The 54,415-nt window shown below is 66.3% G+C and carries 59 protein-coding genes (2 of these 59 only partly in view); 25 read left to right on the forward strand and 34 right to left on the reverse strand.

Features of this window, described 5'->3' with window-relative positions; all coding sequences use genetic code 11:
- The 3 genes in view from putA to B2585_RS14920 are tightly spaced (at most 59 nt apart) and all read left to right on the forward strand, a layout consistent with a single transcriptional unit that may run on beyond the window.
- Nucleotides 1–1,386, forward strand: the final stretch of a protein-coding gene (putA, locus tag B2585_RS14910) for a bifunctional proline dehydrogenase/L-glutamate gamma-semialdehyde dehydrogenase PutA (protein WP_292024697.1). Its footprint begins 2,031 nt before the window's first position; the window shows 1,386 of its 3,417 coding nt (coding positions 2,032–3,417); the start codon falls outside the window, past its left edge; the stop codon is at nt 1,384–1,386.
- A 59-nt stretch (nt 1,387–1,445) separates the two neighbouring features.
- Entirely contained in the window at nt 1,446–2,381 is a 936-nt protein-coding gene (locus tag B2585_RS14915; RefSeq protein WP_292024699.1) for a diacylglycerol/lipid kinase family protein, read from the forward strand.
- Nucleotides 2,378–3,214 carry a metallophosphoesterase family protein gene (locus B2585_RS14920; RefSeq protein WP_292024701.1) on the forward strand — a complete coding sequence of 279 codons (837 nt, stop codon included), beginning with the start codon at nt 2,378–2,380 and terminating at the stop codon, nt 3,212–3,214. The genes B2585_RS14915 and B2585_RS14920 overlap by 4 nt, the downstream gene beginning before the upstream one ends.
- On the opposite strand, the gene B2585_RS14925 is transcribed toward B2585_RS14920, so the two are convergent.
- Complete coding sequence (locus B2585_RS14925; protein WP_292024702.1) at nt 3,182–3,994, reverse strand: division plane positioning ATPase MipZ; 813 nt, start codon at nt 3,992–3,994, stop codon at nt 3,182–3,184. The genes B2585_RS14920 and B2585_RS14925 overlap by 33 nt on opposite strands.
- A gap of 258 nt (nt 3,995–4,252) precedes the next feature.
- Here B2585_RS14925 and B2585_RS14930 point away from each other — a divergent pair, with 258 nt between their 5' ends.
- Nucleotides 4,253–6,388 (forward strand): M10 family metallopeptidase C-terminal domain-containing protein, encoded by a 2,136-nt coding sequence (locus B2585_RS14930; RefSeq protein WP_292024704.1) that lies wholly within the window; start codon nt 4,253–4,255, stop codon nt 6,386–6,388.
- Nucleotides 6,389–6,392: 4 nt separating this feature from the next.
- On the opposite strand, the gene B2585_RS14935 is transcribed toward B2585_RS14930, so the two are convergent.
- The 15 genes from B2585_RS14935 to ffh all read right to left on the reverse strand — a co-directional run bounded on the left by B2585_RS14935 (nt 6,393) and on the right by ffh (nt 17,795).
- Complete coding sequence (locus B2585_RS14935; protein ID WP_292024705.1) at nt 6,393–7,364, reverse strand: class I SAM-dependent methyltransferase; 972 nt, start codon at nt 7,362–7,364, stop codon at nt 6,393–6,395.
- 121 nt (nt 7,365–7,485) lie between these two features.
- Nucleotides 7,486–7,707: a 50S ribosomal protein L31 gene (gene rpmE, locus B2585_RS14940; protein ID WP_292024707.1), complete on the reverse strand. Its 222-nt coding sequence runs from the start codon at nt 7,705–7,707 to the stop codon at nt 7,486–7,488.
- Nucleotides 7,704–8,108 carry a 50S ribosomal protein L19 gene (rplS, locus tag B2585_RS14945; RefSeq protein WP_292024709.1) on the reverse strand — a complete coding sequence of 135 codons (405 nt, stop codon included), beginning with the start codon at nt 8,106–8,108 and terminating at the stop codon, nt 7,704–7,706. The genes rpmE and rplS overlap by 4 nt, the downstream gene beginning before the upstream one ends.
- Nucleotides 8,109–8,380: 272 nt before the next feature.
- Nucleotides 8,381–8,665 (reverse strand): GNAT family N-acetyltransferase, encoded by a 285-nt coding sequence (locus tag B2585_RS14950; RefSeq protein WP_292024711.1) that lies wholly within the window; start codon nt 8,663–8,665, stop codon nt 8,381–8,383.
- Complete coding sequence (locus B2585_RS14955; protein ID WP_292024714.1) at nt 8,662–9,300, reverse strand: CDGSH iron-sulfur domain-containing protein; 639 nt, start codon at nt 9,298–9,300, stop codon at nt 8,662–8,664. Before B2585_RS14955 ends, B2585_RS14950 begins: the two co-directional genes overlap by 4 nt.
- Before the next feature lie 55 nt (nt 9,301–9,355).
- Nucleotides 9,356–10,153, reverse strand: a complete 798-nt coding sequence (gene trmD, locus B2585_RS14960) for a tRNA (guanosine(37)-N1)-methyltransferase TrmD (protein ID WP_292024715.1) — start codon at nt 10,151–10,153, stop codon at nt 9,356–9,358.
- Nucleotides 10,154–10,227: 74 nt separating this feature from the next.
- Complete coding sequence (locus B2585_RS14965; protein WP_292024717.1) at nt 10,228–11,412, reverse strand: DUF4114 domain-containing protein; 1,185 nt, start codon at nt 11,410–11,412, stop codon at nt 10,228–10,230.
- Between the two features lie 71 nt (nt 11,413–11,483).
- Nucleotides 11,484–12,299: a CSLREA domain-containing protein gene (locus tag B2585_RS14970; RefSeq protein ID WP_292024719.1), complete on the reverse strand. Its 816-nt coding sequence runs from the start codon at nt 12,297–12,299 to the stop codon at nt 11,484–11,486.
- A 177-nt stretch (nt 12,300–12,476) separates the two neighbouring features.
- Nucleotides 12,477–13,382, reverse strand: a complete 906-nt coding sequence (locus B2585_RS14975) for a hypothetical protein (RefSeq protein WP_292024720.1) — start codon at nt 13,380–13,382, stop codon at nt 12,477–12,479.
- A gap of 63 nt (nt 13,383–13,445) precedes the next feature.
- Entirely contained in the window at nt 13,446–14,258 is an 813-nt protein-coding gene (locus tag B2585_RS14980) for a hypothetical protein (protein ID WP_292024722.1), read from the reverse strand.
- Entirely contained in the window at nt 14,255–14,767 is a 513-nt protein-coding gene (gene rimM, locus B2585_RS14985; RefSeq protein WP_292024724.1) for a ribosome maturation factor RimM, read from the reverse strand. The genes B2585_RS14980 and rimM overlap by 4 nt, the downstream gene beginning before the upstream one ends.
- A gap of 77 nt (nt 14,768–14,844) precedes the next feature.
- Nucleotides 14,845–15,243: a 30S ribosomal protein S16 gene (gene rpsP / locus B2585_RS14990; protein ID WP_292024726.1), complete on the reverse strand. Its 399-nt coding sequence runs from the start codon at nt 15,241–15,243 to the stop codon at nt 14,845–14,847.
- A gap of 35 nt (nt 15,244–15,278) precedes the next feature.
- Complete coding sequence (locus B2585_RS14995) at nt 15,279–15,587, reverse strand: chorismate mutase (protein ID WP_292024728.1); 309 nt, start codon at nt 15,585–15,587, stop codon at nt 15,279–15,281.
- Nucleotides 15,588–15,690: 103 nt separating this feature from the next.
- Nucleotides 15,691–16,296, reverse strand: a complete 606-nt coding sequence (locus B2585_RS15000) for a GNAT family N-acetyltransferase (protein ID WP_292024729.1) — start codon at nt 16,294–16,296, stop codon at nt 15,691–15,693.
- Nucleotides 16,296–17,795, reverse strand: a complete 1,500-nt coding sequence (ffh, locus tag B2585_RS15005) for a signal recognition particle protein (protein WP_292024731.1) — start codon at nt 17,793–17,795, stop codon at nt 16,296–16,298. The genes B2585_RS15000 and ffh overlap by 1 nt, the downstream gene beginning before the upstream one ends.
- A gap of 361 nt (nt 17,796–18,156) precedes the next feature.
- Between ffh and B2585_RS15010 the strand changes: the two genes are divergently transcribed.
- Nucleotides 18,157–18,930 (forward strand): putative nucleotide-diphospho-sugar transferase, encoded by a 774-nt coding sequence (locus B2585_RS15010; RefSeq protein WP_292024733.1) that lies wholly within the window; start codon nt 18,157–18,159, stop codon nt 18,928–18,930.
- 7 nt (nt 18,931–18,937) lie between these two features.
- Here the strand turns inward: B2585_RS15010 and B2585_RS15015 are convergent, their stop codons facing one another.
- From B2585_RS15015 to B2585_RS15025, 3 genes are all read right to left on the reverse strand, one after another.
- On the reverse strand, nt 18,938–19,405 hold the full coding sequence (locus tag B2585_RS15015) for a hypothetical protein (protein ID WP_292024735.1): 468 nt from the start codon (nt 19,403–19,405) through the stop codon (nt 18,938–18,940).
- The gene (locus B2585_RS15020) at nt 19,402–19,860 is read right to left on the reverse strand and encodes a hypothetical protein (RefSeq protein WP_292024738.1); all 459 of its coding nucleotides are present in this window, start codon (nt 19,858–19,860) and stop codon (nt 19,402–19,404) included. The genes B2585_RS15015 and B2585_RS15020 overlap by 4 nt, the downstream gene beginning before the upstream one ends.
- A 128-nt stretch (nt 19,861–19,988) precedes the next feature.
- The gene (locus B2585_RS15025) at nt 19,989–20,486 is read right to left on the reverse strand and encodes a hypothetical protein (RefSeq protein WP_292024740.1); all 498 of its coding nucleotides are present in this window, start codon (nt 20,484–20,486) and stop codon (nt 19,989–19,991) included.
- Between the two features lie 216 nt (nt 20,487–20,702).
- On the opposite strand from B2585_RS15025, the gene B2585_RS15030 reads away from it, so the two are divergent.
- Nucleotides 20,703–21,569, forward strand: coding sequence for a LysR family transcriptional regulator (locus B2585_RS15030; protein ID WP_292024742.1), 867 nt, complete (start codon nt 20,703–20,705; stop codon nt 21,567–21,569).
- On the forward strand, nt 21,566–22,516 hold the full coding sequence (locus B2585_RS15035) for a DMT family transporter (protein ID WP_292024744.1): 951 nt from the start codon (nt 21,566–21,568) through the stop codon (nt 22,514–22,516). Before B2585_RS15030 ends, B2585_RS15035 begins: the two co-directional genes overlap by 4 nt.
- Here the strand turns inward: B2585_RS15035 and B2585_RS15040 are convergent.
- From B2585_RS15040 to B2585_RS15055, 4 genes are all read right to left on the reverse strand, one after another.
- The gene (locus B2585_RS15040) at nt 22,507–23,493 is read right to left on the reverse strand and encodes an aldo/keto reductase (protein WP_292024751.1); all 987 of its coding nucleotides are present in this window, start codon (nt 23,491–23,493) and stop codon (nt 22,507–22,509) included. The genes B2585_RS15035 and B2585_RS15040 overlap by 10 nt on opposite strands.
- 157 nt (nt 23,494–23,650) lie before the next feature.
- Complete coding sequence (locus B2585_RS15045) at nt 23,651–23,992, reverse strand: H-NS histone family protein (RefSeq protein WP_292024752.1); 342 nt, start codon at nt 23,990–23,992, stop codon at nt 23,651–23,653.
- Nucleotides 23,993–24,145: 153 nt separating this feature from the next.
- Complete coding sequence (locus B2585_RS15050; RefSeq protein ID WP_292024755.1) at nt 24,146–26,149, reverse strand: protein meaA; 2,004 nt, start codon at nt 26,147–26,149, stop codon at nt 24,146–24,148.
- 85 nt (nt 26,150–26,234) lie between these two features.
- On the reverse strand, nt 26,235–26,579 hold the full coding sequence (locus tag B2585_RS15055) for a hypothetical protein (protein ID WP_292024757.1): 345 nt from the start codon (nt 26,577–26,579) through the stop codon (nt 26,235–26,237).
- Between the two features lie 160 nt (nt 26,580–26,739).
- Here B2585_RS15055 and B2585_RS15060 point away from each other — a divergent pair, with 160 nt between their 5' ends.
- The 5 genes from B2585_RS15060 (at nt 26,740) to B2585_RS15080 (ending at nt 31,147) form a co-directional block, all read left to right on the forward strand.
- Nucleotides 26,740–28,146 carry a 1-acyl-sn-glycerol-3-phosphate acyltransferase gene (locus tag B2585_RS15060; RefSeq protein ID WP_292024759.1) on the forward strand — a complete coding sequence of 469 codons (1,407 nt, stop codon included), beginning with the start codon at nt 26,740–26,742 and terminating at the stop codon, nt 28,144–28,146.
- Nucleotides 28,147–28,258: 112 nt separating this feature from the next.
- Nucleotides 28,259–29,542 (forward strand): crotonyl-CoA carboxylase/reductase, encoded by a 1,284-nt coding sequence (ccrA, locus tag B2585_RS15065; RefSeq protein ID WP_292024761.1) that lies wholly within the window; start codon nt 28,259–28,261, stop codon nt 29,540–29,542.
- A 98-nt stretch (nt 29,543–29,640) separates the two neighbouring features.
- On the forward strand, nt 29,641–30,111 hold the full coding sequence (locus B2585_RS15070; protein WP_292024762.1) for an SAM-dependent methyltransferase: 471 nt from the start codon (nt 29,641–29,643) through the stop codon (nt 30,109–30,111).
- A gap of 162 nt (nt 30,112–30,273) precedes the next feature.
- On the forward strand, nt 30,274–30,492 hold the full coding sequence (locus B2585_RS15075; protein WP_292024763.1) for a hypothetical protein: 219 nt from the start codon (nt 30,274–30,276) through the stop codon (nt 30,490–30,492).
- Nucleotides 30,437–31,147: a helix-turn-helix transcriptional regulator gene (locus B2585_RS15080; protein WP_292024764.1), complete on the forward strand. Its 711-nt coding sequence runs from the start codon at nt 30,437–30,439 to the stop codon at nt 31,145–31,147. The genes B2585_RS15075 and B2585_RS15080 overlap by 56 nt, the downstream gene beginning before the upstream one ends.
- Before the next feature lie 132 nt (nt 31,148–31,279).
- Here the strand turns inward: B2585_RS15080 and B2585_RS15085 are convergent, their stop codons facing one another.
- Nucleotides 31,280–31,720, reverse strand: coding sequence for a GlcG/HbpS family heme-binding protein (locus B2585_RS15085; RefSeq protein WP_292024765.1), 441 nt, complete (start codon nt 31,718–31,720; stop codon nt 31,280–31,282).
- Nucleotides 31,721–31,886: 166 nt separating this feature from the next.
- Here B2585_RS15085 and B2585_RS15090 point away from each other — a divergent pair, with 166 nt between their 5' ends.
- The 4 genes from B2585_RS15090 to trpA all read left to right on the forward strand — a co-directional run bounded on the left by B2585_RS15090 (nt 31,887) and on the right by trpA (nt 35,778).
- Nucleotides 31,887–32,528, forward strand: coding sequence for an acyl-homoserine-lactone synthase (locus B2585_RS15090; protein ID WP_292024766.1), 642 nt, complete (start codon nt 31,887–31,889; stop codon nt 32,526–32,528).
- Nucleotides 32,529–32,569: 41 nt separating this feature from the next.
- The gene (locus B2585_RS15095) at nt 32,570–34,102 is read left to right on the forward strand and encodes an ATP-dependent DNA helicase (RefSeq protein WP_292024767.1); all 1,533 of its coding nucleotides are present in this window, start codon (nt 32,570–32,572) and stop codon (nt 34,100–34,102) included.
- A complete protein-coding gene (locus B2585_RS15100; RefSeq protein ID WP_292024768.1) occupies nt 34,095–34,823 on the forward strand; it encodes an SDR family oxidoreductase in 729 nt (242 codons plus the stop codon). Before B2585_RS15095 ends, B2585_RS15100 begins: the two co-directional genes overlap by 8 nt.
- Before the next feature lie 163 nt (nt 34,824–34,986).
- The gene (gene trpA / locus B2585_RS15105) at nt 34,987–35,778 is read left to right on the forward strand and encodes a tryptophan synthase subunit alpha (RefSeq protein ID WP_292024769.1); all 792 of its coding nucleotides are present in this window, start codon (nt 34,987–34,989) and stop codon (nt 35,776–35,778) included.
- A gap of 5 nt (nt 35,779–35,783) precedes the next feature.
- Here the strand turns inward: trpA and B2585_RS15110 are convergent, their stop codons facing one another.
- Complete coding sequence (locus B2585_RS15110; protein ID WP_292024770.1) at nt 35,784–36,710, reverse strand: MBL fold metallo-hydrolase; 927 nt, start codon at nt 36,708–36,710, stop codon at nt 35,784–35,786.
- A 91-nt stretch (nt 36,711–36,801) separates the two neighbouring features.
- Between B2585_RS15110 and B2585_RS15115 the strand changes: the two genes are divergently transcribed.
- Complete coding sequence (locus B2585_RS15115) at nt 36,802–37,230, forward strand: DUF1801 domain-containing protein (RefSeq protein ID WP_292024771.1); 429 nt, start codon at nt 36,802–36,804, stop codon at nt 37,228–37,230.
- On the opposite strand, the gene B2585_RS15120 is transcribed toward B2585_RS15115, so the two are convergent.
- Entirely contained in the window at nt 37,231–37,629 is a 399-nt protein-coding gene (locus B2585_RS15120) for a metallopeptidase family protein (protein WP_292024772.1), read from the reverse strand.
- Between the two features lie 95 nt (nt 37,630–37,724).
- On the opposite strand from B2585_RS15120, the gene gltX reads away from it, so the two are divergent.
- Both gltX and B2585_RS15130 read left to right on the forward strand, forming a co-directional pair.
- Nucleotides 37,725–39,050 carry a glutamate--tRNA ligase gene (gene gltX / locus B2585_RS15125; RefSeq protein WP_292024773.1) on the forward strand — a complete coding sequence of 442 codons (1,326 nt, stop codon included), beginning with the start codon at nt 37,725–37,727 and terminating at the stop codon, nt 39,048–39,050.
- Nucleotides 39,051–39,128: 78 nt separating this feature from the next.
- Complete coding sequence (locus B2585_RS15130) at nt 39,129–39,992, forward strand: DUF305 domain-containing protein (RefSeq protein ID WP_292024774.1); 864 nt, start codon at nt 39,129–39,131, stop codon at nt 39,990–39,992.
- 45 nt (nt 39,993–40,037) lie between these two features.
- Here B2585_RS15130 and trpS read toward each other — a convergent pair whose 3' ends face one another.
- Entirely contained in the window at nt 40,038–41,057 is a 1,020-nt protein-coding gene (gene trpS / locus B2585_RS15135; protein ID WP_292024775.1) for a tryptophan--tRNA ligase, read from the reverse strand.
- Between the two features lie 71 nt (nt 41,058–41,128).
- Here trpS and B2585_RS15140 point away from each other — a divergent pair, with 71 nt between their 5' ends.
- Complete coding sequence (locus B2585_RS15140) at nt 41,129–41,821, forward strand: rhomboid family intramembrane serine protease (RefSeq protein ID WP_292024776.1); 693 nt, start codon at nt 41,129–41,131, stop codon at nt 41,819–41,821.
- 20 nt (nt 41,822–41,841) lie between these two features.
- On the opposite strand, the gene murJ is transcribed toward B2585_RS15140, so the two are convergent.
- From murJ to B2585_RS15155, 3 genes are read right to left on the reverse strand one after another with little or no spacing between them, the layout of a single operon-like run.
- The gene (gene murJ / locus B2585_RS15145; protein WP_292024777.1) at nt 41,842–43,383 is read right to left on the reverse strand and encodes a murein biosynthesis integral membrane protein MurJ; all 1,542 of its coding nucleotides are present in this window, start codon (nt 43,381–43,383) and stop codon (nt 41,842–41,844) included.
- A complete protein-coding gene (locus B2585_RS15150) occupies nt 43,383–46,166 on the reverse strand; it encodes a [protein-PII] uridylyltransferase (RefSeq protein ID WP_292024778.1) in 2,784 nt (927 codons plus the stop codon). The genes murJ and B2585_RS15150 overlap by 1 nt, the downstream gene beginning before the upstream one ends.
- Nucleotides 46,153–47,331 (reverse strand): penicillin-binding protein activator, encoded by a 1,179-nt coding sequence (locus B2585_RS15155; protein ID WP_292024779.1) that lies wholly within the window; start codon nt 47,329–47,331, stop codon nt 46,153–46,155. The genes B2585_RS15150 and B2585_RS15155 overlap by 14 nt, the downstream gene beginning before the upstream one ends.
- Before the next feature lie 99 nt (nt 47,332–47,430).
- On the opposite strand from B2585_RS15155, the gene rsmI reads away from it, so the two are divergent.
- The 4 genes from rsmI to B2585_RS15175 are packed head-to-tail and all read left to right on the forward strand — an operon-like array spanning nt 47,431 to nt 50,541.
- Nucleotides 47,431–48,285 (forward strand): 16S rRNA (cytidine(1402)-2'-O)-methyltransferase, encoded by an 855-nt coding sequence (rsmI, locus tag B2585_RS15160; protein WP_292024780.1) that lies wholly within the window; start codon nt 47,431–47,433, stop codon nt 48,283–48,285.
- Nucleotides 48,286–48,287: 2 nt separating this feature from the next.
- Nucleotides 48,288–48,638: a YraN family protein gene (locus tag B2585_RS15165; RefSeq protein ID WP_292024781.1), complete on the forward strand. Its 351-nt coding sequence runs from the start codon at nt 48,288–48,290 to the stop codon at nt 48,636–48,638.
- A gap of 59 nt (nt 48,639–48,697) precedes the next feature.
- Nucleotides 48,698–49,639: a glutathione synthase gene (gshB, locus tag B2585_RS15170; protein WP_292024782.1), complete on the forward strand. Its 942-nt coding sequence runs from the start codon at nt 48,698–48,700 to the stop codon at nt 49,637–49,639.
- On the forward strand, nt 49,636–50,541 hold the full coding sequence (locus tag B2585_RS15175) for an alpha/beta hydrolase (RefSeq protein ID WP_292024783.1): 906 nt from the start codon (nt 49,636–49,638) through the stop codon (nt 50,539–50,541). The genes gshB and B2585_RS15175 overlap by 4 nt, the downstream gene beginning before the upstream one ends.
- 75 nt (nt 50,542–50,616) lie before the next feature.
- Here the strand turns inward: B2585_RS15175 and B2585_RS15180 are convergent, their stop codons facing one another.
- The 4 genes from B2585_RS15180 to cobU form a co-directional block, all read right to left on the reverse strand.
- Complete coding sequence (locus B2585_RS15180; protein ID WP_292024784.1) at nt 50,617–52,131, reverse strand: YifB family Mg chelatase-like AAA ATPase; 1,515 nt, start codon at nt 52,129–52,131, stop codon at nt 50,617–50,619.
- A 70-nt stretch (nt 52,132–52,201) separates the two neighbouring features.
- Complete coding sequence (locus B2585_RS15185) at nt 52,202–52,885, reverse strand: glutathione S-transferase (protein WP_292024785.1); 684 nt, start codon at nt 52,883–52,885, stop codon at nt 52,202–52,204.
- Between the two features lie 57 nt (nt 52,886–52,942).
- The gene (locus tag B2585_RS15190) at nt 52,943–53,515 is read right to left on the reverse strand and encodes a histidine phosphatase family protein (RefSeq protein ID WP_292024786.1); all 573 of its coding nucleotides are present in this window, start codon (nt 53,513–53,515) and stop codon (nt 52,943–52,945) included.
- Nucleotides 53,512–54,054, reverse strand: coding sequence for a bifunctional adenosylcobinamide kinase/adenosylcobinamide-phosphate guanylyltransferase (gene cobU, locus B2585_RS15195; RefSeq protein WP_292024787.1), 543 nt, complete (start codon nt 54,052–54,054; stop codon nt 53,512–53,514). Before cobU ends, B2585_RS15190 begins: the two co-directional genes overlap by 4 nt.
- A 74-nt stretch (nt 54,055–54,128) precedes the next feature.
- On the opposite strand from cobU, the gene B2585_RS15200 reads away from it, so the two are divergent.
- Nucleotides 54,129–54,415, forward strand: the 5' portion of a protein-coding gene (locus B2585_RS15200) for a ChaN family lipoprotein (RefSeq protein ID WP_292024788.1). Its footprint extends 493 nt past the window's final position; only the first 287 of its 780 coding nucleotides appear in the window; it begins with the start codon at nt 54,129–54,131; its stop codon lies beyond the right edge, outside the window.

The following is a 54,415-nucleotide window of genomic DNA, read 5'->3' on the forward strand; positions in this document are numbered from 1 at the left end:
GCCGTGATCGCGAAGCCTGCCGAACAGACGCCGCTGGTCGCCGCCATTGCGGTGCGGCTTTTGCATGAGGCGGGGGTGCCGCGCGCGGCGCTGCAATTCCTGCCGGGCGACGGGGCGACGGTGGGCGTGGCGCTCACCTCGGACGCGCGGGTGGATGGCGTGGTCTTCACCGGCTCGACCGATACGGCGCAGATCATTCGGCGCGCGATGGCCGAAAACCTCGCCCCCGGTGCGCCGCTGATCGCCGAGACGGGCGGTCTGAACGCGATGATCGTGGATTCCACGGCGCTGCCCGAACAGGCGGTGCGCGATATCGTCGCCTCGGCGTTCCAGTCGGCGGGCCAGCGGTGCTCGGCCCTGCGCTGTCTTTATGTGCAGGAGGACGTGTCGGAGACGCTGATCCGGATGCTCACCGGCGCGATGGACGAGCTGTCGCTGGGCGACCCGTGGCATCTGTCGACCGACGTGGGGCCGGTCATCGACGGGGAGGCGCAGGCGGATATCCTGGGCTACCTCGACGCGAACAAGGCGCGCATCCTCCATCAGGTCGCCGCACCCGAGGGCGGGACCTTCGTTCCGCCCACGCTTCTGAAGGTGGGCGGGATCGACGATCTCGAACGCGAGGTCTTCGGGCCGGTGCTGCATGTCGCGACGTTCAAGGCGGATGCGCTGGAGCAGGTGATCGACGACGTGAACGCGCGGGGCTTTGGCCTGACCTTCGGCCTGCACACCCGCATCGACGGCCGGGTGGAGGACGTGTCGCGCCGCATCCGGGTCGGCAATGCCTATGTCAACCGCAACCAGATCGGCGCCATCGTCGGCAGCCAGCCGTTCGGCGGCGAGGGGCTGTCGGGCACCGGGCCCAAGGCGGGCGGGCCGGATTATGTCGGGCGCTTCAGCGCGTCGCCTGTTGAGGCGGCCACCGAAACGGCCAGTGGCGCGGCGGACCCGAAGGCGGTTCAGGCGCGGCTGTCCGAGGCGGAGGAACGCGTGGTGTCGGAGGAGCTGCTGCCCGGCCCGACTGGAGAGCTCAATCGCCTCACGCACTGGACCCGACCGCCGGTCCTGTGCCTCGGCCCCGGCGCGCAGGCGGCCAGAGCGCAGGCCAAGGCTGTCAGGGAGCACGGCGGTGTGGTGGTGGAGGTCGCCGACCAGCTGCCCCCTGAGGTTCTGGAAACGCTGGATGGCTTTTCCGCCGCGCTGTGGTGGGGCGACGACCAGACCGCGCGCACCTATGCCCGGGCGCTGGCCAAGCGTGACGGGGCGATCCTGCCGCTCGTCACCGAGCGGCCCGATCGGGCCCATGCCTGCCACGAGCGGCATCTGTGCGTGGACACGACCGCCGCTGGCGGTAACGCCGATTTGCTTGCCCGATCATCGGGCTGAGGGGAACCATCCGGGTGACGCATCGTTAGGTTTCCGAACTTAACTGTGCGTTGGGAAACATGTTGCAACGAAGCGACCAGCCTATGCTGAACAACACCCATGCGGTGGTCAACGTGCGATCCGGTCGGCGCGACGGCACCGATGTGACGGATTGGCTGCGCGAGTGTATCGCGGAGTCCGGCGGTCGGCTGACGCTCCATGTCGATGAGCGGGGCGGCTCGATCGAGAAACTGACGCGCCGGGCGCTCGATGCGGGCGCCTCTGCCGTGATAGCCGCAGGCGGCGACGGGACGATTTCCAGCGTGGCCAACGTGCTGGCGGGCGGCGACGTGCCGATGGGCGTGATCCCGATGGGCACGTTCAATTACTTCGCCCGCGCCAATGGCATTCCCGAAGACACGCAAGCGGCACTGGAGGCGATCTGTCACGGGCGAACCTCGCCCGCCGATATCGGCCGGATCAATGGCAAGGTGTTTCTCAACAACACGTCGATCGGGGTCTATTCCCAGATCCTGAAACAGCGTGAGGATACCTATGCGCAGTTCGGGCGAAGCCGCGCCGCCGCCTATTGGTCGGTGCTGCGGGCACTGTTGAAATTCTATGATCCGATGACGATGAAGATCGAGGTGGACGGGAGGCAGATGTCGGTGCGCTCCCCGCTCGCCTTCGTGTGCAACTCGGCCTACCAGCTCGAACGTTTCGCGCTCGATGGGGCGGATGCGGTGCGCAAGGGTGAGCTGGCGCTGTTCCTTGCCGACGACGTGGGGAGGCTGGGTCTTGTGCGCCACGCGGTGAAACTCGCCACGCGCCAGATGCGCGAGGGGCGCGACTTCCGCCTCGTCACCGGGCGCGAGATCGTCATCGATCCCGGCCGCCACAAGCGGCTCGTCGTGCGCGACGGGGAGAAGGAGCCTATGCGCGGCCCTTACCGCATTTCGCTTGAACGACATTCGCTCGACCTTATCCGTCCGCCACGCGCCGCCGGGGCAGTATGAGCCGACTGGTTCACCTGTCGGACCTCCACTTCGGGCGCGCCCGGCCCGAGCTTCTTGCGCCGCTGGCCGAGGCCGTGACGGCGGTGTCGCCCGACCTTGTCGTCGTCTCCGGCGACCTGACCCAGCGTGCCCGGAACCGGGAGTTCGCGGCGGCGCGGCAGTTTCTCGATGGCCTCGGCGCGCGCTGGCTGGCCGTGCCGGGCAACCATGACGTGCCGCTCTATCAGCCGTGGGACCGGTTCCTGAAACCCTTTCGCAAGTATCGCGAGAATATCGCGCTGGACCTCGAACCCTGCCACGAAGGCGCGGATTACCTCGTCGCCGGATTGAACACCGTCGATCGTTTCGCCCATCAGCGCGGGGTGGCCCGCGCGGGGGCGATCCGGCGCATCTGCGGGCTGTTCGACGACGGCGGGGCCGAGCGGTTCAACATCCTTCTCGCCCACCACCCGTTCGAGCAGGACGCGATGAGCCACAAGGCCCCGATGCGGCGGGCCAAGCCGATGCTGGAGCGGCTCAAGGGCTGTCACACCCATCTTGTCCTCACCGGTCACCTGCATATGTGGCACACCGGCCCGTTCCTGACCCAGCCGGGGCACAGCGGGCCGATCCGGGTCCATGCAGGCACGAGCCTGTCCAACCGCCTGCGTGGAGAGGTCAACGATTTCGCGGTGCTGGATATCGAGGGCGATCTGCTCACCGTCACGCGCATGGCCGTTGAGGCCGAGCGGGTGGATTTCACCGAGCGCGACGTGGCACGGTTCCGGCGCGAAGGGGTGGGGCTGGTCGCGCTCGACGGCTCAGAAATCGACCGTGACGCCGGGGAGCTTTAGGGCCTTCATCAGGTCCCGCAACTCCTGCCGCGCGGCGACGTTCGAAATGTTCATCTGCCCCACAACGCCGATGTCGCGCAGGTCGAGCAGCGTGAGGCCGCGCGGGAACAGTTCGCGGAAGATCACCCGCTCGTTGAACCCCGGAGCGGTGCGAAAGCCGATGCGCCGGGCGAGGTTGTTGATCGCCTCACCCATCTTCTTTTTGTTGTGCATCGCCTGTGCGCCCAGACGGTTGCGCACGACGATCCAGTCGATCGGTTTCAGCCCCGCCTGCGCCCGCAGTTGACGGGCGTTCCAGACCATCTCGGCATAGACCGAGGGGGACAGGACCTTGCCGCTTTCCGGGTCGATCTGGGCCAGCAGGTCGAAGTCGACGAAGCTGTCGTTGAGCGGCGTGATGAGCGTGTCGGCCAGCGTATGCGCCACCTGGCTCAGTCGCGTGTGCGAGCCGGGGCAGTCGATCAGGATGAAATCGCAGGTCGGCTCGATCTCGGCCACCGCCTGACTCAGCCGGCGGTCATAAGGGTTCTCACCCGGGTTCAGCGTGGCCGGGTCCACCTCGGGCAGTTCGTAGTAGACGGGGGAGGGTAGCTGCGTCTCGGCCCGCGCCATCGTGGTCGCCCGATTGGCCATGTAGCGCCCGAAGGTGCGCTGCCGCAGGTCGAGGTCGAGCACGCCCACCCGGTGCCCCAGACGCGCCAGCGCGGTCGCGATGTGCATGGAGACGGTCGACTTGCCAGCCCCGCCCTTTTCGTTCCCGACGACGATGATATGCGCCACGCCCGGCCCCCGACATTATCCCAGATGCGCCTGTCCCGGCGCTTTGGCACACTGTATCTTGTGGCGTCGGGTTTTGGAAGCGGACTTCCGTCCCCGCCGGACAAGAGAGCGGGGACGCGAGCGCCGCAACACTGTGTTTCCGACCGGGCCCTAGTGGGCGGGGGTGAATTCACCTTAGGATTCCAACGGGTACTGGCGAGCAGAGTGTTTCCGTTGTGTCGCATCGCCGCGAAACGACCCGGCTGCGCCGAGGGGACAATGAAACTCGAACTGACGTATCAGACGTCGACCGGACTGGTCGTGACGGAGGAGCTTTTCGGCGGCAACACGCTCTACGCGCGCAATACGCTCGATCCCGACGGAAGCTTCATCGAGGCTTTGGGTCAGCTTCACGTTCACGGCCTGCGATACCCGGGCGGCGCGATGACCGAGGTCTGGGGCGCGGCATTCTACGACGATCCCAACACGCTCGCGGCCCATGTGACCGATGCCTACAGCTTCATCGGTCTTGATGCGTTCCTCGACTGGAGCACCGCCAACGATCAGCCCGCGACCATCGTTCTGCCCACAAGCCACCTGTTCATCGGCGATCCGGTCGGCGCGGCGGCGCGCCCCCTCGACACAGCCGCGGTCGCCCGGATCGGCACCTTCGTCGCAGACCTTCTCGCCCGCCATCCCGATGCGGACATCGCCGGGTTCGAGATCGGCAACGAATACTGGGGCGCGGTCGACCGGATGACGTCGGAGGAATACGGTATCCTCGCGAATGCCGTTTCGCAAACGGTGCAGGCCGGGCTCGACTCCGTGCTGGGCGCCGACGCAGACCAGCCAAAGATTTATGTCCAGTCGGGCCAGCAATGGGGCCGTGATTTCCTTTCGGGCGGGGCCTATGGCGATGCCGGGATGGACTGGCCCGAGAGGGTCACGCAGGCCAACGCCGATGTGCTTGGCGAATTGTCGGACGCGGCGATGATCGCGATCGACGGCGTGATCCAGCATTATTACTACGTCGAACCGACCGATCCGCTGACGCTGGGTGACACCGCGCCGGAGCGCGCGGACCGCTACTATCGTGAAATGGTCTGGGACATGCGCCAGTGGAACGCGGCCTTCGATCCGGCGCGCCACGGAACGCTCGATATACTCGTGTCGGAATGGGGACCGGCCTGGATTGCCCGTGAGCAGTGGGGGCTCAAGTCCGCAGGGGTCACGCTCGAAATGTTCGAGGGACTCCTGCGGATCGGGGCGGATGCGGCCCATGTCTGGCCCATCGAGTTGGACGGGTCGGTCGATTTCGCGGGCAGCCATACCGACCGCGACGGGGGAGACAGCGACAAGCTTACCTCACGCGGGCAGGCGTTCCGGCTGATGGCGGAGCACACCATCGGGCTGGAGCTTCTGAACAACGGGTTCGATGCGGCGGATGCGGCTGTCGAGACGGTGGAGGTGAACGCCTACGGGAACGACGACCGCTTCGTCGCCTTCATCATGTCGCGCGCGGGGGTCACGCAGTCGGTGGAGCTGGACGTGTCGGCCTATGTCCCCGGTTTCAGCCAGCTTACCGGGCAGCGCATCTCGCTCATCGACGACAACGCGCACTGGAACGAGGCGCGCTGGTTCGCCGGGACCGAGGCGGTGAGCGCATCCGAGCTTGGCGGCGGCACCCTTATCGACGTGGAACTTGCGCCGTTCGAGGTGCTGATGGTCGAGTACCGGATCACCGGCGCTACGGATTTCACCCCGGACGGCCCGGAATTCCTGTCGGGCCGCATGGTGGCGGACCGGCTCTACGGCACCGACGGGCGGGACGAGATCTGGGGCCGCGCGGGGCACGATCATATCGAAGGGCGCGGCGGCGACGATTACATCCAGGGCAACAAGGGCCGGGACAAGATCTTCGGCGGCAACGGCGACGACTTCAGCAAGGGGCGCAAGGGGCCGGACACCATGCTGGGCGGCGCGGGCGATGACGATCTGCGCGGAAATCGCGGCCATGACCGCATTTTCGGCGAAGGGGGCGACGACCACCTCAAGGGCTGCCGGGGCGACGACTGGCTCTATGGCGGCACCGGGAACGACCGGCTGATCGGCGGGCGGGGCGAAGATGTGCTCGTCGGCGGGCCGGGGCACGATGTGATGACGGGCGGGCCGGGGTCGGACCGCTTCGTGTTCAATGATTGGGGTGCCGACGTCATCACCGACTTCCGCCCCGGCGAGGACACGCTCGATCTCACAGCGCTGGCGGCCAGCTACGGGGCGCTCGACATGACCGCCGCCACCGCTCAGGTCTTTGGCTCGGCGCGGGGCGGGACGCTGGTGGATCTCGGCCCCGGCACGGTCTTTCTCGCGGGCGTCGCGGTCCATGACCTCGGCGCGGACGAGTTCCTGTTCTGAACCGTCAGTTCCGCTTCAATCCGCGCCGCCAGAAAGGCGTTTTTTCCCCTGCATCCCCTGCATCCTCTGCTTCCCCGGGTTTGCGGGCAACGAACGTGAATTCTTTTTCGATGATGTCCTCGGGCACCTGATCACGGATTTCGGGCCGATCGAGGCGCGCACTTGTCCAGCGGCACCGCATGGATTGCAGCATTTCGAACCCCGCATCCATCAGCATCATGTTCATCGCAAACGTCGAGAAAAACAGCGTGTGCGGTTCGAGCCGCTGTGTCGGAGGGCGATTGCCGGCCTCAAAGACCTCAAGCTGGCTCGCCCCGTCCGGCACCTCGACCAGAAAGACCCCCCCCGGCCGGAGCGCCTTGTAGATCGCCGAGATATAGTCTCCCACGTTCTGATATGTGAAATGCTCGATCACATGCGAGGCGACGACCACATCGAAACTGGGTTTCTCCGGGATCGCGTCGATGATCTTGGCACCCACTTCGTTCCGCAGGATGCCCTGAACGTTTTCGTCGGATTCCAGGGCGAACTTGCGGGGCGGGTCGAGTTCGTAAAGTAGGATGCCCTCGCCGCAGCCGATATCGAGCACGTCTTTCGCGTCCGGCCGGAAGCGGCGCAGGATGCGCGCATGCTTGCGGGCGCGGTCGCGCACGGGATGTTTCTCCATCGACCACACGGGGTTCGCGTCGCCGAAGAATTTGCCCTGGTAAAGACGTTCCTTGCGGAACTCTTCGGCATAATGCTTGCGGTAATAGGTATCGAGGTCGAGGTCGGGAATGGGCACCCAGCCGCTGCCGCAGTAATCGCAACAGGCGAGGATCAGCCCGGAAAAGAACCGGCTGACAAAGGCCGGGTAGCGTATGACGGAATGCGCCTCGTGTCCGCAGCAGGGACAGCGCTGATGGGTCAGGCTCGCGATTGAGATCTTCGGCGAGGGGGCCGTGCGCAGGGTCTCGACGATCGGGTTCACAGCCATGAAAACACTCACTCAATTTCGCTGAGCGCAATCATGGCCCATCAGGCTGCGGGAGGCGAGGGGGGAACGAAAAAAAACGCCGCCCCGGAGGGCGGCGTTTCGATCCATACGGCGGGCAGGCTCAGAAGCCGAGGCCGGCGTACTTGTTCTTGAACTTCGACACGCGGCCGCCGGTGTCCAGCAGGCGCGAGTTGCCGCCGGTCCAGGCAGGGTGAACGGTGGGGTCGATGTCGAGCGACAGGGTGTCGCCCTCGGATCCCCAGGTCGATTTCATCTGAAGCACGGTGCCGTCGGTCATCTTGACGTCGATGACGTGGTATTCGGGATGAGTGTCTTTTTTCATGTCGCGGATCCTTGCACGGGCGTCTTGCCGTCGCTCTTGGGACGGTAGTTGGTCTGTTCGGCGATACGGGCCGATTTGCCGCGACGCGAACGGAGGTAGTAGAGCTTCGCGCGGCGAACCTTGCCGCGGCGCACGACCTCGATGTGCTCGATGTTGGTCGAATAGAGCGGGAAGACCCGTTCCACGCCTTCACCGAAGGAAATCTTGCGGACGGTGAACGAACCCGCGATGCCTGCGCCGTTCTTGCGGCTGATGCAGACGCCTTCGTAGTTCTGCACGCGGCTGCGCGTGCCTTCCGTCACCTTGTAGCCGACGCGGATGGTGTCACCCGCTTTGAAATCCGGAATGTTTTTTCCGAGCTCGGCAATCTGCTCGGCTTCCAGTTTTGCGATCAGGTCCATTGGACCACTCCTATTCTGCTCACGGTTGGCCCGCGAAGATGTGTGTGCCTCAGAGCTCCGGTCTTCGACTGGGTCCGCGTTTCGCCGATGCGTCGCGCCCAACGGAGGTTCAGGTCACTGTTCCTTGTCACATCGTCCCCGCCGACCTGCCCGCCGAAGAAGCGGGTGCCCTGGCATTGGACAACGATCCGGTGGCCCTGCGGGACCCCGGATGGGCAGCGTATAAGAGCAGAATCACTTGCGATCAAGGGGATTGAACGCCCCCGATCCCCTTATTGCATGACGTCGGACCATTCCGGGTGGCGCGCATATTGCGCCCTCACGAAAGGGCAGAGCGGAACGATCTTGTATCCCCCGGCGCGCGCGTCCGCGATCAGGGCCTCGACCAGCGCCCGGCCGACCCCTTGCCCCTTCAGTTCCTCGGGAACGCCGGTGTGGTCCGCGATGATCGCATGTTCGCTCATTCTGGAAAACGTCAGCTCCGCCTCGTGGCCGTCGACCACGGTGACGAACCGTCCCTTCGTGTCGCCGTCTTCCCGCGTGATGTCGAGGCTCATGGTGCCGTGAACCCCGCCTTGGTGTGGCTGCCGTCGCAAAACGGCTTGTTCTGCGACTCTCCGCAGCGGCACAGGAATACCTTTTCGCTCACCGCGATCTGTCGGCCCGACGCCGCGATGACTTCCACAGGACCCTCGATCTTCACGGGGCCGTTCGCGGTCGGCGTTATGGTCAGTACCCCGCGGGTCGCGGCATCCTGCGCGTTCTGCGTTCCCGGCTCGCTTGTCGCCGTGAACCCGACCTCGATGTGGGAATTGTCGCAGAATGGCTTGTTCTTCGACTGTCCGCAGCGGCACAGCAGAACCCGGGTCGCGGGGGCGTCGGCGATCCGCAGGTCGCCGCGCAGTTCGTTGGGCCCGTTCTCCCAGAGGCGGACGGTGTTCACCGCCGGCACGGGTTCTTCCATGCCGTCGTCATGGCGCGCGTAACCGAGTGCGCCGGAGGGGCAGGCATCGATGACTCGCGCGATCTCTTCCGCGCGCGCGTTGCCGGGAAACATCCAGCCGCCGGGCGTGCCCGGTTTGAACACCTCCGGCAGGCCGAGCACACAGCGCCGCGCGTGAATGCATTTCGATCCGTCGAAGGTGATGGTGATCTCGTCGCTTTCGGCACGGGACATGCTGATTCCTGACATGGTTGCAAGTCGAGCGTAGCCCCGCGCATCCCGACGCACCAGCGACATCGCCGCCCTAGTCCTCGTCGCGAAACCGGGTCCAGAGGTCGGGACGGCGGTCGCGGGTGAGGCGCTCGGCCTCGGCCCTTCGCCATTTCTCGATCTCGCCGTGATTGCCGGAGAGCAGGACCGGCGGGATCTCACGCCCGCGCCATGTGGCCGGGCGGGTGTATTGGGGATGCTCCAGCAGGCCCGTCGAATGGCTTTCTTCCTCGGTCGAGGCGGCATTGCCCAGCACACCGGGGAGGAGCCGGACGGTCGCGTCGATCATGGCCTGCGCCGCGATTTCACCCCCGGTCAGGACGAAATCGCCAAGGCTCACCTCCTCGATCCCGTAGTCCTCGAGAACCCGCTCGTCCACGCCCTCGAACCGGCCGCAGAGCATCGTGATCCCCTCGGCACCGGCCCAGCGGCGGGCGGTGGCCTGATCGAACCGGCGCCCGCGCGGCGAGAGATAGACGACCGGCCAGCGGGCGCGATCGGGCGGCACGCCCTGCGCGGCCACGTCGAGCGCGCGCGCCACCACGTCGGCGCGCAGGACCATCCCGGCCCCGCCGCCTGCGGGTGTGTCGTCGACGTTGCGGTGCCTGCCCTCCCCGAAGGGGCGCAGGTCGATGGGTTCCAGCCGCCACTTGCCTTCGTCCAGCGCCCGGCCCGTCAGGCTCTCGCCCAGAACGCCGGGGAAGGCGCCGGGAAACAGCGTGATGATGCGCGCGACCCACGACCCCGGACGCTCCGGCGCTTCCATGAGCGAGCGGGGCGTGAGCGTGGGCCGTGCCTTGAGGCGACCGTGGGAGCGGGGCTTGTCCGTCATGCCGCGCCACATAGCGCGGGGCGCGTCGCTTGGGAAGGTGGCGCTTCGATCGGGTCGTGTCGCCGGGGTGAGGCCTAGATCGGCGCCAGCAGCGAGATGTCCACGATCACGTCCTGGAAATCCCTGTCACCCAGGTTCAGGCCATCTTCGAACCCGACCCGCAGATTATCCGAGTCGGACATCCCGAATTGCACACGGTTTTCGTCATCCGGGTTCAGACTGTCCAGCGCGTGGTAGAGCGTCTGGCCGCTGTCCTCACCATTCACCAGCAGATTGCCGTCCTCGTCGATCGTGAGCGTTTCGCTGCCGGACAAGCCGTCGGCGAACACAAAACCGTCCTCGATGATGAAAGGCGTGAGAATTCCGTCTACGCCTATGACATTATCATTGCCGCCGTTCTTGGCATTGGTCGAAAAGATCGTGACATCCGAGATGTTTTCGCCGGTCCGCACATAATAACCGACTGCATTGTCGGTCGAAGTGAACGCGCCTTCGGTGCGCACCGATATCAGGAAGTTGTTATTGTACGCCAGGAACATGCTGACGCCCCCTTGCTCTTCCGGATCGGTGTCGGCGACCGCCACCTTTTCGGCGAGTATTGGAAAGGGATCCGCGAGGCCAATCACGGTGACTGGTTCCGCCAAATCTGTGATCCCGGAGACCGCAAAGAAAAACTTGTCGATATAGTTGCCTTGCAAAGTGATGTTGCCGGTTTCTCCGCCAAAGGTAATCTGGGATTGGATCGGAGAGGAATTATCAAAAGTGACGGCCGGTGCCGGTCCGAGGCTGGTCAGTATGAACAGGTCAGACACGCCGAAATCGGTGAACGTGTCGCCAAGCGCATCGGTGATCGAACCGGAGATGACATCCCTTCCCCCGCCGGTCGTGAAGGTGGTATCGCTGCCGTCCACTTCTATTTCGTCGTTGCCCGGTCCGGCGTGCACGGACTGGGACGCGCAGGAGGAGTCGTCCAGAATGAGCATTTGTGTATCGGGATCGGTGATCGTCCCGTCCGCCCCGAACGCCAGATCGCCTCTCCCGGAGGCGGTATTGTCGATACCCAATACATCGTGAAGTGTAACTGCGGCCCCCGCCTCGTAATAACCGGCGCCACCGTCACCATCAGCGGAATTTTCAAAGACATTTAATTGGTTGGTCGTAGCGGTCAGGGTCGACCCGTCTCCGATCCAGAAAGCCCCACCATCGTTGTCAGCATGGTTTGAGGTGTAATATCCCTCGTTGAGTTCGACGGTCGACATGCCACGCGCGTAAACGCCGCCGCCGTCACCCGGGTTGGCTGTGGTGGAGGGCGGCCCGGCGGTGGTCCCGGCTACATTGTCGGATATGTAGCTTTGCGAGACCGTAACGCTTGCGTCATCGAGATAGATGCCGCCGCCGTGTTGCCCTGTACGCTGGCCCCGTTGCGGATCTCAAGTGAGCTGCCCGAAATCATGGCGATGCCGCCGCCAGCGCCCGTGGCCCCGTAAGCCCTGCCGTCTTCGACGATGACGGAATTTCCGTCGAGGACCACCGAGGTCGTTGCACCCATCCCGAAAATCGAGCCGCCCTGTACCTGTGCGGAGTTGTAATCGAATGCTGATGTGCCATTCACCGTCACATCCGCGCCCAACCCGGCGAAGAGGCCGCCACCCCGGCCCTGGGTGACGTTTTCCAGAATCGACGAGTCGGTGAGCGTGAGTTTCGAACTGGCCCCCGTGCCCGAGACATAGATGCCGCCGCCGTCGGATGAGGCAAGGCTGCCGCGTATAGTGACGTCTGTCAGTGTCACGTCGTTGCCCCCGCCGACGTAGAGCCCACCGCCGTTCGCGCCCAGCCCATCCCGGAGGGTGATGTCGTTCAGCGCGTAGACATCATCGCTCCCTGTCAGGATGCGCATCACGCGTGACGACACATCGCCGCTGACCGTGATGACACCGCCGCCATCGATCGACAGGCTTTCAGTGATGTCCAACTGGCCTTCGGTCAGGGTGATCGTGCCGTTCAACGCGGCGTCGAAGCCGATCGTCTCGGCGCCCCCGTTGGCATTCGCGGCTTCGATCGCCTCGCGCAGCGACCAGGTGGCGCTGTTACTGTCGTCGCTGAAATCGTCAAGGGTGGTGACGGTATAGTCGAATGTCGTCGTCATTGAAAATATCTCCCGCTGCCGCGACGCAGATGGGTCTGGAATTGGTAATCAATTAAAAAAAATAGTCCGCCGCCGCGGCCCCGGACACAACCCCTCTAAGGAGACGTTAGTGGTTTGTCAGGATCAAGCCAACCCTATGGCTCCAGGGTGCGGCGGACTGGGCAGCCGCCGCGCCGGTCAGCCCCTCAAACGGGCGATCTCGTCATACCCTTCGCCGGGAAACGCCTCCGACAGTTCGTCGAGCCAGACGGGATCGGGAAGCTGGTCCACCGGCACCCCTTCGTCGATCAGGGTGAGGAGCAGGCTGCGCGCCTCGAACCGGACGCCCGCGTCGGCGGCGTTCAGAAGCAGCATGGCGGCCATCGCGCCCTCGCCACGCTCCACAAGCTGGCGGCGGATGCGGGGGCTTGCGACGAACCGCAGTAGGGCGCGGTCGATGCGGGGGTCTTCGGTCCCGTCCACCTCGCCCGCCGCATCGTAGAGCGGGTCGAACGCAGCGATGCCCGCCTCGCGCTCAAGCCGTTGCACAACGGGGTCGATCTGGCCCGCCCGCGCGTCCCGGGGCAGGGCGGCCAGCGCGGACAGGGCGCGCTCCACCGCTTGCGTGGTTGCGGCGGCGGGTTCCGGGTGAATATCGGTCCAGTCCGACACCAGCCCCCGGTCGATCTCGTTCAACCGGTCGATGGCACCGTCGAGGAAAACGTCCATCTCGGCACTGTCGGAATAGCGCCACGCGCCCACCAGCGCGGCCACGGCGGAGAGCGCGATGGGGAGCCAGATCGTCAGCGCGAGCGGCCCGGCGACAAGCCCGATCCAGCGCCCGGCGGCGAAACAGGCCGAGGCGAGCACGACCTGCACCACCGCCATAAGGACCAGCGCCGCGCGCCCGCCCGCGTCGTCGAGATGCGGACGCCGGGTCGCGGCGATGAAAAGCAGGAAGGTCAGCGCGAAGACGGGCAGGGTCGTCAACGGATGACCCGCCCAGCCCGACAGGACCGGGCCGCCATAGAGCGGCAGGAACACCGCCGCGAGGCCGATCCTGCTGTAGGGTCCGAACGCCACCTTCGTTTCCTCCCGTTCCATCATACCCTCACACTCGAAATCCACGTCGGCAACGCGTTGCGAGAAAGTTTTAGGACAATAACTTTAAGTTGGACTTAAGACCGGCCCGTCCTCGATGAGCCGCGCCTTGGCGGCCTTCAGGTCGGCCTTGGACAGGTCGCTGCGATTGAGCGCGAGGAACGCCTCGCGCAGGTCCGCGCTTTGTCCGGTATTCGCACACGACACCGGGGCGAGGGTGGCGCGCACGTCCTCCGGCACGCCCAGCATGTTCAGGACCGCACCCGCCGGCCCCTCGCGCATGGCACCCCAATCCTCGAGCGCAGCGGTCACCACAGGCACCGGGGCCAGCGCGCCGCGCATCCGCTCCGCCTCCTCCGCGGGTGCTGCGAGGGCGGGGAAACGGTTGCGGAAGGTGTCGAAGTCGTCGGTCAGCCGGATCGAGCGCAGAAGGTGGCCGTGGACCGAGCGTATCCACGCCTCACGCTCGCGGGTCGTGTAGAAAAACACGATCTCGGTGTCGCGCCCGAAGCGGCGGCGCAGCTCACTGATGATCGTGCGGGCAAGGCGCAGAGACGGGCCGTAGTAGGAGGTCATCATCTCGCCGTTCACCCGGTGATGGCCCGGCATCCCGCCCGAGAACGTCTCACGCGACAGGAGGATCACTGGCTGGTCGGGGAGGTCCCGCAGGAACCTGCGCAAGCTGCGCCGGAACCGGGCGAGCCGCCACGGAAAGGGGCGCTGGGCATAGATGCGGGCATCGGCCCCGGCGCCGAAGAAGTCCTGTTTTCCAAAATAGGCGACCCAGGGCGCGAGTGCGTCGCGGTTCGCGGACATGAAGTCCTGAAGGCTCGTCGTCCCCGTCTTGTGATAGCCCGCGTGGACGATCACCAGCGTCATTCCGGCAATGCCCCCTCAGGCGGGTCGATGACGATCCGGCCCGAAGCAAGATCCACGGTCGGCACGTTCGCCAGCGTGAAGGGGATGAGCGCCGGGGTCTTGAGCCCCGGCCCCGACACTTCGAGCAGGTCGCCCGCGCCATGATTGTGAACCGCGCTCACCTTGCCGCGCTCGGCCCCGCCGGTGTCCATCACCGACAGGCCGATCAAGTCGGCATGGTAGAACTCGTCATCGGGGAGCGAGGGCAGGGCCTCCCGGTCCGCGTAAAGGCGCAGGCCCTTGAGCGCGTCGGCGTCTTCCTTTGTCCGGATGCCGTCGACCTGCACCGCAAAGCCGTTCTTGACCGCCCGGTCGATGGAGAGCGTGAAGCTGCGCGCGCCGTCCTCGGTCCACAGCGGGCCGTAGGTGGCGATGTCCTCGGGCTCGGCGCAGAAGCTTTTCAGTCGCACGTCGCCGTGGACCCCGAAGGCCCCGGCGAAGGCCCCGACGCAGATGCGTGCGTCACTCAAGTCGCTCTCCCCTCAACGAAAACGGCGCGGGGCCATGTAACCCCGCGCCGATGGTATTTCCAAGCCAAACCCGGAGCTTACTCCGCGGTTTCCTCGGCGGGGGCCTCTTCGGCCGGCGCATTGGCGGCTTCGGCAGCGGCGGCGGCCTTTTCAGCCTTTTCCTCGGCCCGCTCGGTGGCTTTCTTGCCCGGCTTCGCTTTGTTCGGGTTGTTGCGCTCTTTCTTCTCGAGCACGCCGGCGGCTTCGAGCATCCGCGACACGCGGTCGGTGGGCTGGGCGCCTTCGGCGAGCCAGGCCTTCACGCGGTCGATGTCCATTTTCACCCGGTCTTCCGAATCCTTCGGGAGAAGCGGGTTGTAGGTGCCCAGCTTCTCGATGAAGCGGCCATCGCGCGCCATGCGCGAGTCCGCCGCGACGATGCGGTAGAAGGGGCGTTTCTTGGTGCCGCCACGGGCGAGGCGAATTTTCATAGCCATTGTTGAAGTCTCCTGATGCTAGCTATGGACGGGGCTCAGGCCCCTGAATCCTGGTGTTTCTCGTGATGATGGATCACTTCCTGAATGATGAAGTTCAGGAAGGATTTGGCGAATTCCGGGTCGAGGTCGGCCCGGCGTGCAAGGTCCTCCAGCCGCGCGATCTGGGCCGCTTCGCGCGACGGATCGGAGGGCGGGAGGTCGTGTTCGGCCTTGAGCTTGCCCACGGCCTGCGTGTGCTTGAACCGCTCGCCCAGCGTGTAGACGAGGATCGCGTCGAGCCGGTCGATGGAGGCGCGGTGGTCCTTGAGGATCTCGGCCGCGCGCGCGGTGACATCGGTGGTCATTCGGGCGCTCCTTCGGCCAGAGAAACAGGGGGCACAGCGCGTGCATAGCGCGTATGACAATTGTACATACGATCGTGCATACCGGGGGTGAGGGTGCGTGCGTTCATGCGTAGGCCTCCATCCCGCCATCGCCGCCCGCGGGGGCATGGCGATAGACGCGGCAGTCGTGCGAGACGGCCTCTTCCGCCACCGCATCGCGGAAAGCGCCGAGACGGTCGAGAAGTCGCGCGGAGCGGGCGTTGTCATGGGCGACGTAGGAGACGAGGCGGGGCAGGTCGAGCGCGCCCAATGCATGGTCACGCGCCGCCGTCGCGGCCTCGGCCGCAATGCCCTGACCCTCGGTGGCCTCGGTGAGGAAGAAGCCCAGCTCCGGCTCCTGATCGCCCGGCTCCATGTTCACCAGAACGAAGCCCAGCACATCGCCGCCCTGCCGTGCCGTGATGGTCCAGAGGCCGTGCCCGCGCAGAAGCCAGCCCGCCACGGTGCAGGTGAAATCGAGGTAGGCATCCTCGCGGCTCATCGGGCCGTCCATATGCTCGGCGCGGGGGCTGCACATGATCTCGGCATAGGTCGCGAAGTCGCCCAGTTCGGGGGCGCGCAGGGTGAGCCGCGCGGTGTCGATCTGCGGGAGCATGTCACGCAGGCGGGCCGCGAAATCGGCCGCGGGACCGCGCGTTGCGGTTTCCCAGGGATATGTGGGCGCAGTCATCACTTCTTCTTGCCGAAGCCCGAAAGGTCCGACGGAAGCTGCGATCCGCCGCCCATGCCGCCCATGCCGGGCATCCCGCCCTGTTCGCCAAGCAGCTTGGCGGCCTGTTCCATCTTCGCGGGGTCTTGCAGATCCTTGACCGAGACGTCCTTGCCGAACATGCCCTTCATGGCGTTCTTGAGCATCCCGCCTTTGCCCATCTTGCCGAGCTTCTTCATCATGTCGGCCATTTGGCGGTGCATCTTGATGAGCTTGTTGAGGTCCGCGACCTCCATCCCCGCGCCCGCCGCGATCCGCTTTTTCCGGCTGGCTTGCAGGATCTGCGGATTGCGCCGCTCGTGCTTGGTCATGGAGTTGATGAGCGCGATGTGGCGCTTGAGCATCTTGTCGTCGAGCCCGGCATTGCTAAGCCCCTTGGCGGCCTTGCCCATGCCGGGGAGCATCCCCATCACGTTCTCCATGCCGCCCATCTTGATCATCTGCTCGAACTGGGTCTTGAGGTCGTTCATCGTGAACTGACCCTTCTGGAACCGGCGCATCATCTTCTCGGCCTGCTCGGCCTCGATGGTTTCCTGCGCCTTTTCCACAAGGGCCACGATGTCGCCCATGCCGAGGATGCGGCCCGCGATGCGGTCCGGCTCGAAGGTTTCGAGCGCGTCGAGCTTTTCGCCGACGCCGACGAAACGGATCGGCTTGCCGGTCACGGCGCGCATGGACAGCGCCGCACCGCCGCGCCCGTCGCCGTCCATCCGGGTCAGGACCACGCCGGAGATGCCGACCTTGGCGTCGAACTCTTCGGCCACTTCCACGGCGACCTGGCCGGTGAGGCCGTCGACCACGAGGAGCGTCTCGCGCGGATTGACCGCCTTGGACACGTCCTCGACTTCCTGCATCAGCACTTCGTCGATCTGAAGGCGACCGGCGGTGTCGAGCAGGTAGACGTCATAGCCGCCCATCGTCGCCTGCTGCTTGGCGCGCTTGGCGATGTCGACGGGCTTCTGCCCCTCGACGATGGGGAGGGTGTCGACCCCGATCTGCTCGCCCAGCACGGCAAGCTGGTGCATGGCCGCCGGGCGGTAAACGTCGAGCGAGGCCATGAGGACGCGCTTGTTCTCGCGTTCCTTGAGCCGCTTGGCGAGCTTGCCGGTGGTGGTCGTCTTGCCGCCGCCCTGAAGGCCGACCATGAGGATCGGCGCGGGGGCGTTGTCGATCTTGAGCTTGCCGGGGTCCTCGTCGCCGGTGAGCGTGGCGACGAGTTCGTCATGCACGATCTTCACGACCTGTTGGCCGGGGGTGACGGATTTGGTGACGGCCTGCCCGGTCGCCTTTTCCTGCACCCGTCCGACGAAATCGCGCGCCACGGGGAGCGAAACGTCGGCTTCCAGCAGTGCCACCCGCACCTCGCGCAGCGCGGTCTTGACGTCATCTTCCGACAGCGCACCCTGCTTCGTCAGCCGGTCGAAGACACCGGACAGGCGATCTGAAAGGCTCTCAAACATTGCGGCTCCTTTCGCCGTTCATCGTTTGCTCCCCAGATAGGGGCGGGTGCGCGCGTCACCAAGGTCAAACCAGTAGCGCCCCCGTGGGCGCAACGCGCTGACGGAGGGCGATCCCGGCATAAGCCATGGGACCGGAAGCTTGCGACTTCCGGAGTTGTGGCAGGCATTAAGGGGGCAAGACCGGCGAGTCAAGCGCCCGAGGCGACGCTCGCCCACGCCTTTCTTCTTCGTTCCGAAAATACTTCGGGGAGGTCTGGAGGGGCAGCGCCCCTCCAGCGGGTCGCGCCGGGCGCAAGCCCGGGGCGAAAACGAAGATGCCTTCGGCCTTGCACGCGCCCGCGCATCATGTCCTGATCCGCCCATGGACAGGGGCGTCATCTATGTGGCCACGGGGGCGGATTACCGCGATCTTGCGACGGCCTCCGCGCGGTCGCTGAAGGCGGTGGAGCCGGATCTGCCGGTGGATCTGTTCACCGATGCGCCCGAAGCGGTGGCGGCGGGGCTCTTCGATGCCGTGCATCTCATCGCCAATCCGCACGACCGCTCCAAACTCGACTGCCTGTCGCTGACCCGGTTCGCGCGGACGCTGTTTCTGGATTGCGATACGCTGGTGGTGCGCCCGTTGGGCGATCTGTGGGACCTGCTCGACCGGTTCGACCTCGCGCTGGCCCATGACGTGCGCCGGGCCTCGGACCTGATCCGGGCAGGGGTTTCCGTGACGACGCCCTATGCCTTTCCGCAGTTCAACTCGGGCGTGATGCTCTACCGTCGGTCGCCCGCGATGGACGCCTTCCTTGCCGATTGGGTGCGCCGCTATGTGGCGGCGGGGCTGTACCGGGATCAGCCGGTGCTCAAGGATCTGTTGTGGGAGAGCGACCTGCGCTTTTACGTCCTGCCGCCGGAGTTCAACCTGCGGCGGGTGACCCTGCTGGATGCCTGGGAGCCGGAGGACGCGCGGCCAACGATCCTTCATTCCCACCGGCTGATGGACCACATGCGCGCGGGCGGGGAGCGGATTACGGATGTGGTCGCGCTCATGGATGCGGAACGGGCGGCGCTGGAGGCGGAGTGGGACGCGGCGGGCGGGCGTGACGATCATCCCGTGGCGCGTTTCGATCCCAGGGACGGCGGGTGAGCGCGGCTCAGGGGGCGCGGGCCCGGGTGAGCCAGTCGTTGATCGCGTCGGCGACGGGTTGCTTGTCGCCCGAGGAATAGATCGTTGTGATCGGATGGGTGCCGGCGCTTTCGCCCGCATCTATCACGAGCGAGACGCGGGCGGAGTCGGAGAGCGATTCCACCACGGCGCGGGAGATTTCGCTGAGGTCGTGACGCACCTTCCGGGTGCCGAACACGCTGCGCCGTCGGATCTCGACCCAGCCTTCGGGGCGATGGAACACCGCCTGCGCCCGGCGCACGAAGGCGCCGAAACCGATGCCGCCGCAGACGAGGCCGAGCAGGAGGACCGTGACACCCCTGAGCGTGTCGCCGTCCGACAGGATCGCGATGCCGAACACCACGAACCCGAGGATGAAGGCGATGAGGCCGAGGCCCATCCAGACCGGACGATACTCGACGACGAGCAGGTCCGGGGTGCTCTCGCGGACCTTCATCGGCCCAGCCAGGCGTTGATCGCGGCGACGGCCGTGGCGGGGGCGGGGCCTTCGTGAAAATCGCGGGTGAGGCGGATGCGGGCGGCGGGCGTGATCAGCACGGCCCGGTCCATCGCGGGGCCTTCGTGGGAGCGGATCGTCTCGACCTCGGCCCCTGCGATGTCGCCCAGCGGCGCGCCCTGCCGCGTGATCCCGGCGCCGTCGAGCCAGATGACCTCTGCCTGTCCGGTGCGCCGGTCCAGCGTGACGCTGGCATGGGCCGGGAAGTCGAAGTGGACCAGCGCGGCGAGCACGATGCCGGCGGCGAGCGGCAGGACGGCGAGCCAGCTGCCGACGATCGCGAGCACCGCGCCGACCGTGAGCGCGGCGATCCCGGCGACCGCGAGCAGCAGCATCCGGGTGCGGGGCCGGTGTTCGAGGACGAGGCGGTCGGGCGTGGAGCGGCTGACCTTCATGCGGTCACGCCGTGGGCGGTGCGGGGCAATCCCCCAAGTGTCAGGCAAAGTGTCAAATCGGCGTCCTGCATCAAGGTTCGGCCCGGGCACGGATAGCACCGCACCCGCGCGGTCGGAAGGGGGCGGTGCTATGAGGCCGCCGCGGAGACGCCGCGCACCGAGTCGAGCCAGTCGTTGATCTCGCCCGCGCAGCGGCGGTGCCCGCCGAAGTTGGAATAGGAGAAGGTGATCGGGTGCATCCCGGCGCTTTGGCCTTCCTCGATGACGAGGGTGACCCGGTAGGTCGTGGTGCCTTCGGAGGAACGGCTGGATTCCAGCACCGCCCGCGTCACCTCGTCCAGCCGGTGACGCACCACGCGCGACCGGAACATGTTCTTGCGCCGGATTTCGACGTAGCGCTCGGGCCTGTGGAACACGACCTGCACCCGGCGCACGAAGATGAACAGGAACAACGTCCCGATTCCGCCGCCCAGCCCCGCGAACATCAGCCCCCAGAGCTCGCCCGCCATCAGGAGGCCGATGCCCACGCCGACGAACACCAGCGTAAAGACGGTCAGCAGGATCGCGAGGAGGACGGGGCGATCCTCGACCACGAGCAGGTCGGGCGTATTGGCGGTGATTTTCATGGGCCCTCCGTTTCGGTCATGTTACCCGCGCAGTTTATTCGTGGGAAGTTCGATGGCGGCCCCTTGAATATTGTGGGACTTCAACTCCCGATTAACCGCATTGTTATACTGCGCCGCCCTGGCGGTTCGCATCATTCCGGGATTCCCCACCCTTGCAGCCCTCCACAGAGCGTGGTTGTCTTGGCGTAAATTGTTCGCGAATGCACAGGAAAAGAGATGCAGGATTGGGATGGGCTGCGCACTGCCTTTGAAGTCGTGCGGCATGGCACCGTGTCCGGGGCCGCGCAGGCGCTGGGGGTGCATCATGCGACCGTGATCCGCCATGTCGACGCGCTGGAGGGGCGGCTTGGGGTCAAGCTGTTCCAGCGCCACGCGCGCGGCTATACGCCCACCGAAGCGGGTGAGGATCTGGCGCGGGTGGCGCAGGCGACGGATGACCAGTTCGCCCAGCTCGCCTCGCGCCTGTCCGGGCAGGGCAGCGCGGTTCAGGGGGAGCTGGTGGTCACGACGCTGGCTTCGTTCACCCGTCGCCTGATGCCGGCACTCGCAGATTTCCAGTCCAGCTATCCCGACCTGCGGCTCGTCTATCGCACGGGGCGGCGGATTTTCCGGCTGGAGTACGGCGAAGCGCATGTGGCGATCCGGGCGGGCAACCCGCCCAAGGAGCTCGACAACGTGGTGCAGGAGCTCGCCACGCTCCAGACCGCTCTATACGCCGCGCCAGAGTATATAGAACGGCGGGGGATGCCGACCGAGGCGAACGTGCTGGAGCATGATTTCATCGGCCCGGACGACGAACAGTCCGGCGGGCCCGCGATGCGCTGGGTCGCGGCCAACGTGCCGCGTGACCGGGTGGTGTTCCGCGCGGACGAGGATCTGAGCCACTTCGCGGCGCTGCGGGCCGGGATCGGGCTGGGCTTTTCGCCGGTGGGCGAGGCGGGTGAGGGACTCGTCGAGGTGCTGCCCTCGCGTGAGGAATGGGCATCACGCCTCTGGCTCGTCACCCATGTGGACCTGCATCGCACGGCCAAGGTTCAGGCGCTGACCAAGCACCTCAAGGCCTCGCTCAAGGACTGTGCATGAGCGCGCGCTACGGCGGGACCGAGGCGCTCAAGGGCCACGGCGCGATGCTGCTGTTTTCGATCCTCGTCGCGGGGTCGTTCACGCTCGGTGCGCTGACCGCGAACCTGATCGACCCGGTGGCGATGCAGGCGATGCGGTTCGCCTGCGCGGCGGTCTTCGTGGGGCTGCTTGGCCTCGTGACCGGCAAGATCCGCCTGACCGACGCGCGCGCGCCATGGCGCTGGCTGCTGCTGGGCGGGGTGTTCGGCACCTATTTCGTCCTGATGTTCGAGGGGCTGAAGACGGCGGCGCCCGTGTCGGCCTCGGCGGTGATGACGCTGATGCCGGTGATGACGGCGCTGTTTTCATGGGTGCTTCTGCGGCAGGTGACGACGCGGCGGATCGCGCTGGCGCTTCTGGTCGGCGCGGTTGGGGCGCTTTGGGTCATCTTTCGCGGCGATCCCGCGCGGCTTCTGGCCTTCGAGGTCGGGCGGGGCGAGGCGGTCTATTTCCTCGGCTGTGTGGCCCATGCGCTTTACGTCCCGCTCATGCGCCGCCTGAGCCGGGGGGAGAACGCGGTGTCATCCTCTTTCCTCGTGCTGACGGCCGGGACGGTCGTGCTTACGCTTTATGGCTGGCGCGACCTGGCGGCGACGGATTTCGCGGGCCTGCCCCCGCTGGTCTGGATCGCGCTCGGGTATCTGTCCGTCGGGGCGATGGGGATGACCTTCGTGTCACTGAACTTCGCCTCGATGCGGCTGCCGGGGGCCAAGGTCATGGCATATACCTATCTCACCCCCGGCTGGGTCATCGTGTGGGAGGTCGCCTTCGGCCACGGGCTGCCGGACCCGCGTGCGCTGGCGGGGCTGGTCCTGACGGCGCTGGCGCTGGCGCTTCTGTTCAAGCACGAGGAGGGGCGGGCGCCGCGCCGGTCCGGCGAGGTGGCGCAGGACGCGCCTCAGCAGTAGCGTTCGATCCCGACGATCTGCGCGTCCGAGTAGCGGTCGCCGTGCGCCCAGCCCACCGGCATGATCTCGTCCAGAGCGGCGCGGTCGGAGTCGGTGAAGATGATCTCGTCCGCATCCGCCCATTCCAGAAGGTGCTGCGGGCTGCGGGTGCCGGGGATCGGGACGATGTGGTCGCCCTGATCGAGCGTCCAGGCGAGCGCCACGGCGGCGGTCGTCCAGCCGCGATCGCGCGCGAAGGTGCGCAGGGCGTCGACGTGGTCCATGTTGTGGCTGAAGTTCGGCGCGACGAAGCGGGGGTTGTTCTTGCGGAAGTCCGTGTCGCCGAAGGAGGCCGGGTCGAGGGTGCGGTCGCTGAAGATCCCGCGCCCGAGGGGGGAGAAGGGGACGAAGGTGGTGCCAAGCGCCTTACAGGTCTGGATCATCCCGAGGTCCGGCAGGCGCGTCCACAGGGAGTATTCGTTCTGAACGGCCGAGACAGGGGCGACCGAGGCTGCGCGGCGCAGGGCGGCGGGAGAAATCTCGGAGAAGCCGAAGCCGGTGAACAGCCCCTCCTCGCGCATCCGCTCCAGCCCCTCGGTGACTTCTTCGATCGGGCGGGGAAATTCGCGGCGGTGGACGTAGAACAATTCGACGCTGTCCACGCCGAGCCGCTCCAGCGATTGTTCGAGATGGGCGCGCAGGTGGTCATAGGAATTGTCGGCGGTGCCGCGCGGGGCGCCGATGACGATGCCGCCCTTGGTCGCGATCTGGAAGCGGTGGCCCTGGTCCTTCTGGTACTCCCCGATCAGGGTTTCCGAGAGGCCCTTGCCATACATCTCGGCGGTGTCGAGAAAGGTGATCCCGGCGTCACGGGCGGCGTCCAGCGTTGCGAACGCCTCGTCCCGGCTGGAGGCGCCGTAGAACCCGGCGAAGCTCATGCAGCCAAGGGCGATGGCGGATACGTCGAGGCCGGTGTGGCCCAGTTTGCGCGTTTTCATCTCGAACTCCCGTAAGTCTCGGCGGCGATCATATCGGCCGGGGCGGGGATGAAAACCCGTGATCGGGCACAGAAAAACCGGCGCTACCGGCACCGGTTTTTCTTTTATCCGACCGAAAGACGGCCCGCGCAATTGCCCCCGCGCGGGCCGAGCTGTTTCAGATCAGGACATCTTCGAGTTTACCCCCGTTGGCGAGATGCGCCTCGACCCATTTGGGTTTGCGCCCGCGGCCGGTCCAGGTGACGGTCGGCTCGTCGGGGTTGCGGTATTTCGGCGCGACCTTGCTGCGACCGTCGCCGGCTTTCTTGGCCTTGGCGGGCTTGCCGGCTTTCACGTCCGAGAGATCCTCGAGAGAATAGCCGAACGACTTGGCCGCCTTTTGCGCCGCGACGAGGGCCGCGCGCTTTTCGTCTTCCTCGACCCGTTCCAGGGCCTTGTCGACATCGGCGCGGAGTTTCTCGAGCTCTTTTCTGGATAACCCTTTAAGGTTGATTTTCATGTGAGTGGTCCTTGGTTTCGCAATTAATATCGCAGTCAAAACGCTACTTACGAGTATATCAATACGAAAGATAGTGCCCGCACACAATGATTTGTGCGGCGGCGAGGCCGGCTAGGCGGTTGTCTGCATTAACCAATTCGCCACTGGCGCGGACTATTCCGCAGCGCGGGCCTTCGGATCGACCAAAGTCACGATGTCGTCCATTATCGCGTTCAGCTGAAAATCCTTCGGTGTATAGACTTTCGCGACGCCCATCGCGCGCAGGCGCTCGGCGTCGGCCTCGGGGATAATACCGCCTGCGACGACGGGAATATGGCCCAGTCCCGCAGCGCGCATCCGGTCCATCAGATCCTCGACCAGCGGGACGTGCGACCCCGACAGGATGGATAATCCGACGACGTGCGCACCGGACTCGGCGGCGGAGGACACGATTTCCTCGGGGGTCAGGCGAATCCCGTCGTAGGTAATATCCATGCCGCAATCGCGGGCGCGGGCGGCGATCTGTTCGGCGCCGTTGGAATGGCCGTCGAGGCCGGGTTTTCCGACGAGGAATTTGAGTTTCTCGCCAAGCGCATCCGAAACGGCGGCGACCCGGTCGCGAATATCGTCGAGACCCTCGGTCCGGTTGGAGGGGTTTTTCGACACGCCGGTCGGACCGCGATACTGGCCGAATTCGGCGCGCACCGCGTCGCCCCATTCGCCGGTGGTGGCCCCCGCCTTGGCGGCCTTGATGGAGGCGGGCATGACGTTCTGGCCCGAACGGGCCGCCGCGCGAAGCTCTTCCAGCGCGGCCTGAACCGCGCTGTCATCGCGGGTGTCGCGCCAGTCGCGAAGGCGGGCGACCTGATCGGCCTCGGCCTCGGGGTCGGCGACCATGATCGCCTCGGGTCCGGAGGTGAGGGGGGAGGGCGCGGCGTCGGTCCACTTGTTCACGCCGACGACGGTGGTGTCGCCGCCCTCGATCCGGGCGATGCGTTCGGCGTTCGATTCCACGAGCCGGGATTTCATGTATTCGATGGATTTCACCGCGCCACCCATCGAGTCGATCTGGGCCAGTTCGGCGCGCGCGCCTTCCTTGAGTTCCGCGACCTTTTTCTCGACCGCAGGGTTGCCCTCGAACAGGTCGTCATATTCCAGAAGGTCGGTTTCAAAAGCCATGATCTGCTGCATACGGAGCGACCATTGCTGATCCCACGGGCGCGGCAGGCCGAGTGCTTCGTTCCAGGCCGGCAATTGCACGGCACGGGCGCGGGCCTTTTTCGACAGCGTCACGGCGAGCATTTCGATGAGAATGCGGTAGACGTTATTCTCCGGCTGCTGCTCGGTCAGGCCGAGGGAGTTTACCTGCACGCCGTAGCGGAAGCGGCGGAATTTCTCGTCCTCCACCCCGTAGCGTTCGCGCGTGATCTCGTCCCACAGTTCCACGAAAGCGCGCATCTTGCACATCTCGGTGACGAAGCGGATGCCCGCGTTCACGAAGAACGAGATGCGCCCGACCATTTCCGGGAAGTCGGCTTCGTCCACCTTGCCCTTGAGGTCGTCGAGCACGGCGGTGGCGGTGGCGAGGGCGAAGGCGAGCTCCTCCTCCGGTGTCGCGCCCGCTTCCTGCAAATGGTAGGAACACACATTCATCGGGTTCCATTTCGGCAGGTGTTCGCGGGTATAGGCCGCGACATCGGTAATCATGCGCAGGGACGGCGCGGGCGGGCAGACATAGGTGCCGCGCGACAGGTATTCCTTGATGATGTCGTTCTGAACGGTGCCCGACAGCTTGGTGATGTCCGCGCCCTGCTCCTCGGCCACGGCGATATAGAGCGCGAGCAGCCACGGGGCGGTCGCGTTGATCGTCATGGAGGTATTCATCTGTTCGAGCGGGATCTGGTCGAACAGCATCCGCATGTCGCCAAGATGCGCGACCGGCACGCCGACCTTGCCGACCTCGCCCTTCGCCAGAACATGATCGCTGTCATAGCCGGTCTGGGTCGGCAGGTCGAAGGCCACCGACAGCCCCGTCTGCCCGCGCGCGAGGTTCGAGCGGTAGAGCGCGTTGGAGGCCGTGGCGGTGGAATGGCCCGCATAGGTGCGGAACAGCCACGGACGATCGGCTTGGCGGTCTCGGGTCGGCTGATCTGTCGGCATCGGTGACTCGTCTTTCATGTTGCGGTGCAGCATTTATCGCAAAGCAACAATATTACGCAAGCCCCGATTTCCGGGTTACAATCGTGCGCGGCCCTTTGCCGGCTCAGGGATTGAAGGTAAAGGTCGACAGCTCGCAGACGTTGTTGCCCCAGCTCTCGACCTCGTCCCCGTCATCGAAGACGGCCTTGAAGTCGAAGATGCAGTAGCCGGTGCCGTCGTCGATGTTGATCGAGACGCTGTAGCCGTTGGCGAGCACCTTGTTCCCGAAGATGTTCTCCTGCCAGCTTTTCGCGTCGCGGTGCGAGGCATAGAAGCGGACCATCGTGTAGCCGGTGTTGTTGACGATCGTGACCCGGCGGTCCAGTGCGGCGGCCGGCAGCGACCCGGCCAGCACGGCGGCGGAGGCCGCGCCCGCGGCGACGATTGATTTCAAAGCGGAGCTCCCCATGACTCCCTCCCTGTTTGCTTTGGATAACTCACGATAGCATGAAATCCGGAATCCCTTACCCCTCGTTTCGGGGGTGGCATTTCGCACACGCGGACCGGGGCGGGACGGGCGCTGCGGAGTTTGTGGTTGTCCGACCGCGCGTGGCAGGCCAAGAAAAGCCATGACAAGCACGGTGGAATTGCCTCTCTGGGCCTTGATCCTCATCCTCGCCTTCGCGGCCGTGACGTTTGCGTCCCATTTCCTGTTTCCGTCCGTGCGCTGGTTCTTTCGCCGCCGGATGGAGCGTGCGGTGGCCCGGCTGAACCAGCGGCTGACCCGGCCCATCGAGCCGTTCAAGATCGCGCGCCGCTATGACATGATCCAGCGGCTGATCTATGACCCGCAGGTGAACAAGGCCATTCAGGAGCACGCGCGGGAGGAGGGCGTGCCGGAGCAGGTGGGGTTCGAGCTTGCCCGACGCTATGCGCGCGAGATCGTGCCGCGCTTTTCCGCGTTCCTGTATTTCGGCTTTGCGATCCGGGTGGCCCGGCTGATCTCAAAGGGCTTTTACCGTGTCCGGATCGACCAGATCGACGCCGAAGTGATCGAGGCCATTCCGCCGGAAACCACGGTCGTCTTCGTGATGAACCACCGTTCCAACATGGATTACGTTCTGGTCACATGGCTTGCCGGGAAACGGTCGCACCTGTCCTATGCGGTCGGTGAATGGGCGCGGGTCTGGCCGTTCTCGGTGCTGATCCGGGCGATGGGCGCCTATTTCATCCGCCGCAAGAGCCGCAACGCGCTCTATCGCAAGGTGCTGGCCCAATACATCCGCATGTCGGTCGAGAGCGGGACGACGCAGGGGATGTTTCCGGAAGGGGGCCTCAGCCTCACCGGGGCGGTGGGGGAGCCGAAGCTGGGGCTCATGTCCTATATCCTCGACGGTTTCAAACCGGGGGAGACGCGCGACGTGGTCTTTGTGCCGGTCGCGATCAACTACGACAGGGTGATGGAGGACCGGGTGCTGCTGGCCGCCGGCAAGACCGGGGTGCGCCGATTCCGGCTGCGCGCCTTCGACATCGTGCGCCATGTGGTCGGCCATATCATCCTGCGCGTGACCGGGCGGTTCCGGCGGTTTGGCTATGCCAGCGTGAGTGTGGGGGAGCCTCTGTCGCTGACCGCGTTTCTTTATGATCACCCGGAAGTCGGTGAACGCACGACCATGCTGCTTGCCCGTCGGATCATGGCGCGGATCCGGGCGGTGGTGCCGGTCCTGCCAGTGCCCGTGGTCGCGACGGTCCTGGCCCGCGAGGACGGGCTGACGCGGGCCGAGGTGGCCGAGCGCTTTACCCGGCTGGTGCGAGAGATGCGCGAGCGGGGGGCGCAGATCCACATGCCGCGCGCGCTCAGTATCGACCCGGTGAACCAGGGGGTCGAGATCCTGCTCGTCCGCCGTGTGCTTGTGGAGGACGAGGGGCGCATCACCGTGAACCCGGATGAGCGCGCGGTGCTGGATTACTACGCGCAATCCATCGCGCATCTGTGCCCGGACAGGCCGCTGTCGGTCGAATCCGACGCGACATAAAATTACAAAAAGCCCGTAATCAGGGTTGCAATGTTGCGAGCCCGTCCGTAATGCTGCATCAGCACCCGCGATTCTGCATCGCGGCAATCTGTTGTTTGACCAGGAGGCCCACATGGCACTCGACGACGCGCCCGCCATCTCCGCCTACGAAGCGCCGGAGAAAGACCTTTACGAAATCGGGGAAATCCCGCCGATGGGATACGTCCCGAAACAGATGTACGCCTGGGCGATCCGGCGCGAGCGTCACGGCGAACCCGACAAGTCGTTCCAGGTGGAGGTCGTGGATACGCCCGTGCTCGACAGTCACGAGGTTCTGGTCCTCGTGATGGCGGCCGGCGTGAACTACAACGGTGTCTGGGCCGGTCTCGGTGTGCCGATCTCGCCTTTCGACGTGCATGGCGCCGATTTCCACATCGCCGGGTCGGACGCCTCGGGCATCGTCTGGGCCGTGGGCGACAAGGTCACGCGCTGGAAGGTGGGGGACGAGGTCGTGATCCACTGCAATCAGGACAACGGCGACGACGAGGAATGTAACGGCGGCGATCCGATGTTCTCGGACAGCCAGCGCATCTGGGGCTACGAGACCCCCGACGGGTCGTTCGCGCAGTTCACCAACGTGCAGGCCCAGCAGCTCATGCCGCGCCCCAAGCACCTGACGTGGGAAGAAAGCGCGTGCTACACACTGACGCTCGCCACCGCCTACCGGATGCTGTTCGGCCATCACCCGCATGAGCTCAAGCCCGGTCAGAACGTGCTGGTCTGGGGCGCGTCCGGCGGCCTCGGCTCCTTCGCGATCCAGCTCATCAATACGGCGGGCGCGAACGCGATCGGCGTGATCTCGGAAGAGGACAAGCGCGAGTTCGTCATGGGTCTTGGCGCGAAAGGCGTCATCAACCGCAAGGATTTCAACTGCTGGGGGCAACTCCCCACGGTGAACACGCCTGAATACAAGGAATGGTTCGGCGAGGTCCGCAAGTTCGGCAAGGCGATCTGGGAGATCACCGGCAAGGGCAACAACGTCGACATGGTGTTCGAGCATCCCGGCGAGGCGACCTTCCCGGTCTCTACCTTCGTGGTGAAGAAGGGTGGCATGGTCGTGATCTGCGCGGGCACCACCGGCTATAACCTGACGATGGACGCGCGCTATGTCTGGATGCACCAGAAGCGCATTCAGGGGTCGCACTTCGCGCATCTGAAACAGGCGGCGGCGGCCAACAAGCTCATGGTCGAGCGGCGCATCGACCCCTGCATGTCGGAAGTGTTCCCGTGGGACGATATTCCGGCCGCGCATGTGAAGATGCTGCGCAACGAGCACAAGCCGGGCAACATGGCCGTGCTGGTGCAGTCGCCGCGCACGGGTCTGCGCACGCTCGAGGATGTGCTCGACGCCAAGTGAGGCCGGTCGAATTGACGGAAAGCGCGCGGCTTCGGCGGCGCGCTTTTCTTTTGCGCGGGTTCGCGGTTCTCTGGTGCGATTGAATCGGGGAGGGGACCATGACGCGTGAGACGATTCATATGCAGCCCATCGGCCACATCCGGGGCGGCCGCGTGACGGCGACCAAGGACAACTGGGGCCGCGAGCGGGCGGTGATCGAATTGTCGCCCGAGGTGTTCTCGCCCGAGGCCACGATGGGGCTGGAACTGCAAAGCCATATCGAGGTGGTGTTCCACTTCCACCTTCACGCGGACGAGCCGATGGAGACGGCGGCGCGCCATCCGCGCGGGCGCGAGGACTGGCCGCGCGTCGGCATCCTCGCTCAGCGGGGCCGGATGCGGCCCAACCGGATCGGGGTGAGCATCTGCCGGCTGGACCGGGTCGAGGGCCTTGCGCTCCATGTCATAGGGCTGGACGCGGTGGACGGAACCCCGGTGCTCGACGTGAAGCCGGTCTGGTCGGGCTATCGCCCGCGCGGCGCGCTGCGCGAGCCGGATTGGGCGGTCGAGATCATGGCGTCGTACTGGTGACGCCGGGGGCGAATCACCCGGCTGCTGCGTCGCGCATCATGCGTTTTCAGATACTTACTTAAAGCAGCCTCGCCAGAAATGGGGAGGGTAAAGACGCGAATTTCCACGAAGTGTTCATCATTTTAGGGTTGAATCGACTTCAACCTATACGGGAGCCTTTACATGCCGCACGAATGGCTCATTGATGTACTCACGGACCTGAAAGCGTTCGCCCATGCGAAGGGGATGGGGGCCTCGGCCGATGCGCTCGATGACGCAAGTCTGATCGTGCTGGCCGAGTTGGATTCCCTCGCGCGGGCGAAAGCCGCAGCGGCAGCGGGGGAACATGAGGGCACGGCTGGAAGCGTTACTTACCTCTTTGCAGGAAGCGGACACGCTTGAGGCGTTCCAGACCGCGACGGAAGACATCTGCGATATCTTCGACGTCAGGCACTGCGTCTATCACTGGGTGAATTCGGACGGCGAGCGGTTCGGGGCCGGGACCTATTCCTCGGCCTGGGTCGACCGCTACCTGGAGATGGATTACCTGCGTATGGACCCCGTGATATTCGGCTGTTTCCAGCGCTTCACCCCGGCCAACTGGAAAGACCTCGACTGGTCGTCCAAACCCGCGCGCGCGATGCTCGAGGATGCGATGACCTATGGCCTCGGCAACCAGGGATATTCGATCCCGCTGCACGGGCCGCAGGGACAGTTCGCCCTGTTCACGCTGAACGGCGAGGCGTCGGACGAGGACTGGGCGCGTTTCGTCGAGGAGAACGGGCGCGACCTGATCGTGCTGGCGCATGAGTTCAACCGGAAGGCGCTGGAATTCGAAGGGGCCGAGGGTGTCGTGTCGCCCAGCCTGAGCCCGCGAGAGCTGGCGGCGATCCGGTGTCTCGCCCGTGGCCTGAGCCGGGCGCAGGCGGCGGCGGAGCTCGGGATCTCGGAGCATACGCTCAGGGTTTATATCGAAAGCGGACGTCACAAGCTGGGCGCACTCAACACGACCCATGCCGTCGCGCGCGCGCTATCCACCGGGATCATCATCGTCTGAACTGCGAAATTGTGCGGGCTGGCGCCCGCGCAGGATTTGCGCCGCCCCGGCTGACGCCGGGTCGTCGCGGCGGGCGGGGGAGGCGCTGCCTCCCCCACGCCCCCTCCGAGGTATTTTGGACCGAAGAAGGGATCAGGTGCCGGCGGACAGGCCTGCAGCTTCGATCCCGGCGACGGCGGCGGCGTTGTCCTTGTCGCCGGTGTCCCCGGAGATGCCGACCGCCCCCATGACGGTGTCGCCGTCGACGATGAGCGCGCCGCCCGGCTGGGCGGCGAAGTCGCCTTTCGCGGCGACGGAAATCGCGGCGGCGAAGCCCGGATTATCCTTGAACATCGCGAAGAGGTTGGCGGAGGGCACGCCCATGCCGGCGGCACCTGCACCCTTGGCATGGGCCACGGCAAGCCGGGTCGCGCCCGCGCCGTCCTGACGTTTGGACAGGACGACGTTGCCGCCCGCGTCGAAGACCACGAGCGCCAGGGGGGCGAGGTCGTTGTCAGTGGCGAAGGCGAAGGCGCCGGTGGCGATGGCCTCGGCCTGCGCGAGGGTGAGCGAGGAGGGGACGTGATAGGGCATGGCGGTTCCTTTCCGGGTTTTGCGCGCAGAGTGGCAAAGCGGCGCGGGAATGGGAAGCGGCGAACGCCCGGGTAACGGGTCGTTAAGGCGCACCGTACGCTGCGGTGAAGGACGGTTTACCGGCACGGATCAGAGTGGCCCCGACGGATATATCGGGAGACTCATTATGCTTCGTTACCTCTATGCCAGCGACCTTGCCCGCTTTCCCCGCCTCGCGCGATCCATGTTCACCGACCGGGCCGAGCAGTTCTCGCGCCGTCTGGGCTGGGATGTGACGGTGAACGCCGCGGGCGAGGAGCGCGACCAGTACGACGCGTTGAACCCGCTTTACGTCATCTGGGAGGGGCCGGACGGGGCGCATGGCGGGTCGATGCGGTTTCTGCCGACCACCGGGCGCACGATGGTGAACGAGCATTTCGACTTCCTCAACGACGGCGCTCCGATCACGTCGCCCTTCATCTGGGAATGCACGCGGTTCTGCCTGTCCCCCGGTGCTGACCGGCGCGTCGCCCCGGCGCTGGCGCTGGGGGCCGGGGAGCTGATGGCGCGGTTCGGGCTGGAGCATTTCGTGGGCGTGTTCGATGCGCGCATGGAGCGGATTTACCGGCTGATGGGGTTGGAGCCCGAGGTGCTGGGCAGGTCGGGCGAAGGGCGCGATGCGATCGGGGTCGGGCTATGGTCAATGGACGCGGCGGCATTCGCGCCCACGCTGGCGAAGGTGGGTGTGAGCCGGGAGACATCGCAGGGCTGGCTGCGCTATTCGCTGGCACTGGGCGGGGCCGCTCCGGAGCTCGCGCAGGCGGTGTGATCCGGGTGGTCCTCGCCGGGAGGGCGGGATAGGATCGGCGCATGTCGCTTCCCGCCCTTCAGCTCTCTAACGATCAGGCCGAGGCCCACGACCGCGTGGCAGAACTTCTGCGCGCGGCGGGGGTGGATATCGACGAGGGCCACCTGACCCCGATGGCCGAGGGCAAGGCCCGCGTCATGGCGGTGATCGGCAAGGCGGGGTCGGGCAAGACGCTGCTTTTGGCCAAGCTCTATGAGGCGCTGGAGGAGGCCGGGGTCGAGGTCGTCTCGGGCGACTGGGAGGGGCGCAAGCGCAAGGATAAGCGCACGCTGGCGATCCTCGCGCCCACCAACAAGGCGGCGAGTGTGCTCAGGCGGCGCGGCGTGCCCGCGACCACGATTCACCGCATCCTCTACACCCCGGTCTATGACCCGGAATACGAGCAGATCGCGGAGTGGCTGGCCGGCCAGGCCGAGCGTCCGGAGATCGAGGCGCTGACGGATGCGGCGCTCGACCGGGCGTATGCCTTCTACCAGACGCAGAAGTCGATTCCCGGCGCGCTGGCGGCGGCGGGTCTGCGGGGTTCGGACTTCATCACCGGCTGGAAGCGGCGCGAGGACCCGCTGGACATCGGGTTCATCGATGAGAGCTCGATGCTGGATGAAAAGCAGTTCGAAGATCTGAAGGAGATCTTTCCGACGCTCGTGCTGTTCGGCGACCCGGCGCAGCTGGCCCCGGTCGGCCAGTCGGGTGAGATGGTGTTCGAGCGGTTGCCCAAGCCCTCGGTCATGATGCTGTCGCGGGTTCACCGGCAGGAGACGGACAACCCGATCCTCGACCTTGCCCATGCGCTGGGCGACGAGAGCGTGGATTTCAACGCGTTCGAGCGGCTGGTGCATGAAGCTGCCGCGAAGGACGACCGGGTGGTCATTGCGCCGCGCGTCGATGCCGACATGATGGCGCGCTCGCCGGTGCTCGTGTGGCGCAACAAGACGCGCATCCGGCTGATCCATGCGTTCCGGGCGGCTCATGGCGCGCCCGGGGACCGGCTTATGGCCGGGGAGCCGCTGATCTGTGACGGGATCGAATTGCCGCTAAAGCACCGCAAGAAGCGCATCGACCTGGAGGCTCGGGGGCTGATCAAGGGGGCGCAGGTGGTGTTCCGGGGGCAGGGCAAGAAGCCGGGGTTCAGCCGGCTCCACGTCGTCGGGGCGGAAGACCCCAACATCTCGGTCGCCTCCATCGTGAAGATCGAGCAACTGGACGAGGAAGAGCCGTTCATCCCGTTCGCGGCCAACATGGGGGCCGCGTTCCTGCACGGGGCGGCGGTGACGATCCACAAGGCGCAGGGGAGCCAGTGGCGTGATGTTCAGGTGTTCGCGCCGGACCTGTCGGCGGCGGCCTATATGGGGCGCAGCGAGGCGGGGGTGCCGTTGTGGAAACGGCTGGCCTATGTCGCGATCACGCGGGCGGAGGAACGGCTGCTCTGGTGCACGCGCTATGCGCTGGCCCGGCCGGTCGAGGCGCTGGGTGTCGCGGACCTGCCGGAGCCTGTCGCCCGGCTGAAACTGGAGGCGGAGACGGCGGATGAGTAGTATCCTGATCACGGGCGCGTCGGGTGGCATCGGACGCGCCTGTGCCGAGCGGTTCCTCGACGCGGGCTGGACCGTGGGGCTGATGGCCCGGCGGCAGGACAAGCTGGAGGAGGTCGCGGCGGGGCAAGACCGCGCCGTGGTCCTGCCGGGTGACGTCACCGACCCGGAGGATGTGGAGCGGCTGTTTGCCGATTTCGCGGCGCGGGCCGGGGGGCTGAACGTCCTTTTCAACAATGCCGGTATCTTCACGCCCGCCGCGCCCATCGACGAGATTTCGCTGGACGACTGGCACCGGGCGCGGGCGGTGAACCTCGACGGGATGTTCTATGCCGCGCGGGCGGCCTTTGGCCTGATGCGACGGCAAGACCCGCAGGGCGGGCGGATCATCAACAATGGCTCGATCTCGGCCCATGCGCCGCGCGATGGGTCGGTGACCTACACCACCACGAAACACGCGGTCACGGGGCTGACCAAGACCCTCAGCCTTGACGGGCGGCCCTTCGACATCGCCTGCGGGCAGATCGACATCGGGAACGCGCGCACCGAGCTTCTGGATGGGATCGTCGAGAGGGCGCGCGCGGCGGGGGAGGAACCGCCGCCGTCGATGGACGTGGGACTGGTGGCGGATGCCGTGATGAACATGGCGACGCTACCCGCCGAGGCGAATGTGCAATTCATGACATTGATGGCCACCAAGATGCCCTTCATCGGGCGGGGTTAGGCGGGGTTCGTGCAAGCGCCCCCTGCACAGGGCGGGCCGGTCACATGCCCCTGCGCGCCCGAGCCGGGACAAGCGGGCCACAGCCGGGCCACACGCGCCTGATGCTGGTTGATTTTCCCCCGCCATTGGCGCAATCACGGCGGGACGGAAAAAGGGACCGACCATGACTCGCATCGACGATAAATTCGCGGCTCTGCGCGACGAGGGCAAGAAGGCGTTCGTGGCCTATATCATGGCGGGCGACCCGGATACCGAGACCTCGCTCGAGATCATGAAGGGCCTGCCGGGGACCGGTGTCGACATCATCGAACTGGGCCTGCCGTTCACCGATCCGATGGCCGACGGCCCGACGATCCAGCTGGCTGGTCAACGTGCGCTCGAGGGCGGCATGACGTTGGAAAAGACGCTGGCGATGGCCACCGAGTTCCGCAAGGGCGACGACACGACGCCCATCGTTCTCATGGGATATTACAACCCGATCTATTCGCGTGGCGTGGACCGGTTCCTCGCCGATGCCATGGCTGCCGGGATCGACGGTCTGATCGTCGTGGACCTGCCGCCCGAGGAGGATGACGAGCTTTGCATCCCGGCGCAGAAGGCGGGCATGAACTTCATCCGGCTCGCCACGCCGACCACGGACGACAAGCGCCTGCCCAAGGTGCTGACCAACACCTCGGGCTTCGTCTACTACGTTTCGATCACCGGGATCACCGGCGCCGCGGAGGCCGAGGCGGGCGACGTCGGGCCGGAGGTGGCGCGGATCAAGTCGCAGACCGATCTGCCGGTCATCGTGGGCTTCGGGATCAAGACGCCCGAGCGGTCCGAAGCCATCGCCAAGGTGGCCGACGGGGCCGTCGTCGGCTCGGCCATCGTGGAGCTGATCGGCAAGGGCAAGTCGCCCGCCGAAGTGCTCGACTTCGTGTCGGGGCTGGCCGAGGGCGCGCACCGCGCCTGAGGGCTTCAGCCGAGGAGCTGGTAGGTTTCCGGCATGTAGTGGAAGCCGCCGTCGCTGCGTGGCTCGACAAAGCCGACGGCGGGCCAGGGCATGTGATAGGCGGTAAAGGGCATCCGCTCAGCCGCCAGCATGTCGAGCAGCCTGCGCCGCGTCTTGGCCGCCTGTTCCTTGTCCTCGTCCGTGCGCACCTCCCAGTCCGGGTAGGCCAGCGACCAGACGTAGTGACAGGCGAAATCGCCGCCGATGAGGAACTGTTTGCCTTCGCTTTCCACCATGAAGGCCATGTGGCCGAGCGTGTGGCCGAACGCCTCGACCGCGGTGATGCCCGGCACCACCTCCTGCCCGTCCGAGAGGACCTCGATCCAGTCGGCCAGCGGCACGATGAGGTCGTCAAACACCTCGGTCCCGGTGTCGTCCCATGCGTCGTATTCCATGCTGCCGCAGACGTAGCGCGCGTTGGGGTAGGTCAGGGTATTGGGCCCGTGCAGCCCGCCGATGTGGTCGGCGTGCATGTGGGTGAGGACGACGACATCCACGTTCTCGACGAAGTACCCGGCCGCTTCCAAGGCAGCGATGGTGCCTGCCGCGTCCGGGCCGGTGTCGAACAGGACGAGCGACTTGCCGGTGTTGACGAGCGTCGGGGTGAAGAAGGTCTGCGACCAGTCCGCCGGGATGTTGGCCGCGTTGGAGGCGGCGGCGAAATCCGCCTCGCTCACGTTGGTGCCGAACCAGTCATGCGGGCCTTCCAGCTTCTCGGACCCCGCGAGCAGGGTGACGATGTCGAACGCGCCGAGCTTGAAGCGTTTGAACCGTGTGGTCGTTGGCATCATGAAATCCGCAGCCGACCGCGCCGGTCCGCCGAGGAGCGGCAGGGCCGCAGCGCCCAGCATCACGCCGCGCCGCGTGATCGCCGGGCTTGAAATCCGTGTCATGGTATTATCCCGTCAGAATGCGGGCCGGAGGCAGCCCGTGATATGGTAACGTCCGGGAAAGCGGGTAATCACGGCAATGTGAGGAGGAGACATGGCTGAGAACCAGACAAGGCCCACCGATGCGGCGGTGTCGGAGTTCATCGACCGGGCGGAACCTGCGCGACGGCGGGAGGATGCCCGCGCGCTCGACGCGATCTTTCGCGAGGTGACGGGGTGGACGCCGCAGATGTGGGGGCCGGCGATCATCGGCTATGGCTCGTATCACTACAAATACGACAGCGGGCGCGAGGGCGACATGTGCGCCACCGGGTTTTCGCCCCGCAAGGCGAACCTCGTGCTCTACATCATGCCGGGGTATCAGAATTACGGAGCGATGCTGGAGCGGCTGGGCAAGCACAAGCTGGGTAAATCCTGCCTTTACCTCAACAAGCTCGCAGATGTGGATGAAGGCGTTTTGAGGGAGATCATCCGCACCGGGCTTGACGATCTGGCGAAGAAATACCCGGTCACGCCAGCCTGACTACTCCCACCAGCGGTCGATGGAGGCGATATCGTCGTCGGACCAGCCGAAATGGTGGGCCAGTTCGTGCACCATGACATGTGCGACGAGCGCCCCGATCTCCACATCCCCGCGGTCGGCCCATTCGTCGATGATCGGCCGGCGGAAGAGCCAGATCACATCCGGCCCGCCGGGCTGGTCGAAGACGGATTTCTCGGTGAGCGGGATGCCCTCGTAAAGCCCGGTGAGTTCAAAGGGGCTTTCGATCTCCAGCGAGGCGAGCATGTCGTCGGACGGGAAGTCCTCCACCCGGATGGCGACTGACCGCGCAGGGCCGCGAAACGCCTCCGGTAGCGCGTCCACCGTGTCGTGGGCGATGGTCTCGATCTTTTCGAGCGAGGGGGGCAAACCGTCCGTCATCGCCCCTTCATGGGGCAGGGGGCCGCGAAGGTCCAGCGCGAGCGGATGGACAAACCGCGCCGCTTGTGAAAAAGGGCAAGGCCAAGGAGACACCCATGACCACCACCCGTTTTGCGCCCTCTCCCACGGGCTACATCCATGTCGGCAACCTGCGCACGGCGCTGTTCAACTTCCTGATCGCGCGCAAGGCCGGCGGCACGTTCATCCTGCGTCTCGACGACACCGATCCGGAGCGGTCGAAGCAGGAATATGCGGATGCCATCATGGAGGATCTGGAGTGGCTGGGGCTCACATGGGACCGGGTAGAGCGGCAGTCCGAGCGGCTCGACCGCTACAACGCGGCCGCCGATGAATTGCGCGAGAAGGGCCGGTTCTATGAGGCGTTCGAGACGCCGACCGAGCTGGACCTCAAGCGCAAGAAGCAGCTGAACATGGGCAAGCCGCCGGTCTATGACCGCTCGGCGCTGGCCTTGTCCGAGGACGAAAAGGCAGCGTTCCGGGCCGAGCGCGGCGACGGGGTGTGGCGCTTCAAGCTGGATCACGAGCGGATCGAGTGGACCGATGGTATCCTTGGCGACATTTCCATCGACGCGGCCTCCGTCTCGGACCCGGTGCTGATCCGGGCGGACGGGCAGTTCCTTTATACGCTCGCAAGCGTCTGTGATGACGTGGACTTCGGGATCACCCATGTCGTGCGCGGCTCGGACCATGTGACGAACACGGCGACGCAGATCCAGATCATACAGGCGCTGGGTGGCGACGTGCCGTCCTTTGCCCACCACTCGCTGCTGACCGGCCCGCAGGGCGAAGCGCTGTCGAAACGTCTCGGCACCCTGTCCCTGCGCGACCTGCGCGCGGCGGGGGTGGAGCCGATGGCGCTGATCTCGCTCATGGCGCGGCTTGGGTCGTCGCAGCCGGTGGAGCTGCGGGGCAGCATCGACGAGGTGGTCGAAGGGTTCGACCTGTCCGCCTTCGGCTCGGCCCCCACAAAGTTCGACGAGCGCGACCTGATGCCGCTCACCGCCCACATCAACGCGGCCAAGCCGTTCGACATGGTGGCCGACGACATCCGCGCGCTGGGCGTGCCGGACGATCTCGCCCCGCGGTTCTGGGAGGTGGCGCGAGAAAACATCACGACGCTCAACGACCTTGAAGGCTGGTGGGTGCTCTGCCGCGACGGGGCCGAGCCGCTGATCGAGGACGAGGACCGCGAGATGATCGCGACCGCCATGCCGCTCCTGCCCGAACCGCCCTATGACGACACGACGTGGAAGACCTGGACGGACGACGTGAAAGAGGCGACCGGGCGCAAGGGCAAGGGCCTTTTCATGCCGCTGCGCAAGGCCGTCACGGGCATGACCCGCGGTCCGGATATGTCGAGTCTCATGCCGCTCCTGCAAAAGGTCCGGGCCAAGGACTGAGCCGAACCGGAACCTTCCAGCGCTGGAAGGACGTTCGTCTCCCATAACCCGCATCGGCGCGGGAGAAGGGAGAGCGCTTTGTCTTACTGGAAATTCGCGGCGATGATCGCGACCTCGACGGTCGTGATGTTCGTGCTGATGTACCTCAACACCTTCCTGTGGGGGCATGTCTTCTTTTCGGAGACGCGGGTTTACATGGCCGTCCTCATGGGCGCGACGATGGCGATCATCATGCTCGCCTACATGCTGGGAATGTACGAAAGCCGAAAGCTCAACACGGCGATCTTCGCCGGCTCGGTCGTGGTCTTCGGCGCGATGCTCTGGCTCGTGCGCAGTCAGGCGACCGTGGGCGACCTGTCCTATATGCGGGCGATGATCCCGCACCATTCCATCGCGATCATGACGTCGAACCGGTCGAACCTGTCCGATCCGCGCGTGCAGCATCTGGCCGAGGGGATCGTCTATGCCCAGAACAAGGAAATCGCCGAGATGCGCTACCTGATCGACGATATCGAGGCGCGCGGGGATGGTCCGGCCGGAACGCCGGAGTCCGCCCCGCAGGTGGTCGCGCTTGATGAGGCGCTGCGCACGCCGGAGGTCGCCACGCTCGACGTCGAGCCTTTGACGCCCGAACACCTTGAAACCGGCCTGCCTGAGGGCCGGACCTGTGCCTTCACCTTCACGACGGACAGCCCGCCCTCTGCCGCCATGGGCACGGTGGACGGAGAGGAGGTCGCGCTGATCCGGATCAGCGGCGACCTCGTGCACCTGCCGCAGTCGGAGGAGGGTGTGTTCCGGACCGAGGGGGCCGAGATCCGGCTGACGACGCCGGACGGTGACGCGATCGGCCGGCCCGCCGAACAGACCGAGGCCGACATGGTCCTGACGCTCGACGCCGGGCTGACGGCGGGATACCGGGGGTTTTACGACTGTCGTGCCTGACGGGGCCGGAGTGGGCGCGGCGGGGTGCCGCCGCGCCGCCGGTCTTCAGCGCACGAAGCCCATGATCTCGTAGGTCTTGGACAGGATCGGGTCGGCGATTGCGCCCGCCCGTTCCGCCCCGCGTGCCATGATCGCGTCGAGTTCATCGGGGGCGGCCAGGAGCCGACGCATCTCGTCCGAGACGGGGGCGAGCTTCTCGACCGCGAGCTCGGCCAGTGCCGGTTTGAACCGGCCCCAGCCAGCGCCGCCGAACTCGCCCAGCACCGCCTCGGCGGTGGTGTCGGTGAGGCCCGCGTAGATGTCGACGAGGTTTTTCGCCTCGGCGCGGTCTTTCAGTCCTGCGACTTCGGAGGGCAATGCGTCGGGATCTGTGCGCGCTTTCTTGAACTTCTTCGATATGGTGTCGGCATCGTCGAGCATGTTGATGCGCTCCATGTCGCTCTCGCCCGACTTCGACATCTTCTTGGACCCGTCGCGCAGGTTCATCACGCGCATCGCGGGGCCTTCGATCACCGGCTCGGTGAGCGGGAAGAAATCCACGCCGTAGTCGTGGTTGAACTTGGCGGCGATGTCGCGGGTCAGCTCGACGTGCTGCTTCTGATCCTCGCCAACGGGAACGTGGGTCGCGTGGTAGAGCAGGATGTCGGCGGCCATAAGGGCCGGGTAGGCGTAAAGACCGAGCGAGACCTTTTCGGTGTTCTTGCCCGCCTTGTCCTTGAACTGGGTCATGCGGTTCATCCAGCCCACCCGCGCGACGCAGGAGAAGAGCCAGCCGAGCTCCACATGGCCCGGCACGCGGGACTGGTTGAACAGGACGGACTTCTCGGGGTCGATGCCGGAAGCGATCATCGCGGCCGCGACCTCACGCGTGGCGCGGGTCAGGTCGGCGGGGTCCTGCCAGACGGTGATGGCGTGCATGTCGACAACGCAGAACACCGTCTCATAGGTCGGATCCTCCTGCATCTCGACCCACCGCTTGATCGCGCCAAGGTAGTTGCCGAGGGTCAGGCCGCCCGACGGCTTGATCCCGGAAAACACGCGCGGGGGGAAGGTCTGGTCCGACATGGCGAACTCCGTCTGGATTTCTCTGCCCGGCTCGCTTACCTACGCGGGATACCCCCGTCAAGGAAGCCAGCATGACCTTCGAGCCCAACAGCACGCGCCCGGTGAACCCGCTGCCCCCGGTGGTGGTCGCGCTTGCGGCCCTGATCGCGATCGTGGAGCTGATCTTTCTCGCCACCAGCTCAGGCTTCGTGGGCGGTGCGGATGCGGCGGGGCTGCGCCTTACCATGATCGAGGATTACGGGTTCTACGAGCCGCTTCTGGCCTGGATGGTCGAGAACCAGACGGTGCGGCTGAAGTACCTGATGCGCTTCGTGACCTATCCGTTCCTGCAAGGCTCGTTCACGCAGGCGGTCTTCGTCATCGTCTTCGTGCTTGCGCTTGGCAAGATGGTGGCCGAGCGTATGGGCCAGTGGAAAGTGCTGGCGATCTTCCTCGGTGCCTCCATCATCGGGGCGCTGGTCTACGGGATCGTCTGGGATACGCGGGTGCCGCTCTATGGCGGATATCCGGGGGCCTATGCGCTGGTGGGGGCCTTCACGCTCGTTCTGTACACGCAACTGGGCGAGACGGGCGGGCGCCAGATTCAGGCCTTCGCGCTGATCGGGGCGCTGCTGGCCATTCAGTTCGTCTTCGGCTTCTTCTTCGGGGCCGGCACCGGCTGGGTCGCGGAGATTGCCGGGTTCGTCTCGGGCTTCTTTCTGGCAGCGCTGCTGTTTCCTGGCTCCTGGGACCGTATCGTCGCGCGGCTGCGCCAGCGGGGGTAGCCTTGGCGCTTTGAGGTCAGTCAGCCGCGCCGGACCATCGCCCGGATGTCCGAGAGCAGCACCGCGCCGAACAGTCGGCCAGCAAGGAAGTAGGTCACGATCCCCGACAGGATCAGGATCACCAAGGCCACGATCTTGAGCCCCGGCGTGCCGAGCATCGGCCCCAGCACGATTACAGCGCCCACAAGCTCCGCCCCCATCACCACCGACGCGCCGAGGATGCCCCAGAGCCGCCGCCAGAAGCGCGGATCGAACCGGGTGCTTTCGCCCATCCGCGCGGTTCCGACCCAGAGTGCCAGCGTCATGGCCCACCCGGCGAAGGTCGTGCCGAAGGCCGCCGCGATATAGCCGATCACGGGGGCGAGCCCGATGGCCAGCGCCGCATTCACGACGAGCGACAGGAGCGCGAAGTAGAACGGCGTCTTGGTGTTGCCGCGCGCGAAGTAGACCGGCTGAAGCACCTTTTGCAGCACAAAGGCAGGCAGGCCGAGGCCGTAGACCGCCACGGCGAGGGCCGTTTTGGCGGTGTCGTCGGCGCTGAAAGCCCCACGTTCGAACAGGACCGAGACGAGGGGCAGGGGGATCACCACCAGCGCCACGGCGGAGGGAATGGTCAGGAGCAGCGCCAGCTCACCCGCGCGCGACAGCGACCAGCGGCTGCCGCCCTCGTCCCCGGCCCGCAGGCGGCGCGAGAGGTCGGGCAGGAGCACGATGCCGATGCCGATCCCCACGACGCCCAGCGGCAGTTGATAGAGCCGGTCGGCATAACTCAGCCATGCAATCGCGCCGTCGAAGAAGGACGACACCTGCCGCCCGACCAGCAGGTTGACCTGCACCACCCCCTGCGCGAGGGCCGCGGGGCCCGCGATGATGGCGAGGCGCTTGAGCTCCGGCGTCATGCGGGGGCGGCGGGGCAGGAGGCGGTAGCCGGCGCGCGCGGCAGCGGTCCAGACCAGCGCGAGTTGCGCGACGCCCGCGATGGGGATGGCCCAGGAGAGCGTGAGGCCGATGTCGTAGCCTGCGTAAGACGCGAGCGCGATGGCCGCGATGAAGATCACGTTCAGGAGCACGGGCGCGGCGGCAGCGGCGGAGAACCGGCCCACGGCATTGAGAAGCCCCGAAACCAGCGCGGAGAGCGAGATGAAGAAGATGTAAGGAAACGCGATCCGGCCATAGAGCGTCGCGAGGTCGAGCCGTTCGTCGGCGGCGAAACCCGAGGCCATCAGCAGCACCAGCGCGGGCATGAAGATCTGGGCGATGACCGTGAGCAGCAGCAGGATCGAGGCGAGACCCGTGAGCGCGTCCCGGGCGAACTCCATCGGCTGGTCGCCCGCTTCGACCTTTTTCGAGAACATCGGCACGAAGGCCGTGTTGAACGCGCCCTCGGCGAAGAACCGGCGGAACATGTTGGGGAGCGAAAAAGCGATGAAGAAGGCCTCGGCCACCGGCCCGGCGCCCATCGCCCCCGCAATGGCGATGTCGCGCACGAAGCCGAGCACCCGGCTCATCGCCGTCCAGCCGCCCACCGTGAGAAATCCGCGCACGAGCCGGATCGCCGCCATTATGTGTCGGCCCTTTCAGCGCCCTTCACGATGGCCTCGCGCAGCTTCCTCTCGAGCGATTTCATCTTGGCGTCGGAGAAGAATTTCAGCCCGAACATGTCCTTGACGTAGAACGTGTCCACCACCTGCTCGCCATAGGTCGCGATCACGGCGCTGGCGATATAGACGTGATTGTCGGCCAGCGTGCGGGTCAGGTCATAGAGCAGGCCGGGGCGGTCGCGGGTGTCCACCTCGATCATCGTGTAGATGTCGGAGCCTTCGTTGTCGAAGGTGATGTTGGTCGGCACTTTGAAGGCGCGTTCGCGCTTCTTCATCTTGTCGCGTGACCGCATCGCTTCGCGGGCCACCACCTTGCCCGACAGCGTCTTGTGAATCATGTCCTCAAGCCGCTTGAGGCGGATGTCCTCGAACGGGTGGCCGTCGTGGTCCTGCACCCAGAAGACGGCCGTGGCGTAGCCGTCTTTCGTCGTATAGGTCCGCGCGTCCACCACGTTGGCACCGACGAGCGCCAGCGCACCGGCGAGGCGCGAGAAGATGCCGGGGTGGTCGGCCAGCACGAAGGCCGCGCGCGTCGCGTCGCGGTCGTGGTCCTGCGTGAGGCCGATGCGGATTTCGTCCGCGCCAAGCCCCTTGAGCAGGTTGGCGAAGACGACGTGTTCCGGCGTGCCGAGCCCTTGCCAGTAGGTGTCGTAGTGCCGCCCGGTTTCGGCCCGCATCGCCTTTTTGTCCCAGTCGCCCAGCGACTCGCGCAGGGCCTTTTTCGCCTGGTCCGAGCGGGCGGTGGGCGAGAGCGCCTCGATCCCCTCGTCGAGCGCGGTCGCGGTCTGGCGGTAGAGGTCGCGCAGCAGCGCGGCCTTCCAGTTGTTCCAGGTGCCCGGGCCGACGCCGCGGATGTCGCAGACGGTCAGAACGAGCAGCAGGTCGAGGCGCTTCTTGCTCGACACCGCCTTGGCGAAGCCGCGGATCGTGCGCGGGTCGGACAGGTCGCGTTTCTGGGCAACGTCGGACATGAGCAGGTGGTAGCGCACGAGCCATTCCACCGTCTCGACCTCGGCCTTGGTGAGCCCCAGCCGCGTCGCCACCTTGCGCGCGATGCGGGCACCGAGGATGGAGTGATCTTCCTCCCGCCCCTTGCCGATGTCGTGGCAGAACAGCGCGACATAGAGCACCTTGCGGTTCACGCCGGCCTTGAGCACCTGCGAGGAGATTGGAAGGTCCTCGACCCGCTCGCCACGCTCGATCTCGGCCAGCGCCGAGATGCACTGGATGGTGTGCTCGTCCACCGTGAAGGCGTGATACATGTTGAACTGCATCATCGCGACGATCGGCTCGAATTCCGGCACGAAGGCTGCGAGGACGCCAAGCTCGTTCATCCGACGCAGCGCGCGCTCAGGGTTGCCGTGCTTGAGCAGCAGGTCGAGGAACAGGCGCGAGGCCTCGCGGCTCGCGCGCATCTCGTCGTCGATGAGGTCGATGTTCGCCGTCACCACGCGCATCGCGTCGGGGTGGATCAGGACGCCGGTGCGCAGCCCCTCCTCGAAGATGCGCAGGAGGTTGAGCTTGTCGGCGAGGAATGTCTCCTCATCCTCGAAGGTCAGCCGCCCGTTCGCCATCTTGAAGCCCGGCTTCATCTTGCGCCGCCGCTTGAAGAGGCCGACGAGCATCGGCTCTTTCTTCAGGTGCTCGTTTTCCAGCCCCGTGAGGAAAATGCGGGTGAGCTCGCCCACCTGTGTCGCGTGCAGGAAATAGTCCTGCATGAAATGCTCGACCCCGCGACGCCCGCCCTTGTCGGCGTAGCCCATCCGGTCGGCAACCTCGACCTGAAGGTCGAAGGTCAACTGGTCCATCGCCCGGCCGGTCAGCAGGTGCAGGTGACAGCGCACGCCCCAGAGGAAATTGTTGGCCTCGGCGAAGATCGCGTATTCCTCGTCCGAGAACATGCCCACGTCGCGCAACTCGCGGGCGCGCACGACGCGGTGGAGGTACTTGGCAACCCAGATCAGCGTCTGAAGGTCGCGCAGACCGCCCTTGCCCTCTTTCACGTTCGGCTCGACGACGTAGCGCTGGCCGCCCTGCTTGATGTGGCGTTCCTTGCGTTCCTCGAGCTTGGCCTCGATGAACTCGGGCGCGGTGCCGTCGAACAGGTCTTCGAAGAGGTTCGACGCCAGTTCCTGCGCAAGGGCCGTGTCGCCATCGACGTAGCGCACTTCGAGCATGGCGGTGCGGATCGTGAAATCCTCTTTGCCCAGCCTCAGGCAGTCCTTGATGGTGCGCGAGCTGTGGCCGACCTTCAGGTGCAGATCCCACAGGATGTAGAGCATGGATTCGATCACGCTCTCGGCCCAGGCGGTGATCTTGTAGGGCGTGAGGAAGAGCAGGTCGACGTCCGAGAACGGCGCCATTTCGAACCGCCCGTAACCACCGACGGCGAGCACCGCCATGCGCTGTGACGAGGTGGGGTTGTTGAGCGGATGGAGCCGCTCGGTCGCCACCTTGAACACGGTCTGGACGAGGCAGTCCGTGAGCCAGGCGTAGCTTTGCACCGCGTCGCGCGCCGAGCGAGGATTGGCGAGAAACGCCTGCTCGATGACAGTCCGACCGTTCTTGCGCGCCGCGTTCAGCGCTGTCACCGTCGCCTTGCGGATCGTCGCGGCGTCCGTGGTGTCACCCGCGGACGCCGCGATCTCGGCCTCGACCGCGACACGGTCGAAGATGTCCTCGGCAGAGGCGATCAGGCCATCGGGGGCGTCGGTGCGTGTTTCAAGAAGTTCAGAAACCGACACCGGAGAAGCTTTTCGGAGCGGGGTCGATCACGACCACCTGTTGGTTCTGAATCTGCGCGACTGCGAGACCCCGTTCGTTGGTGCCGTCGCCGCGCAGCCGGAACACGCCGTTGACGCCGACGAAGCCCTGGCTCTGGGTCAGGGCCGCGCCGGACAGGGCGTCGGCATTGCCGGCTTTCACAAGCGCGCCGATGGCCGCGATCCCGTCATAGGCGAGACCGGCGATCGGGTGCGGCGAGGTGCCGTAGGCCGCCTGATAGCGACGGGTGAACGCGACCGACAGGTCCGGGTCCGGCAGCGCGAACCAGCCGCCCTGCACGCCCGGCAGGGTGAGCGCGTTGGCCGGAATGTCCCAGCGCTGAATGCCGATGAATTGCACGTCGCCGGGGCGCACGCCGTTCTCCGGCAGGAGCGAAGTCACGAAGGGCAGGGCGCCGTCGGTGCCCGAGGTCAGGAAGACGGAACTGGCGCCCGAGCTCTTGATCGTCGAGGAAATCTGCGGAAGCGCCTGAACCACGCCGTTCTGGCTCACCTCGAACCCGGTGGACCCGGCCTGGCTTGCCCCCGGCGTGGACGAGATCGCGCGCAGGATGGCATCGCGGGCGAGCACCTCGGCGGGGCTTTCGCCATAGACCACCATGATGTTGCCGCGGTTCTGGCGCGCGGCATAGCTCACCAGCCGGTTCGCGGTGTTCTGGAAGGTGTTGCCGAGGATGAAGACGTTACCGCCCGCCACGCTCGGGTTGTTGGAAAACGCCAGCACGTTCACGCCGCGCTGTCTGGCGGCGACACCGGCGGCCGCGGCATTTTCGGCATAGACCGGGCCGAGAATGATCTTGGCGCCGTCCGCGACAGCGGTCTGGGCCTGCTGCGAGGCCGTGCCCGCGCTCCCGGCGGTGTTGTAGACACGCAGGTCGATCGTCACGCCGTTGAGCTCGCTCATCGCGAGGCGTGCGGCATTCTCGAGCGAGGCGGCCAGCGTATTGTCGGTGGCGGACGAGGACCCGCCGGGCACGAGAAGCGCCACGGGAACGGGTTTCGAGGTATCGATTCGCGGCCCGCCCGTGTTGGACATGGTCGCGCCGCAGGACGCCAGCACAAGGGTGGTCAACAGCGCGATAGCGAGCGCCGGCAGCTTGCGGGCGCGTTCCAAAACAGCAAACATGGGGGGCATCCTTCTCCCGCTTGTCTTTCGATCCGGCGGGCATGCAGCAGCCCGGGCATTCGGCGCCCATAATAGACCACACGAAAGGCAGGTCCACCCTTGAAACCGGAGCCCAGACCGCTCGCACCGGGTCTCTACCTCGTGGCGACCCCCATCGGGAATGCCCGCGACATCACGCTGCGCGCGCTGGACATACTGGCCGCAGCCGACGTGATCGCCGCCGAAGACACGCGCACGGCGCGCAAACTGATGGACATTCACGGGATCGCGGTGGGCGGTCGCCCGCTTATACCCTATCACGACCATTCCGGGCCGAACGGACGGGCGGGACTGGTGAAGCTTCTGGGCGAAGGGAAGTCGGTGGCCTATGTGAGCGAGGCGGGCACGCCGCTCATCGCCGACCCGGGTTACGCGCTGGCGCGCGAGGCGGCGGCGGCCGGTGCGCTGGTGACGAGCGCGCCGGGGGCTTCGGCGGTGCCGGCGGCCCTGTCGATCTCGGGCCTGCCGACCGACCGCTACCTCTTCGCGGGCTTCGCCCCCTCATCGGCAGGCGCGCGTCGGACGTGGATCGAGGAACTGGTCCATGTGCCCGCGACGCTGGTGATGTTCGAAAGCCCGAGGCGCGTTAGGGAATTGTTGGGTGTTTTGTGCGAGGTTGCGGGGGATGAGCGCCGGGTGGCGGTCTGCCGGGAACTCACGAAGAAATTCGAAGAGGTCCTGCGCGGCACCTTGGCCGAGGTGCGCGACATGCTGGCCGACCGCGACCTGAAGGGCGAGGTCGTGGTGGTGCTCGACCGCGGCGAGGAGGTCGTGGGCGAAGAAACGATGGAGGCGGCGCTCCGGCAGGCCATGGCGGACATGAGCCTGAAGGACGCCGCGGCAGCGGTGGCGGAGGCCTACGGCCTGCCGCGCAGAAAGGTCTACCAGGCCGCACTGGCGCTGGAGAAGGAGTGATGATGAGCGGACGGGTTTCTTATGCAGCGGGACTGGCGGCTGAAGAGTCGGTCGCGCGGGACTATGAGCGTCGGGGGTATGGCGTCGTCGCCCGGCGCTGGCGCGGGTCCGGCGGCGAAATCGACCTGGTGTTTCGCGACGGAGACGGGTTCGTCTTCGTCGAGGTGAAGAAGGCGCGGGATCTTGCGCGGGCCGCCTGTCGGCTCACGCAGGCCCAGCTGGGCCGGATCTGCCAGAGCGCGACCGAGTTCCTCGCAGGCGTGCCCGGGGGCGGTCTTGCGGCCATGCGCTTCGACCTCGCCATGGTGGACGGAGCGGGCCGGATGGAGACGCTCGAAAACATCACGATGTGACGGCCATTGTGCTTGCCGGGCGGCTGCGCCATGTAATGGCAAACAGTGCGGAGTGATCCATGGCCCTCAAAGTCGCCCTCCAGATGGACCCGATCGAAACGGTCGACATCAAAGCCGATTCGACATTCCGGATCGCAGAAGAGGCCCAGGCGCGGGGCCATGAACTGTTTTACTACCTCCCCGATGCGCTGGTCTTTCGGGAAGGACGTGTGCTCGCCACCGGCTGGCCGATCACGGTCCGGCGCGAGGAGGGCAATCATGTCACCAAGGGCGAGAAGCAGACGGTCGACCTGAGCACCTTCGACGTGGTCTGGCTGCGCCAGGACCCGCCGTTCGACATGAGCTACATCACGACGACCCATATCCTCGACCTGATCCACCCGGATACGCTGGTCGTGAACGACCCGTTCTGGGTGCGCAATTACCCCGAGAAGCTGCTCGTCCTGACCTTCCCCGATCTCACGCCGCCCACGATGATCGCCCGGTCTCTGGCCGACCTGCGCGACTTCAAGGACGAACATGGTGATATCATTCTCAAGCCGCTTTACGGCAACGGGGGCGCGGGCGTGTTCCGGCTCGACCCGAATGATCGCAACCTGTCGAGCCTTCACGAACTGTTCGCAGGCATCAACCGCGAGCCGCTTATCGCGCAGAAATTCCTGCCCGCGGTCTCCAAAGGCGACAAACGGGTGATCCTTGTGGATGGCGAGCCGGTGGGTGCGATCAACCGGGTGCCGGCTGAGGGCGAGACGCGGTCGAACATGCATGTCGGCGGGCGGCCCGAGAAGGTCGCGCTGACCGACCGTGACCGGGAGATCTGCGCGCGTATCGGTCCGCTCCTGCGCGAGAAGGGGCAGATTTTCGTCGGCATCGACGTGATCGGAGACTGGCTGACCGAAATCAACGTGACCTCGCCCACCGGCATCCAGGAACTGGAGCGCTTCGACGGTGTGAACATCACCGCGAAGATCTGGGAGGCGATCGAGGCGCGGCGGGCGTGAGCCTGCGGCTCTCAATCCTGTCGGTCGTCTCGCGGCTGGCGGTGAAGCCTTTCCTGACCTACGCCAAAAATCCCGAGGCGAACCACCATATGCTCGAGGCGGGTGCACGCCGCTGGTTCCGCGCGCCGCCGCATACCCTGTGCCGGGACGCGACGGTCGGGCGCGGCGGGCTCTGGATCGCGGCCCGTCCCGGATCGCACCCGGTTCGCCCCGGCAAGCTGGTGATCTATGTCCACGGTGGCGGGTTCATCGCGGGCTCGCCGGAGACCCATGCGGCGATGTGCGCGCGGATTTCCTGGCTTACGGGGGTCGAGGTCTTTGCACCGCGCTACCGTGTGGCCCCCGCCGACCCGTTCCCGGCTGCGGTGAAGGACATCCGCGCGGCCTGGGACGGGGTTCTTGAAAAGGGCTACGCACCAAAGGACATCGTGCTCGCGGGGGACAGCGCGGGCGGGAACCTCGTGTTGGGACTGCTCGCGGATCTCTGCGCCGAGGGGCAGGTGCCTGCCGGGGTCGCGCTGCTGTCGCCCGTGGTCGATTTTACCTTCGCCGGCGCGTCGGTTCGCGACAACGAGCGGGCCGAGGCGATGCTGCCCGCGCGGCGCAGGGGCGACGTGATCGGCTGGTACTTGCGGGACACCGATCCGCGCGATCCGCATGTTTCGCCGCTGTTTGCACATTTTGACTGCCCGCCACCTGCGCTGTTCCAGGTGGCCGAGAACGAGATCCTGCGCGACGATGCGTTTCGCATGGCGGACGTTCTGCGCGCGGCCGGCGGGGACGTGACCGTGCAGACATGGCCGAACGCCCCGCATGTGTTCCAGATTTTCGACGGCTGGGTGCCCGAGTCGCGGGACGCGCTGGAAGGTGTCGCGGCCTTCGTGCGCCGCGTTCTGCCCTGAGCTGTTGGTAAACGGAGCGAGCCAAAGGCGCGCGCTCTCTGCCTCGCGCTGGCGCGCTCAGGCGGGCGCGGGGTGTCAGGCGTAGAGAGTGCCCGGCAAGCGGTAGGACAGCGCCTCGGCCACATGCGGTTTGGCGATGGTGTCGGCCCCCTCCAGATCGGCGATGGTGCGCGCGACGCGCAGCACCCGGTGATACCCGCGCGCCGAAAGGCTGAAGCGGTCTGCGGCTTTGAGGAGGAGGTCGCGGGCCTCGGCCGCGGGTGTCGCGATGTCGGTGAGCAGGTTGCCTTCGGCATCGGCATTGGTGCGCACTTGGGCGTGGCCGTCGAAACGGGCGGACTGGATCTCGCGGGCAGCGGCGACGCGCTCCGCGACCACGGCCGAGGTGTCGGTGGAAGGGGCGAGGTCGAGGTCGGCGATGTCCACCGGCGGCACGTCGAGGCGCAGGTCGAACCGGTCGAGCAGGGGCCCGGAGATGCGGCCCAGGTAATCGTCGCCGCAGGCCGGTGCCTTGGCACAGGCGCGCGATGCGTCGGCGAGGTGCCCGCAGCGACAGGGGTTGGCGGCGGCGACCAGCATGAACCGGCAGGGGTAGCGGACATGGGCGTTTGCGCGGGCGACGACCACTTCGCCGGTCTCGACGGGCTGGCGCAGGGTTTCGAGCACGGGGCGGGCGAATTCGGGGAGTTCATCGAGGAACAGCACGCCGTTGTGGGCCAGCGAGATTTCTCCAGGCTTCGCGCCCCGCCCGCCACCCACGATGGACGCCATCGAGGCGGTGTGGTGCGGGTCGCGAAAGGGCCGGGTGCGGGAAATGCCGCCCTCGTCGATCAGCCCCGCGAGCGAATGGATCATCGAGGTTTCCAGCGCTTCGGCGGGCGTGAGCGGTGGCAGGATCGAGGGCAGGCGGGCCGCGAGCATCGACTTGCCCGACCCCGGCGCGCCGGTCATCAGCATGTGGTGGCGTCCGGCGGCGGCGATCTCCAGCGCCCGCTTGGCCCGCTCCTGCCCTTTTACGTCGGACAGGTCGCGGCCCCCGACCTCGTCGCGCACCTCGCCGGGGTCAGCGGGGGCCAGTGGGGATTGCCCGGTGAAATGCTGGATCACGGCGGCGAGCGAGGCGGCGGCGAGGACGTTGGCGGCCCCGACCCACGCGGCCTCGGCCCCGCAGGCCTGGGGGCAGACCAGCGCCCGCTCGTCCTCGGCGGCGGCCATCGCGGCGGGTAGCGCGCCGATGACGGGGATCAGCGAGCCGTCGAGGGACAGCTCTCCCAGCGCGACGGTGCCCGCCACGTCTTCCTCGGGAATGACGCCGATGGCGGCCAACAGGGCCAGTGCGATGGGCAGGTCGAAATGCGAGCCTTCCTTGGGAAGGTCCGCGGGCGAAAGGTTCACGGTGATCTTGCGGGCGGGCAACGCGATGGCCATCGCCGAGAGCGCGGCGCGCACCCGGTCGCGGGCCTCAGACACGGCCTTGTCCGGCAGGCCCACGATGGAAAAGGCGGGCACACCGGCGGAGAGGGCGCATTGCACCTCGACGCTGCGCGCCTCGACCCCTTCGAACGCCACGGTATAGGCGCGTGCGACCATGCGGCCCCCTCCGATCCTGGTTAACGGACCGTAGCGGCGCGGTGGTTAGGGAATGGTTAACGCCGGCAGGTTACGGGCCGGGCCATGGCTTTGTCGGCAGGTCCATCGCGTAGGGCACGGGGTCGTACTGCTTCTTCAGGCCTTCGTCGCGCCATGCGTTGAACGCCGGATCAGCGAGGTGAGTGGCAACATAGGCCTGTGCCTGCGTCCTCACCGGCAAGGCGTAGCCCGCGATCCGGGCCGCGACGGGCGCGTAGAACACGTCGGCGAGCGAGTAGGCACCGAAAAGCCACGGGCCGTCCGCCCCGTGCCGTTCCCGCGCCAGCGCCCAGAGCGTTTCGATCCGGGTGAGGTCGGCCTGAACTGCGTCCGACACCGCAAACCCTTCGTATTGGTGGAGAAGCTGCATCGGGCAGGCGCCGCGCAAGGCGGAGAAGCCCGCGCACATCTCGGCGACCATCCAGCGGGCGAGCGCGCGTGCCGCCGGGTCGGCGGGCCAGAGGCCCGCGTCGGGGTGACGTTCGGCCAGCGTCTCGGCCATGGCGAGGGTTTCGCCCACCACCATGCCCTCGGGCGTCCGCATGACGGGCACGAGGCGCGCCGGGGCGAGGTCGGCCAGATCCTTGGCCATCGTCCCGTCGTAGAGGCCGATCATGTGGGTACGGACCGGAAGGCCGAACGCTTCGAACATGAGCCAGCCGCGCATGGACCAGCTGGAAAACGTCTGGTCACCGATGAAGAGATCGTAGGTCATGGGGCGACGGTAGCCGCGCCAATGCCATCGGCAAAGTCGCCATTAGTGATGCGGATTTCACGGAATGTGATTGATCGCTTCGGCGTGCCAGCGGTCACCGGCATGGGCAAGGCAGGTGACCGAAAGATTGTCGATCCGGTGGCCCAGAACCTCGCCCACCGGGCATTGCAGGGCGCGCTGCACCTGCCCGAGGATCGCGCCGAAATGGGCGACCACGATCACGTCGCCGGGCTGGTTCGCGCGCAGCCGGTCGACGGCGCGGCCCACGCGGGTTGTCATGTCGGTCCAGCTTTCGCCGCCCGGTGGGGCGTTGAGGTCGGGGCGGTCCCAGAAGGTGCGGATCGCGCCGCCGTCCTCTGCCTCGACCTCGGCGGCGGTGCGAAGCTCCCACGCACCGAAGTTCAGCTCGCGCAGGTCGGGGTCATGGGGCAGGCGGGGTCGGTCGGACTGAAGCGCGTCCGCCGTGGTGATGCAGCGCACGAGATCGGACGAGATCACCGGGGCTTCGGGCAGGTGGTCCGACAGCCGCGCGATGGCGGCCGTGTCGGACAGGTCGGCGGGCACGTCGCTCCACCCCACCATGCCCTTCTGGTGCGTCGGGCCGTGTCGCACCCACCAGAACCGGGTCATTCGAGCCCCTCCGGCAACCCGCCCTTGAGGGCGAGTGGAAGGCCCGCGATGACGGTCACGACGCGGTCGGCGTGGGTGGCGAGGGTTTGGTTGAGCCGGCCCTGTGCGGCGCGGAACCGGCGCGAGAGCGCGTTGTCCGGCACGATTCCCGCCCCCACCTCGTTCGTCACCACGACGACCGGCGCGGGGCAGGCGACGAGGCCTTCGACGAGCGCGGCCTCGGCGCTGGCGAGATCGTGATCGGCGAGCAGGTGGTTGGTGAGCCACAGGGTCGCGCAGTCGACCAGCACAGCAGCGTCCGGATCACTCGCCTCGAGTGCGGCGGCGAGGTCCAGCGGGGCCTCGACCGTGGTCCAGCCCGCGCCGCGCCGGGCCTTGTGCGCTTCGATCTTGGCGCGCATTTCTTCGTCGAAAGCCTGGGCCGTGGCGACATAGATCATCGGGCGGCCCGTGGCCTCCATCAGCCGTTCAGCATAGGCGGATTTGCCGGAAGCCGCGCCTCCGACGATCAGCGTGAGAGGGGGGAGCGTGACCGGCATGGGGCACGCGTAGCAAAGCGCGCGGGCGAGGGGAAGCACTTGCCGCCCGAGGGCCGAGCCGCCACATTGATTGGATGTGGCGATTGCTCCTCCCCCTCCTGTTGCCCGTCGCGGCCCATGCCGGGCCGCTGGCGGGGGCTGTGGGGGATGTGTTCGTGCTTGGCGAGGTTCATGACAACCCGGCCCATCACGAAGCGCAGGCCGCCGCGATCCGCGACATCCGTCCCCGCGCGGTCGTCTTCGAGATGCTGACCGAGGCGCAGGCCGCCGAGGTGCGCGATGACCGGCTGGACGACCCGGAGGCGCTGGGTGAGCTTCTGGGCTGGGAAGAGGCCGGGTGGCCCGATTTCGACATGTATTA

Source organism: Maritimibacter sp. UBA3975 (assembly GCF_002384975.1).
Classification (GTDB): Bacteria; Pseudomonadota; Alphaproteobacteria; order Rhodobacterales; family Rhodobacteraceae; genus Maritimibacter.

What these genes read in the sequence shown, in the direction of transcription:
- B2585_RS14975 (WP_292024720.1), bottom strand. Translation starts at nt 13,382, where the DNA reads ATGGAACGGGAGGAAACGAAGGTGGCGTTCGGACCCTACAGCAGGATC.
- ccrA (WP_292024761.1), top strand. Translation starts at nt 28,259, where the DNA reads ATGGCACTCGACGACGCGCCCGCCATCTCCGCCTACGAAGCGCCGGAG.
- B2585_RS15025 (WP_292024740.1), bottom strand. Translation starts at nt 20,486, where the DNA reads ATGAAAATCACCGCCAATACGCCCGACCTGCTCGTGGTCGAGGATCGC.
- trpA (WP_292024769.1), top strand. Translation starts at nt 34,987, where the DNA reads ATGACTCGCATCGACGATAAATTCGCGGCTCTGCGCGACGAGGGCAAG.
- B2585_RS14920 (WP_292024701.1), top strand. Translation starts at nt 2,378, where the DNA reads ATGAGCCGACTGGTTCACCTGTCGGACCTCCACTTCGGGCGCGCCCGG.
- B2585_RS15030 (WP_292024742.1), top strand. Translation starts at nt 20,703, where the DNA reads ATGCAGGATTGGGATGGGCTGCGCACTGCCTTTGAAGTCGTGCGGCAT.
- B2585_RS14970 (WP_292024719.1), bottom strand. Translation starts at nt 12,299, where the DNA reads ATGACGACGACATTCGACTATACCGTCACCACCCTTGACGATTTCAGC.
- B2585_RS14950 (WP_292024711.1), bottom strand. Translation starts at nt 8,665, where the DNA reads ATGAGCCTCGACATCACGCGGGAAGACGGCGACACGAAGGGACGGTTC.
- B2585_RS15085 (WP_292024765.1), bottom strand. Translation starts at nt 31,720, where the DNA reads ATGCCCTATCACGTCCCCTCCTCGCTCACCCTCGCGCAGGCCGAGGCC.
- B2585_RS14965 (WP_292024717.1), bottom strand. Translation starts at nt 11,412, where the DNA reads ATGTCGACCGTCGAACTCAACGAGGGATATTACACCTCAAACCATGCT.
- B2585_RS15020 (WP_292024738.1), bottom strand. Translation starts at nt 19,860, where the DNA reads ATGAAGGTCAGCCGCTCCACGCCCGACCGCCTCGTCCTCGAACACCGG.
- B2585_RS14930 (WP_292024704.1), top strand. Translation starts at nt 4,253, where the DNA reads ATGAAACTCGAACTGACGTATCAGACGTCGACCGGACTGGTCGTGACG.
- B2585_RS15035 (WP_292024744.1), top strand. Translation starts at nt 21,566, where the DNA reads ATGAGCGCGCGCTACGGCGGGACCGAGGCGCTCAAGGGCCACGGCGCG.
- B2585_RS15000 (WP_292024729.1), bottom strand. Translation starts at nt 16,296, where the DNA reads ATGACTGCGCCCACATATCCCTGGGAAACCGCAACGCGCGGTCCCGCG.
- B2585_RS14995 (WP_292024728.1), bottom strand. Translation starts at nt 15,587, where the DNA reads ATGACCACCGATGTCACCGCGCGCGCGGCCGAGATCCTCAAGGACCAC.
- B2585_RS15140 (WP_292024776.1), top strand. Translation starts at nt 41,129, where the DNA reads ATGACCTTCGAGCCCAACAGCACGCGCCCGGTGAACCCGCTGCCCCCG.
- trpS (WP_292024775.1), bottom strand. Translation starts at nt 41,057, where the DNA reads ATGTCGGACCAGACCTTCCCCCCGCGCGTGTTTTCCGGGATCAAGCCG.
- B2585_RS15040 (WP_292024751.1), bottom strand. Translation starts at nt 23,493, where the DNA reads ATGAAAACGCGCAAACTGGGCCACACCGGCCTCGACGTATCCGCCATC.
- rpsP (WP_292024726.1), bottom strand. Translation starts at nt 15,243, where the DNA reads ATGGCTATGAAAATTCGCCTCGCCCGTGGCGGCACCAAGAAACGCCCC.
- B2585_RS14980 (WP_292024722.1), bottom strand. Translation starts at nt 14,258, where the DNA reads ATGACGCTGGTGATCGTCCACGCGGGCTATCACAAGACGGGGACGACG.
- rplS (WP_292024709.1), bottom strand. Translation starts at nt 8,108, where the DNA reads ATGGACCTGATCGCAAAACTGGAAGCCGAGCAGATTGCCGAGCTCGGA.
- B2585_RS15075 (WP_292024763.1), top strand. Translation starts at nt 30,274, where the DNA reads ATGCCGCACGAATGGCTCATTGATGTACTCACGGACCTGAAAGCGTTC.
- gltX (WP_292024773.1), top strand. Translation starts at nt 37,725, where the DNA reads ATGACCACCACCCGTTTTGCGCCCTCTCCCACGGGCTACATCCATGTC.
- trmD (WP_292024715.1), bottom strand. Translation starts at nt 10,153, where the DNA reads ATGACGGACAAGCCCCGCTCCCACGGTCGCCTCAAGGCACGGCCCACG.
- B2585_RS14915 (WP_292024699.1), top strand. Translation starts at nt 1,446, where the DNA reads ATGTTGCAACGAAGCGACCAGCCTATGCTGAACAACACCCATGCGGTG.
- B2585_RS15165 (WP_292024781.1), top strand. Translation starts at nt 48,288, where the DNA reads ATGAGCGGACGGGTTTCTTATGCAGCGGGACTGGCGGCTGAAGAGTCG.
- B2585_RS15155 (WP_292024779.1), bottom strand. Translation starts at nt 47,331, where the DNA reads ATGTTTGCTGTTTTGGAACGCGCCCGCAAGCTGCCGGCGCTCGCTATC.
- B2585_RS15180 (WP_292024784.1), bottom strand. Translation starts at nt 52,131, where the DNA reads ATGGTCGCACGCGCCTATACCGTGGCGTTCGAAGGGGTCGAGGCGCGC.
- B2585_RS15055 (WP_292024757.1), bottom strand. Translation starts at nt 26,579, where the DNA reads ATGGGGAGCTCCGCTTTGAAATCAATCGTCGCCGCGGGCGCGGCCTCC.
- rpmE (WP_292024707.1), bottom strand. Translation starts at nt 7,707, where the DNA reads ATGAAAAAAGACACTCATCCCGAATACCACGTCATCGACGTCAAGATG.
- B2585_RS15115 (WP_292024771.1), top strand. Translation starts at nt 36,802, where the DNA reads ATGGCTGAGAACCAGACAAGGCCCACCGATGCGGCGGTGTCGGAGTTC.
- B2585_RS15045 (WP_292024752.1), bottom strand. Translation starts at nt 23,992, where the DNA reads ATGAAAATCAACCTTAAAGGGTTATCCAGAAAAGAGCTCGAGAAACTC.
- B2585_RS15060 (WP_292024759.1), top strand. Translation starts at nt 26,740, where the DNA reads ATGACAAGCACGGTGGAATTGCCTCTCTGGGCCTTGATCCTCATCCTC.
- cobU (WP_292024787.1), bottom strand. Translation starts at nt 54,054, where the DNA reads ATGCCGGTCACGCTCCCCCCTCTCACGCTGATCGTCGGAGGCGCGGCT.
- B2585_RS15110 (WP_292024770.1), bottom strand. Translation starts at nt 36,710, where the DNA reads ATGACACGGATTTCAAGCCCGGCGATCACGCGGCGCGGCGTGATGCTG.
- B2585_RS14935 (WP_292024705.1), bottom strand. Translation starts at nt 7,364, where the DNA reads ATGGCTGTGAACCCGATCGTCGAGACCCTGCGCACGGCCCCCTCGCCG.
- B2585_RS15190 (WP_292024786.1), bottom strand. Translation starts at nt 53,515, where the DNA reads ATGACCCGGTTCTGGTGGGTGCGACACGGCCCGACGCACCAGAAGGGC.
- B2585_RS14955 (WP_292024714.1), bottom strand. Translation starts at nt 9,300, where the DNA reads ATGTCAGGAATCAGCATGTCCCGTGCCGAAAGCGACGAGATCACCATC.
- B2585_RS15100 (WP_292024768.1), top strand. Translation starts at nt 34,095, where the DNA reads ATGAGTAGTATCCTGATCACGGGCGCGTCGGGTGGCATCGGACGCGCC.
- B2585_RS15095 (WP_292024767.1), top strand. Translation starts at nt 32,570, where the DNA reads ATGTCGCTTCCCGCCCTTCAGCTCTCTAACGATCAGGCCGAGGCCCAC.
- murJ (WP_292024777.1), bottom strand. Translation starts at nt 43,383, where the DNA reads ATGGCGGCGATCCGGCTCGTGCGCGGATTTCTCACGGTGGGCGGCTGG.
- B2585_RS15070 (WP_292024762.1), top strand. Translation starts at nt 29,641, where the DNA reads ATGACGCGTGAGACGATTCATATGCAGCCCATCGGCCACATCCGGGGC.
- B2585_RS15120 (WP_292024772.1), bottom strand. Translation starts at nt 37,629, where the DNA reads ATGACGGACGGTTTGCCCCCCTCGCTCGAAAAGATCGAGACCATCGCC.
- B2585_RS15185 (WP_292024785.1), bottom strand. Translation starts at nt 52,885, where the DNA reads ATGACCTACGATCTCTTCATCGGTGACCAGACGTTTTCCAGCTGGTCC.
- B2585_RS15080 (WP_292024764.1), top strand. Translation starts at nt 30,437, where the DNA reads ATGAGGGCACGGCTGGAAGCGTTACTTACCTCTTTGCAGGAAGCGGAC.
- ffh (WP_292024731.1), bottom strand. Translation starts at nt 17,795, where the DNA reads ATGTTTGAGAGCCTTTCAGATCGCCTGTCCGGTGTCTTCGACCGGCTG.
- gshB (WP_292024782.1), top strand. Translation starts at nt 48,698, where the DNA reads ATGGCCCTCAAAGTCGCCCTCCAGATGGACCCGATCGAAACGGTCGAC.
- B2585_RS15090 (WP_292024766.1), top strand. Translation starts at nt 31,887, where the DNA reads ATGCTTCGTTACCTCTATGCCAGCGACCTTGCCCGCTTTCCCCGCCTC.
- B2585_RS15015 (WP_292024735.1), bottom strand. Translation starts at nt 19,405, where the DNA reads ATGAAGGTCCGCGAGAGCACCCCGGACCTGCTCGTCGTCGAGTATCGT.
- B2585_RS15010 (WP_292024733.1), top strand. Translation starts at nt 18,157, where the DNA reads ATGGACAGGGGCGTCATCTATGTGGCCACGGGGGCGGATTACCGCGAT.
- B2585_RS15050 (WP_292024755.1), bottom strand. Translation starts at nt 26,149, where the DNA reads ATGAAAGACGAGTCACCGATGCCGACAGATCAGCCGACCCGAGACCGC.